The sequence below is a fragment of the Pseudoalteromonas luteoviolacea H33-S genome (genome assembly GCF_001625695.1).
In the GTDB taxonomy this organism is placed as follows: Bacteria; Pseudomonadota; Gammaproteobacteria; order Enterobacterales; family Alteromonadaceae; genus Pseudoalteromonas; species Pseudoalteromonas luteoviolacea_B.
On record NZ_AUXY01000056.1, the window covers coordinates 115,344 to 173,014 of the forward strand.

Annotated in this window: 40 protein-coding genes (2 of these 40 cut by a window edge); 15 read left to right on the forward strand and 25 right to left on the reverse strand. The window is 43.8% G+C overall.

Annotated features, from left to right (window positions below; genetic code table 11):
* From N477_RS06395 to N477_RS25945, 3 genes are all read left to right on the forward strand, one after another.
* Positions 1-287, forward strand: partial view of a hypothetical protein gene (locus tag N477_RS06395; protein WP_063362409.1) — the 3' portion only. Its footprint begins 187 nt before the window's first position; the window shows 287 of its 474 coding nt (coding positions 188-474); the start codon falls outside the window, past its left edge; it ends in the stop codon at positions 285-287.
* A 222-nt stretch (positions 288-509) separates the two neighbouring features.
* On the forward strand, positions 510-1,007 hold the full coding sequence (locus N477_RS06400; RefSeq protein ID WP_063362410.1) for a hypothetical protein: 498 nt from the start codon (positions 510-512) through the stop codon (positions 1,005-1,007).
* 587 nt (positions 1,008-1,594) lie between these two features.
* Positions 1,595-1,747, forward strand: coding sequence for a hypothetical protein (locus tag N477_RS25945; RefSeq protein WP_155731826.1), 153 nt, complete (start codon positions 1,595-1,597; stop codon positions 1,745-1,747).
* A 399-nt stretch (positions 1,748-2,146) separates the two neighbouring features.
* On the opposite strand, the gene N477_RS06405 is transcribed toward N477_RS25945, so the two are convergent.
* The 15 genes from N477_RS06405 to N477_RS06480 all read right to left on the reverse strand — a co-directional run bounded on the left by N477_RS06405 (position 2,147) and on the right by N477_RS06480 (position 31,457).
* On the reverse strand, positions 2,147-3,121 hold the full coding sequence (locus N477_RS06405) for a hypothetical protein (protein ID WP_063362411.1): 975 nt from the start codon (positions 3,119-3,121) through the stop codon (positions 2,147-2,149).
* A gap of 680 nt (positions 3,122-3,801) precedes the next feature.
* Entirely contained in the window at positions 3,802-4,314 is a 513-nt protein-coding gene (locus tag N477_RS06415) for a DUF2141 domain-containing protein (RefSeq protein ID WP_063362413.1), read from the reverse strand.
* Positions 4,315-4,326: 12 nt separating this feature from the next.
* Positions 4,327-11,595, reverse strand: coding sequence for a non-ribosomal peptide synthetase (locus N477_RS06420; protein WP_063362414.1), 7,269 nt, complete (start codon positions 11,593-11,595; stop codon positions 4,327-4,329).
* A gap of 3 nt (positions 11,596-11,598) precedes the next feature.
* Entirely contained in the window at positions 11,599-20,628 is a 9,030-nt protein-coding gene (locus N477_RS06425) for a non-ribosomal peptide synthetase (RefSeq protein ID WP_063362415.1), read from the reverse strand.
* Positions 20,629-20,718: 90 nt separating this feature from the next.
* Positions 20,719-21,477, reverse strand: a complete 759-nt coding sequence (locus N477_RS06430) for an SDR family NAD(P)-dependent oxidoreductase (RefSeq protein ID WP_196760592.1) — start codon at positions 21,475-21,477, stop codon at positions 20,719-20,721.
* An 87-nt stretch (positions 21,478-21,564) separates the two neighbouring features.
* Positions 21,565-22,281, reverse strand: a complete 717-nt coding sequence (locus tag N477_RS06435; protein WP_063362417.1) for an SDR family oxidoreductase — start codon at positions 22,279-22,281, stop codon at positions 21,565-21,567.
* On the reverse strand, positions 22,278-22,997 hold the full coding sequence (locus tag N477_RS06440) for an SDR family NAD(P)-dependent oxidoreductase (RefSeq protein ID WP_063362418.1): 720 nt from the start codon (positions 22,995-22,997) through the stop codon (positions 22,278-22,280). Before N477_RS06440 ends, N477_RS06435 begins: the two co-directional genes overlap by 4 nt.
* A complete protein-coding gene (gene fabZ, locus N477_RS06445) occupies positions 22,990-23,409 on the reverse strand; it encodes a 3-hydroxyacyl-ACP dehydratase FabZ (RefSeq protein ID WP_063362419.1) in 420 nt (139 codons plus the stop codon). The genes N477_RS06440 and fabZ overlap by 8 nt, the downstream gene beginning before the upstream one ends.
* Entirely contained in the window at positions 23,406-24,506 is a 1,101-nt protein-coding gene (locus tag N477_RS06450; RefSeq protein WP_063362420.1) for an ABC transporter permease, read from the reverse strand. Before N477_RS06450 ends, fabZ begins: the two co-directional genes overlap by 4 nt.
* Positions 24,499-25,272: an ABC transporter ATP-binding protein gene (locus N477_RS06455; protein ID WP_063362421.1), complete on the reverse strand. Its 774-nt coding sequence runs from the start codon at positions 25,270-25,272 to the stop codon at positions 24,499-24,501. Before N477_RS06455 ends, N477_RS06450 begins: the two co-directional genes overlap by 8 nt.
* A 2-nt stretch (positions 25,273-25,274) precedes the next feature.
* Complete coding sequence (locus N477_RS06460) at positions 25,275-27,512, reverse strand: beta-ketoacyl-[acyl-carrier-protein] synthase family protein (protein WP_063362422.1); 2,238 nt, start codon at positions 27,510-27,512, stop codon at positions 25,275-25,277.
* On the reverse strand, positions 27,499-29,034 hold the full coding sequence (locus tag N477_RS06465) for an AMP-binding protein (RefSeq protein WP_063362423.1): 1,536 nt from the start codon (positions 29,032-29,034) through the stop codon (positions 27,499-27,501). The genes N477_RS06460 and N477_RS06465 overlap by 14 nt, the downstream gene beginning before the upstream one ends.
* On the reverse strand, positions 29,031-29,510 hold the full coding sequence (locus N477_RS06470; protein WP_063362424.1) for a MaoC family dehydratase: 480 nt from the start codon (positions 29,508-29,510) through the stop codon (positions 29,031-29,033). The genes N477_RS06465 and N477_RS06470 overlap by 4 nt, the downstream gene beginning before the upstream one ends.
* A gap of 14 nt (positions 29,511-29,524) precedes the next feature.
* Complete coding sequence (locus tag N477_RS06475; protein WP_039607946.1) at positions 29,525-29,797, reverse strand: phosphopantetheine-binding protein; 273 nt, start codon at positions 29,795-29,797, stop codon at positions 29,525-29,527.
* A gap of 40 nt (positions 29,798-29,837) precedes the next feature.
* Positions 29,838-31,457, reverse strand: a complete 1,620-nt coding sequence (locus N477_RS06480; protein ID WP_081216496.1) for an HAL/PAL/TAL family ammonia-lyase — start codon at positions 31,455-31,457, stop codon at positions 29,838-29,840.
* Positions 31,458-32,657: 1,200 nt separating this feature from the next.
* Between N477_RS06480 and N477_RS06485 the strand changes: the two genes are divergently transcribed.
* A complete protein-coding gene (locus tag N477_RS06485) occupies positions 32,658-33,542 on the forward strand; it encodes a pirin family protein (protein ID WP_063362425.1) in 885 nt (294 codons plus the stop codon).
* A 32-nt stretch (positions 33,543-33,574) separates the two neighbouring features.
* Entirely contained in the window at positions 33,575-34,786 is a 1,212-nt protein-coding gene (locus N477_RS06490) for an alpha/beta fold hydrolase (protein WP_063362426.1), read from the forward strand.
* Between the two features lie 60 nt (positions 34,787-34,846).
* On the opposite strand, the gene N477_RS06495 is transcribed toward N477_RS06490, so the two are convergent.
* From N477_RS06495 to N477_RS06535, 10 genes are all read right to left on the reverse strand, one after another.
* Complete coding sequence (locus N477_RS06495) at positions 34,847-36,901, reverse strand: S9 family peptidase (RefSeq protein ID WP_155731827.1); 2,055 nt, start codon at positions 36,899-36,901, stop codon at positions 34,847-34,849.
* Positions 36,902-37,138: 237 nt separating this feature from the next.
* The gene (locus tag N477_RS25595; protein ID WP_081216497.1) at positions 37,139-37,459 is read right to left on the reverse strand and encodes a hypothetical protein; all 321 of its coding nucleotides are present in this window, start codon (positions 37,457-37,459) and stop codon (positions 37,139-37,141) included.
* Positions 37,450-37,671: a hypothetical protein gene (locus N477_RS25600; RefSeq protein WP_081216498.1), complete on the reverse strand. Its 222-nt coding sequence runs from the start codon at positions 37,669-37,671 to the stop codon at positions 37,450-37,452. Before N477_RS25600 ends, N477_RS25595 begins: the two co-directional genes overlap by 10 nt.
* A gap of 246 nt (positions 37,672-37,917) precedes the next feature.
* Entirely contained in the window at positions 37,918-38,679 is a 762-nt protein-coding gene (locus tag N477_RS06505) for an SDR family oxidoreductase (RefSeq protein ID WP_063362427.1), read from the reverse strand.
* A gap of 24 nt (positions 38,680-38,703) precedes the next feature.
* Positions 38,704-39,594 carry a 3-hydroxyisobutyrate dehydrogenase gene (gene mmsB / locus N477_RS06510; protein ID WP_063362428.1) on the reverse strand — a complete coding sequence of 297 codons (891 nt, stop codon included), beginning with the start codon at positions 39,592-39,594 and terminating at the stop codon, positions 38,704-38,706.
* Positions 39,595-39,604: 10 nt separating this feature from the next.
* Entirely contained in the window at positions 39,605-40,744 is a 1,140-nt protein-coding gene (locus N477_RS06515) for an enoyl-CoA hydratase/isomerase family protein (RefSeq protein ID WP_063362429.1), read from the reverse strand.
* The gene (locus tag N477_RS06520; RefSeq protein WP_063362430.1) at positions 40,744-41,520 is read right to left on the reverse strand and encodes an enoyl-CoA hydratase; all 777 of its coding nucleotides are present in this window, start codon (positions 41,518-41,520) and stop codon (positions 40,744-40,746) included. The genes N477_RS06515 and N477_RS06520 overlap by 1 nt, the downstream gene beginning before the upstream one ends.
* An 11-nt stretch (positions 41,521-41,531) precedes the next feature.
* A complete protein-coding gene (locus tag N477_RS06525; protein WP_063362431.1) occupies positions 41,532-42,689 on the reverse strand; it encodes an acyl-CoA dehydrogenase family protein in 1,158 nt (385 codons plus the stop codon).
* A gap of 128 nt (positions 42,690-42,817) precedes the next feature.
* On the reverse strand, positions 42,818-44,308 hold the full coding sequence (locus N477_RS06530; RefSeq protein WP_039607936.1) for a CoA-acylating methylmalonate-semialdehyde dehydrogenase: 1,491 nt from the start codon (positions 44,306-44,308) through the stop codon (positions 42,818-42,820).
* Positions 44,309-44,382: 74 nt separating this feature from the next.
* Positions 44,383-45,561 carry a thiolase family protein gene (locus N477_RS06535; protein WP_063362432.1) on the reverse strand — a complete coding sequence of 393 codons (1,179 nt, stop codon included), beginning with the start codon at positions 45,559-45,561 and terminating at the stop codon, positions 44,383-44,385.
* 356 nt (positions 45,562-45,917) lie between these two features.
* On the opposite strand from N477_RS06535, the gene N477_RS06540 reads away from it, so the two are divergent.
* From N477_RS06540 to N477_RS06585, 10 genes are all read left to right on the forward strand, one after another.
* Entirely contained in the window at positions 45,918-46,313 is a 396-nt protein-coding gene (locus N477_RS06540) for a MerR family transcriptional regulator (protein WP_023400459.1), read from the forward strand.
* Between the two features lie 96 nt (positions 46,314-46,409).
* Positions 46,410-47,585, forward strand: a complete 1,176-nt coding sequence (locus N477_RS06545) for an isovaleryl-CoA dehydrogenase (RefSeq protein ID WP_039607934.1) — start codon at positions 46,410-46,412, stop codon at positions 47,583-47,585.
* Positions 47,586-47,596: 11 nt separating this feature from the next.
* The gene (locus N477_RS06550) at positions 47,597-49,204 is read left to right on the forward strand and encodes a carboxyl transferase domain-containing protein (protein WP_063362433.1); all 1,608 of its coding nucleotides are present in this window, start codon (positions 47,597-47,599) and stop codon (positions 49,202-49,204) included.
* A gap of 9 nt (positions 49,205-49,213) precedes the next feature.
* On the forward strand, positions 49,214-49,996 hold the full coding sequence (locus N477_RS06555; RefSeq protein WP_063362434.1) for an enoyl-CoA hydratase/isomerase family protein: 783 nt from the start codon (positions 49,214-49,216) through the stop codon (positions 49,994-49,996).
* 10 nt (positions 49,997-50,006) lie between these two features.
* Positions 50,007-51,959 carry an acetyl/propionyl/methylcrotonyl-CoA carboxylase subunit alpha gene (locus N477_RS06560; protein WP_063362435.1) on the forward strand — a complete coding sequence of 651 codons (1,953 nt, stop codon included), beginning with the start codon at positions 50,007-50,009 and terminating at the stop codon, positions 51,957-51,959.
* Positions 51,952-52,860 (forward strand): hydroxymethylglutaryl-CoA lyase, encoded by a 909-nt coding sequence (locus N477_RS06565; protein ID WP_063362436.1) that lies wholly within the window; start codon positions 51,952-51,954, stop codon positions 52,858-52,860. Before N477_RS06560 ends, N477_RS06565 begins: the two co-directional genes overlap by 8 nt.
* A 34-nt stretch (positions 52,861-52,894) precedes the next feature.
* Positions 52,895-53,593: a CoA transferase subunit A gene (locus N477_RS06570; protein ID WP_039607929.1), complete on the forward strand. Its 699-nt coding sequence runs from the start codon at positions 52,895-52,897 to the stop codon at positions 53,591-53,593.
* Positions 53,594-53,603: 10 nt separating this feature from the next.
* Positions 53,604-54,263, forward strand: a complete 660-nt coding sequence (locus N477_RS06575) for a 3-oxoacid CoA-transferase subunit B (protein WP_039607928.1) — start codon at positions 53,604-53,606, stop codon at positions 54,261-54,263.
* Positions 54,264-54,584: 321 nt separating this feature from the next.
* Complete coding sequence (gene htpX, locus N477_RS06580; protein WP_063362437.1) at positions 54,585-55,433, forward strand: protease HtpX; 849 nt, start codon at positions 54,585-54,587, stop codon at positions 55,431-55,433.
* A gap of 413 nt (positions 55,434-55,846) precedes the next feature.
* A protein-coding gene (locus N477_RS06585; protein WP_063362438.1) for a methyl-accepting chemotaxis protein crosses the window boundary here: on the forward strand, positions 55,847-57,671 show its 5' portion. Its footprint extends 167 nt past the window's final position; only the first 1,825 of its 1,992 coding nucleotides appear in the window; it begins with the start codon at positions 55,847-55,849; the stop codon falls past the right edge of the window.

Here is a 57,671-nt window from a genome sequence, read left to right on the forward strand (position 1 = left end):
CTTTAAATAACCAAACCAAACCGAACATGTCTAACAACCCCACTAATGTTCAAAGCACTGTCACGTCATCCGAAAAGCAGGCAGGCGCACTCTCTATGGAAGATGCACTTAGTAACATACATGACATGAATAGGCTATTAGAAACAGCTGCGGGGGTTGCTTTGGCCAATTACATCGAGACCGGTGACCCACTATTTTTGGATGCATTAAATAATTTAAATAATCAATCTGAACAAAGCCGCAGTGAATTTAGCAAGCTGTATAATAACGTCAAGTCTTCCAAATAAGGCCGTTATAGGCCACCCATGGAGCCTAAGGGTATAAACACTGATTAATCAAAATGAGTCTCCACTCGACTTTTACTTAAAATCTTTTTAGCATCGGAACTGCTAACATAATTAAAATAACAGCCCAGTAAATTAAAAAGGATCTTGCTCTCTAAATAGTTAAATTCTCGGATTAACCAATCATTATTTATCTATTTTCAATCATAATAAGGAATTTTATATATGAAAAAATTAATCGCACTCCTACTTGCAACAGGCTTGCAAAGCGCAACGTATGCAAGTGTAGAAACAAATATCGATTACTTAGAAATGAAAACGAGTAGCCATATTAAAAAGCTTCTCATCGCAGAAAACATTGGTCGAGGCAATGTTGATTTGACTATCGAGCCAATGAGATTAGGCGCAAGTGACGGAAAAGGGATTGAGATCACGGATTCTGCAGGAAGAAGTATTTTCTTTTCCATTGACGATGGGCACTCCGCCATTATTTGGGATAATGCAGTTGTTGCATCGACAAACTCTTTCCCAGTGTATGTTGGTGGTAAGTATCGATTCTTCTTAAATGTCACTGACAGTGCAATTAAAGTGAACAGAGTCACTGAAAACGGGATGGTTTCGATGTTTGAGTATAATAAAGTACTTACACCACCACTGGATTATAAATTGGTAACACAAAGATCTGGGGCCAAATTTCATAACGTACTCATAACGACATACTAAAGGCCATTGATTTAAGCTGCAAACACGCCTTTTAAAAGTTGGGGTGTTTGCAAATAGCATTTCCTTTAATGAATCCATGCTCATATTGGCAATCGATTACAGAACTTTGCATATGCATATTAATGAAATTTAAAAGCTTCACCTACTTTAAAAGAGCAGAATATTAATCAAAGAAATATAATACCGCGCTTACAATTCAGAAAAAAGTAATAAAAAATAGACATCATATCTTTTTGCCACTTTCGGTCACTCTCAGAAGCCTAATGACTTTTCCACAAGTGAGTAGGCGGTTAGCTAAAAAACAGACTTTTTAACTGTCAATATTTACAGGGAAAAAACAGTAAATAAGACACTAAAACAGTCTATACCATCACATCAAAGGAAAAACTGAAAACGGATTATCATTATGATTATTAAGATTTATTTTCACTTTGCAGTTCTAAATGGAAAGCTGATATGTTGAATTCTGAGTACAATGCATGTTAACCAAAGGCAATTTATCGCCCTTGAACTTCATTTCATTTATCGCTATAAATAATTCGTCAATATTTATAAATTGGCAATTTTAAAATAATAAAGGAATAAAGATGAAAGCTATGAAACTTCAAAAAACAGTTCTTAAAAATTTCAATAACAACAATGTTTTAAACCTAAAAATGACAAAAGAGATAGTTGGTGCTGGAGGTGGTCACTCAGGTAATGGTGATGTGACCCGTAACTGCACTGTTAAATGGCGTTAATTTTTACCTAAAGCCAGTTTAAGCGCTCCACTCATCCAGTGGAGCATGTTCTAATCTCTTCAATTGTAAATCTGCGTATTCAACTTCTATGAGTAACTAAGGATTTATTGAAGCTACATAAAAAGTCATATTGATAAAATATGTAACAGCAGCAAACGTAATGACTACTACAGCAGCTAATAGACTTAAAACTTAATATCTTCGGATTTAACTCTAATGAAAATTATAATCTAAAAATTTCCCGGCCCTTTATTTAAGTAGACATCATGACAACCTAATCTATCAAGTATTAAAATATAAATCCAAACTTTAGACTTCAACCTTAACAACTACCATAAAAAACCTATTTTGATATTTAAAATTAATAAATTCCACCATAATTATCGGCTTAAATTAGCATTACTGCCTGTACCGACTTTGGTTAGACTGGTTTTCCGTCATGTGATGATACCATTCATTATGGAATTTAGGAGATAAAACCGTCATAGGCCTTTTTGCTCTGTATTTACCATTTGTAAAACTAAAACGTGTTTCTTCCTCTTCAACATTTGATGAGCTTACATGAAATCCATATTTATCATCTATATCAGCAGCCAAATCAACCAAGCACATCATATCTCCACTATCCAGCTGTTCACAACCATAAATATCAAGATCTTTAATATTAAGCTTGTAGCCATTATCTTTATAATAGTCGACTAAAAACTCACTTAGTATATCTGCGCTTGGTGTAGGCGGTCTCATTACGTATAACACAGTAGCTACCATAACAATCCCACCGGTCAAAAATACGTACTTTATATTCCAACTTTTGATTGATAACGAGCCTTTTCTTTCGCCACCCTCATGAGATTTATTCAACCCGTTCAAGGATAAAAACCCATTATTTCTTTTATACTTAGGTGAAAAAAGGCTTATAGGAAGGAGTAACAAACCCAAACAAAAAATATAAAGCCCGTAACCAGGACTTTCTACTATCATAGGATCAATACTAACACTATCCCCTGTTTCTTGCTTATATTTATCAAACTTATACTCTGCATTATTTTTAATATGCTGACCTAGCAAGCTATTATCAAAGTCTAATGATGCTTTATGCACTAAAAACACCATGGTTATAATCGCGACTAAATAAGACAAAAAAACATATCGCTTTTTTATTCCTAAAGTATAGATAACCACTGCGGGAAGAAAGGCAAGTGCAAAATACCAACTTGGAATAAAATCAGATAGGTAGGCATCTAACGACTCTACAGATATTATAGGAAATAGGCATGCACCCAGAAAAAGTAAGAATGGTGGAAAGGCTGCAATAAGGTTTGGAATATGAAAAACTTTTGGCTTGTCGCCACTTATCGACGTTGATTGTTCCATTGTATTTAACTCCATTTCAATGACTTACGATTTTGTCATGCAGCATGATGATCGAAGTAAACAATGAAAGCAATCATATTGAATGATAAGTTATACTGAGTGAACATAAATCGAACTAAAAATTATTTTTAAAACAATAAAAGAAAAATTAATTAATATAAAAAACCAAAACCCAACTTTTAACAACAAAAAACACACAGTTAAAAAATAAAAAACCAATTATTCCAAATCGACCATTTGATAAATTGATATAGACGTTTTTATAAAGCTTTATATCACTATTCCAGCTGTAAAAATAAAAAGCTTCACACAACCTGAAAGTATGCTCTAGGTACTTCACATATATTAAAAAAATCAAAGTGAAGTGCATGACCACTTTATTCCTGTAACCCAAACAGCGCACACAATCAACTAAACCCGTCGTCCTGAACTCGATTCAAGATCCATGTCACGCTTAACCAACGTATAGATCCCGAGGCAAGCTCGGGATGACGAGAGTGAGATTAACCGAGAGTGGTTCACCACACCTTAAATTAATCAGATAAATTCCTTAAAGCATTCTTGATTAATCAAACCCGTCGCCCTGATCTCGACTCAGGATCTATTTCACGTAGCTCAAATACAAAAATCCCGGGACTAGCCCGGGACAACATGTTCAGGTAAATATCAATTACCTATACTTAACCACCAAAGGTTTTTGTCAAATGCGTCGCTAAGTTTATTTGAATTGGCTGCGGCTGGTTTGCAATATCAACCAACGCATCTTCAAAATTCCCTTTAGATAACGCACTGTATGCGTCATTTGACAAACCATAAGGCTCACTTGGCATACCAATAAATGGGAATACCATGCGATCAAGCGTGCCATCACTGTCTTTGTCATGCACGACACTGATGGCGTATTTACCTGCAGGAATACCTTCTAGCACCACTTCTGTTGCCGGAATACTTGGCGTAACCACCATACGGTGAAAGTACTTGATACTCGATGCGCTGTAATTATCATCGCTGTAGTAAGAATTCGCGTTGTCATGCAAATACACTAACAACTGCCCTTCAGTACTTGCCACCTGATTCACCACAATACGGACCTCAGTCGGCGCACCTTTTACTTTATTCACGCTCTTATTAGAGGTAGACGAGCAAGCCGCTAACACCGTAAGCGCCAATGACGATAACAATACCTTTTTCATATAAAATACCTTTTAACCTTTATTGCCAAAACCAAGCTCATGTTCCAATACAGCCTTGATTTCAGCATGACTTTGCAAGATATCACCATGATTTCGCTGTTTAAGTAAAGTACAATCTACTTTACCACCGATAAATGCTTCCACATTGTTATCAGCAATAACATCCAGCGTTTGTGACCATTCACGTGTCAGCGCATCCGACACCTGCGCCTCATATTGACCTGCTTTAAATAAATGCACCTGAGTCGTTTTCAACGGTTGGCTCAATGGACATAAATCCAGCCGCCCTTCCGCTTTACGCGCTTTTATCATCGCCTCAATACTGCTTGTCTCGTGGCCAAGCTCTCGCATTCGGGTAACAAATAATTGCTCATTTTCAGACTCAAACTCTTGCGTCAGCGTTTTGAGCTTTCCTGACTTGATAATAGTGTCTAAAAGCAGCACTTTTATGTCAGCGCTGTGGTTTTTTTCAAATAAACCTGCCATTTCTAGTGCGATATTGCCACCGAGTGACCAGCCTAAAAGACAAACTTTATCCGCTTCAATGTGAGCGCACACCTCATCGTAATACACCTTAGCAAGCTCATCTAACTGACTAATTTTTTCGTCATTAATGAGGTTATAGTTATCAACGCCTAAGCAATTAAACGATCCATTTAACTCTGCTGCAAGCCCTTGATAAACCTCGCATCCGCCGCTGCCAGCGTGGACCATCACCAGAGTTGGTAAGCCGTCGCTAAAGTCATTTAAACGTTTCACTAATTGCCCGTCACGCGCTTGATTACGTACCAAACTTGCAAGACCCTGTACGGTAGGAGATTTAAACAAATCAGCCACAGAGAGCTTGCAGTTAATGGTTTGATTTATCACTTGTGTCAGTTTAATCGCCGCAATTGAAGTTCCACCGAGCTTGAAGTAGTCATCGCTGATCCCAATTTGCGAGTGGCTTAGTGCAGATTGCCATAACTCACATAACTTAAGTTCAAGGGCATCGCGTGGCGCTACATATTCATCACTTTTAATAAAATTAGGTTCTGGCAAAGACTTTACATCCAGCTTGCCGTTGACATTGAGTGGGATTTTATCAAGTAATGTCATCGCTGAAGGCACCATAAAGTCGGGCAGCGCAGTCTGCAAATAACCCATGATCTGCTCTGCTTTATCAGCATCGGTATCGTCGCTCACAACATACGCTGCGAGATACTTTTCAGTCCCGTTTTGCTTTGCAATTACCGCAGCTTGCTTCACCCCAGCAACACTACAAATGGCGCTTTCAATTTCACCCAGCTCAATCCTAAAGCCTCGTATCTTCACTTGTTTATCGTTTCGACCAACGTACTCTATATTGCCATCAGCTTGCCACTTTACAATGTCTCCTGTGCGATACATGCGAGGTTCGATATTGCTATTTTTTGAAGTGTCTACAAATGGGTTTTTAACAAATTTATCTGCCGTGAGAGCTGGACGGTTTAAATACCCTCTAGCAAGCCCTTCACCACCAATGTAAAGCTCACCTGGTGTACCCACAGGAACTGGCTCCCCCATCGGATCTAATACATACAAGGTTTTGCCTGTTAAGGCGTGACCAATGGGCGCATTGGTTCGACTATCATCAAGGTGGCAAACAGAGGCAAACACTGTGGTTTCTGTCGGACCATATACATGACTTAACTTCACCTGCGGTGTACTTTGCTTAAAGGCATTCACCACATTTAAATTAACCTGCTCGCCGCCAAACAAAATGTGCTTAAGCGGGCTATTTTTAAGCTGTCCACTGGTTGCCAATGCATTAAATAATGCGGTGGTCATAAAGCTCGCATCGATTTTATGCGTTTCAACATACTGAGCAAATAACTCGGGTGAGAGTCGCGTGTATTTATCCACTAAATGCACACACAAGCCATTGAGCAAACTGAACATGGCATCAAAAATGAATCCATCAAATGCATAAGACGACATACTGGCAATACGGCGCACTTTAGTCGCATCCAAGTAATTGTTGCCCAGTGCAAAAGAATTTACCGCATGGTGCTCAATCTCAACCCCTTTAGGTTGCCCCGTGGTTCCTGAGGTATAAATGACATACGCTAAGCTCGTTAAATCCGTATCCACGTCCAAATTCTCGATGCTTTCACCACCGACATGTTCGGCAACTAAGACACTCGGCCCCGATTCGGTATTAAAAATACCTGATAACTCAGCATGATAGTCCGCTTGGGTAAGTACCAAAGAGGCATGTGCATCGCGTGCAATAAAGCGTGTGCGTTCATCAGGGTTATCCATCGACAACGGGACATAAGCTGCGCCTGCTTTGAGCACCGCTAAGATGGCCACCACCATATCGATATTTTGTGGGTAATAGAGCGCAATTAAAGTATCCGGCTTAATCGTGGACTTTTGGTCTATTTCATAGGCCTGACGGATAAATCGAGCAAGCTTATTGGCTTTTTGATTAAGCTGCTGGTATGTCAGTTGCTCATCGCCACACACCACAGCCATGTCACTGCCACGCCTGTTGGCTACACGCTCAAAAATACGATGAATAGAGAGTGAACTTGGTGTATGCACGGGCTTTTGATTAAATTGCTCTAATATTTGTGTGCGCTCAGCGTCACTCAGTACATTAATGTGATGCAACGCATCAGCAGGTGCCGCCAGCATGCTTTTAAGTATTCGAACGTAACGCTTTGCAAATGCATCGATGGTCGCTTGCTCAAATAAACTGGTCGCGTAGTTAAACTGCAAACTCAGCTGCTCTGTGCTGTCATCAACGACTAAGGTCAAATCATATTTCGCACTTTTGCCACTGAGCTTATCGCTTAGCACTGGCTTTAACTGCAAATCCCCCTGCACGATTTGCTCGGCATTCATGCTCTGCACACTGAACATCACCTGAAAAATAGGATGGCGCGAGCTGTCTCTTTCTAACGCCAACAACTCCACTATTTGCTCAAATGGTAAATCCTGATGCACTTTCGCTTGGGTAACCAGCTGATGCGTGTGCTGAACAAACTCGCTTGCACTCCTGTTTTTATCAACTTGACTGCGCAGCGCCATCGAGTTGACAAAAAATCCGATAAGCGCCTGCACTTGGCTTTGATGACGGTTATCCGAAGGCGTACCAACCACAATATCTTGCTGCCCAGATACGCTGCTCAAAGTGACATATAAGGCGCTCAGCATCACAGTGTACACACTGGTTTTCTGTGCTTTAGCACTGTCCACAACCTGTTTGGACAGCGTTTTATCTAGGACTAATTCAAGGTTATCACCTGCGTAGCTCACTTGGCTTGGTCTTGCCCTGTCATAAGGCAGCTCCAATGTTTCAAACCCTTGCAGCGCACCTTTCCAGTAGCTTTGCAACTTGCTCAGTGTCTCACCTTGCAGATAATCTCTTTGCCATTTTGCGTAGTCCGCATAACGGATGCTCAGCTCTGGCAGTTGAGCTGCTTTACCATTCAACGCTGCTAGATACGCTTTCGTTAGCTCTTCGGTAAAAACAAACGTCGACCAACCATCAAATGCGATGTGGTGCCACACAAAGAGCAAATACTGGGTGGATGCACGACTAATGTGATACACCCGCATTGGGCTATCTTGCGATAGCTCAAATGGTTTTGAGGCCAGTTCACTAACAAACGCTTCTAAGGCAATTTCATCCGCCACCGAGTGCTGAGCAATAGCGATATTTGACGGTAATGTGTGCTGACTTAAAATGCCGTTATCTTGTGTGTTAAATACCGAATTTAATACCTCATGGCGTGCCACAACTTGATTAAGTGCTTTTTGAAAAGCATCCAAGTTTAGCGACTTACCAACTTCAAACAAGGCTGGAATATGATACGCACTACTGCCCTTTTCATAACTGTCGATAAAGAGTAATCGCTCCTGTGCAAATGACAGCGGTAAAGATTCCGCGCCACTGCGAGGGATCACAATAGCCTGTGACGCATCAATGACGTTAGCCAGTTTGGCGACGGTATTATGGGTGAACAGCATTTCGAGAGGGATATCACGCTTGAGCGCTTTGCGGCTGGCCGCAGATAAACGAATAGCCGTAATGGAATTACCACCTAGCTCATAAAAGTTATCATCCACACCTACAGTATCAACATTGAGCACCTGTTGCCAAAGCGCACATAAGGTCGACTCAAGGTCACTGCTTGGTGCTTTGTAACTCTGTTTAACGCTTTGATTAGGAATAGACAGTGCCTTTTCATCCAACTTACCATTACTTGTTAAAGGGAGCACATCTAATTGTGTAAAGCTGGCTGGCACCATGTATTTTGGTAATGTTGATGCTAAATATGCGTTAATGCTTTCCTCACAGGCAGTGCTATCGGCACTGGCAATCCAATAAGCATGTAACGCACCATCTGCATGGCTTTTATCCGCAATAACAGCCGCACTTTGAACCCCCTCAACATCACATATGGCGTGCTCTATCTCACCAAGTTCAATTCGATAACCGCGAATTTTAACTTGGTTGTCGTTACGGCCAAGGTATTCAACTTCACCATTGTCGAGCCAACGAACTAAATCACCCGTTTTGTAAATCCGCTGATTATACAGATCATCGCTACTGGCAAATGGATTTTGAATAAAGCGCGATTGTGTCAAATCGTCACGGTTTAAGTAGCCTCTAGCCACACCAGCCCCGCCGATATATAACTCTCCAATTGCACCCACTGGCACAGGTTTAAGTGCCGATGACAAAACATACAACGCCACATTGGGATAAGCATGCCCGATGCCGTTGACCACTTGGCTTGGGTCAACGCGCTTGTTCATGGCGCCTACTGTCGCCTCTGTTGGACCATATTCATCAATCAATGTCTCAGTAACCATTGAGAGCTTATCAATCACTGGCTTCGTCAGTGCTTCACCGCCGACCATTAAGCTGCGCAAGGTTATCTCACTATCAGACAATAAGAGGTTGGCAAGGCTTGGCGTGGTTTTTACAAAACGTACTTGATTGTCTGTCAAATGTACCTGATATGCAGACACATTGGCAATGTCACCCTGATAAACACACACAGTTCCACCTGCCATGAGTGGGCATAAGGTGGTTGTCACGGTCAAATCAAAGCAATAGTTGGTCGAAAAATCACATACCTCTAAGGCATCTGATAAAGTACTTTGCACCCCAAAAAAGTAATTAAGTACTTGCGCTTGCTCTACCATCACGCCCTTTGGCTTGCCTGTAGTGCCTGAGGTGTATATGACATACGCAATGTTATTCATGCGGCTGCGACGCTCAGCAAAATCTTGTGAATTATCCAACACCAACATGGGCTTATCACAGCTGATGAAACCAACTTCAGTGCCTGTCAGCCAAGTATCCAGTCGATGGGCATACTGAGATTGCGTCAGGACCAAGCGCATGTCTGTATCAGACAAGATAAACTGCACCCTATCCTCTGGTGCATCTGGGGAGATGGGGACATATCCCGCTCCTAACTTCAATACCGCCAACATGGCCACCAGAGTGTCAGCACTTGGGCTCAAATACAGCCCAATCAAGGTATCGGCTTGTACCGATTTACCTTGCTGAGCAAGGCGTTGCAAAATGTTATTTGCTAAATGCTCTGCTCGCTCGTTTAATTGCTGATAACTTAAAGTAGTTTTCCCTGCTTTAACAGCCACCTTGTCTGGCATAGCTTGTGCGTGCTGGGCAATCATGCCAGCAATGTCGTTTTCAAACTCAAAGTGCGCTTGTTGGCAGTGCCACTGCTGCGTGATTGCCTCACACTCAGCAGATGTCAACAACCCTAATTGCTGATGCGGTTGCTCTGGCGCTTCCACCAGCTGCTCAAGCAGCACTTTAAGCTGCGATACCAGCTTGCTCGCTTTGTCAGCATCAAGCCAATTTGCACTGTAGTTAATGGCTATATCGAGCGTATCTCCTTGCTCTGTCGCAACAAGGGACAGGGGATAATCAATTTTCTCAACCACCTTTTTGAGCTGCCACTTACGCGTATCACCTTGATGATTGATCGGGTAATTTTCAAAGGTAAACAAGGTATGGAATAACCGCTCACCTTGCGGCTGTAACTCAGCCAGTGCAATACTGCTGGCGCTGTTGAGTGACGCAATCGACAGCTGAATATCCGCCATAATTTGCGCACAAGACGCATCTTCTGGCCAAAACACTTGCAACGGCAAGGTGTTGATAAACAAACCAACACTGTTATCAATGCCTTCAACTGGCAAGTTACGCCCCGAGACAACAGTTCCCACGGTAGTTTGCTCGTCGCCCGCATAAACCTGGATAAGCTTGTGCCAACAAAATTGTAATGCCACGTTGAGTGTCACCCCAGCATTTTGGCACATGGCTTTGAGCGCATGAAACTCAGCGCCCGTTATCATCAATTGTTGCGTATCCGGTTCTGTGACCTGCATCGGCTTGGTCAAATCAAGGGGCGCACTCAACATCCCCGAGATGTCATTTGCCCCTTCAAATTGCAGCTTCTTTTCTTGCCAATACTGCTGTGTTTGCGCTTGGTGTTGCTGATAATACTGCTGCGTTGCTAAGTAGGCCGTTTCCACCTCAACCGTCGGCACTGTGCCACCGAGCAACTGCTCATAATACTCATGGACGCTGCGCAGTAACAAAGGCGCACTCCAGCCATCGCTGATGCTGTGATGCTCCGTTTTTAGTAAGGTATATAAGTCATCGGCTTGCTTAATAAGTGAAATACGGATCAAGCCCGGCTTTGACAAGTCAAACCCTTTTGCGCGCTCCGCTTGCTGCAACGCATCTATCTTTGCAGCGCGCTCTACGTCACCTAATGCGCTGATGTCTTCATAATGGAAGCTATTGCTATCAATACTCGCTTTGGGTGAGACAACTTGTAACAGGGCTTCATCCCAGTTAAAAAAAGTGCGCAGCGCAGGGAATCTTAAAGAGGTTAACTCCCAGGCCTTTTGGTACAAAGGCACGTTCAGCGGCTCTTGATAATCCAACATCATTTGCACACGATATGCATCATCGTCTGGCTGATTCAAATGATGATAAATAAACCCTTGTTGCAAGCTGTTTGCCGGACTTATCGACTCAATACCGCGCGAAGGCGCAGTTTGACTCTGGATATAACGTTTAAACGCTTTCGCCGAGTCAATGTTTTGCTCACTTAAAAATGCAATTAACTCTGGCTTATTGGCTTTGATTTTATTCACTAGCTGCGGATCCGGAGACGCATTGCCAAAAGCCAGTTTTAACTTACCTTGCTCTGCCCAAATAGACAGGTTATGTGCACTGATTTCCTTGATAAGTAACATTGCTTAAATCTCCATGATGTTGTCGTCGCAGGTATCGTCTTGCTCATCCAAATCAGCCTCTTCGAGTACGCTGTTTAAGTGCGCAAGATGCTCTACAGATAAGTCATTGGCAATAAAGTCACTGGGGGTGGCGACTGCGCCCTGATCGGCAATATGTGCCGTATGTTCAATCACATGTTGCAAGTTTGTCGCAAAGTAGCGTTCAAAATCAGCACTGAGCTGCAGGCCTAGACGCGACTGAATTGAAAACACCAGTTGGTCGGAGTCAATCATGCCGTTAATGTTAAGCATCAATGCCATCTCATTTTGCTCGCCAATTAACTGCCCACAAGACTCTTGAACAATCTGCCAACTCTCTACACCCGAAGCACGACTATTAAATTGACCTAAGTAGTTGAAGCTAATCAGTGGCAGCTTTTGAGTAATTTGGCCTGCTTGGAAAAAGGCCCCATAACCTACCCCCTTGTTCGGAACGGCGCGCAACATTTCCTTGGTTTGCACCACCGTCGTAGAGAGGTCGTCATATGCTGTAAGCTTCACTGGATATAAGCTGGTAAACCAACCTAGGGTTTGCGATACATCTAAGTGCTCATCAATGTCTTCTCGACCGTGACCTTCTAACGTGATCACATGCTCTGTGCCAGATAATACTTGCGGCAGGGTTAAGCTTAACGCAGCTAACAATAAGTCATTGATTTCCGTGTTGTAACCCTCGTTTGACTGTCTTAGTAGCATTTGTGTGTGCTCAACCGACAAAAACAGGGAATGCTCACTAACAGATTCAGTAACATTGAGTTCATTGCTATGTTCAACCACATGTTGCCAGTAATTCAGCTCACTGCTGTGATCTGTTGGGTAGGTTTGCATGCTATTAACCCACTGGCGATAACTGCTGGTTTTTGCCGCCAATGTTTTACCAGTTAGCAAGGTTTGCATGTCTTGTGACAACACCCGCCACGACACGCCATCAATGATTAAATGATGGAAAATAAAGCAAACCCGCGCAACACCATCGCCATAACCTTGCAAGTGAACCAGCTTAAATAGCGGCCCATCTTTAAGATCAAAACTTTGCTGCCATTGGCTCAACTGCGCTCCAATTTGCGAATCAGAGAGCCCTGTCACATCTAACTGAGCAACGTTACACCAAGCAGCTAAATCTAACTCGTTAAGAGATAAATAAGATTGACGATAAGTATCACCTTGTATCGCAAAACGGACGCGCATCATATCGTGGTGCTCAACCAAAGCCTGGCATGCCCGCTCAACCTGCGAAGTGGTTAAAGCTTCAGGTACCGTCAGCATAAATGACTGGTTCCAATGATTAGGTTGCGATAGGCCTAAGTCAAAGAACCAAGACTGTACAGGCAGTAAATCAAACTCACCTGTTAGTACTCCTTGCTCTGTTTGTATCGTCTGGGCTTGCGGCAATTGCTCAAGCTTTTTCGCCAATTGCGCCACAGTCGGTGATTCATAGATGTCTTTCACTTTGAGCGTATAGCCCAATAAGCGCAGCTGCGACATCAATTGAATACTAATGATTGAATCGCCGCCGATACGGAAGAAGTGCTCATCAATCCCCACTTTTTCAAGGCCAAGTAACGCCTGCCAAATATCACACAGCTGGCTCTCAAGTTCAGTGGTCGGTGCCACATAATCGCTTTGTGCATCAAATACAGGATCTGGTAAGGCTTTGCGATCGACTTTGTTGTTTACAGTCAGCGGTACTTGCTCAATGGCCATAATGGCGCTGGGCACCATGTACTCTGGCAATTGCTCAGCTAAATACGTGCGCAGCACGTCATGGTTAAGTGCAGTTTCGCCTTGTGATACCACATACGCAATCAGTTGCTGTGTGCCTTGCAGCAATCGCGGGATCACAACGGCTTGCTTCACATCTTGATGTGCAATGAGAATGTTTTCAATTTCTCCAAGCTCGATTCTAAAGCCTCGGATCTTAACCTGCTCATCATTCCGGCCAATGTACTCTAGCTGACCATCAGCAAGTCGGCGCACCAAGTCACCACTGCGGTATAAGCGGGATTCTTGAGAAGCAGGTAATTGCGCGGCAAATGGGTTTTCAATAAAGCGCTCACGGGTCAGCTCTTCGCGGTTTAAATAGCCGCGAGCAAGACCAGCCCCACCGACATACAATTCACCTACAACTCCAACTGGCACGAGGTTTTGGTTAGCATCAAGTACATACGCTGACATATCACTCAATGGACGGCCAATCAGTGATTGATGCTGATTGTTATCCGGTGAGAGTTCCTGATATGTCACATGCACGGTGGTTTCTGTGATGCCGTACATATTGATTAACTTGGTTTGCGTATCACCGTAGGCCTGCCACCAAGGCGCAAGGCGCGCCATATTAAGCTTGTCTCCACCAAAAATAACGTAACGCAGCGCTGGTAGCTGGGCATTTTGCGACACAGCGGTATCGGTAAATGAATAGAAAGCACTCGGCGTTTGGTTTAATACCGTGACGCCTTGGTTTTGACACAAAGCAATGAACTCACGCGGATCACGGGTGCAGGCTTTATCTGGGATCACAAGGCAGCCACCGTGTAATAGCGCGCCCCAAATTTCCCACACACTAAAGTCAAAGGTACAAGCATGGTACATCACCCACATATCTTGCTCGGTGAACTGATACGCTTGCTCACAAGAGTCAAACAGTCGTACCACGTTGTGATGCGGTTGCATCACGCCTTTTGGCTGTCCTGTGGTACCTGATGTGTAAATCACGTATGCCAGATCATCTGCCGTGGTATTCACCACAGACAAGTCGATATCCACTTTTTCCTGACTGAGTTCGTCATAGCTGAGTACTTGCACAGATGTATCTAAACCATCGAGTACGTCCGTAAGATCAGCCTCTAACCCTGCTTCACAAAGCAATATTGGCGTTTGTGTATCACTCAAAATAAACTGGCTGCGCGATTTCGGATACTCTGGCGTCAAAGGTACATACGTGGCTCCAAGCTTTAATATCGCCATCATGCTCACTAACAACTCAAGACTGGGCGCAAAGTACAGTCCTATGTAAACCGGCGCTTGGCTTGTGGCAGAAGCAACACTCGGGTCTCGCGCTAAAATCGCCTGGGCCAATGCCGTCGACTGTGCATCTAATGCTTGATAGCTAAGCGCTTTGTCTTGGAACTTAAGTGCTGTATTATTTGGGTACTTTTGCACTTGTTCGGCAAAAATCTCACTCAAGCTGCCACGCTCAGGCAGTGGCGCGACTTGCGGCTGAATTTGCATCAGCAACTCATGGCTTTGTTGCTTTGACAGCAAGCTAATTTGACTGTGTGGCTGCTCAACTTCAGTCGCGATGGCATTAACGATAATTTGCAACTGCGCGATTAATTGCTCAGCCTGAGACGCATCAATTTGCTGCGCACAATAATTCAAAGAAAATTCAACCTGCTCTGGTGTGGCAGTGACAATAACGGTGATCGGGTAATCACTTTTCTCACGCGTCTCACGATACTGCATTGCCTGCTCTACGCGCTCAGCATCACTTTCTTGCACTTCTGGAATTGGGTAATTCTCAAACACAAATAAAGTGTGGAATAACGCATCCCCTTGGCTTTGCACACGAGATAACTCAGCACCACTGTGGGTATTTATATCGGCGATTTCCAGCTGAATTTGCGACATCATCTGGGTGATCGTTGCATCCGCTTGCCAATTTACCGCCAGAGGTAAGGTATTTATAAACAGACCTACACTTGAATGAATATCCGCAACAGGCATATCTCGACCAGATACTGTGGTGCCAACGATTGTTTGCTGGTCTTGGCAATAGCTTTGCAGTAACTTGTGCCAAGCAAATTGCATGGCAGCATTGAGTGTCACACCTGCGTTCTTACACACTTTATTTAACGCACTAAACTCATCACCTGCAATCACAAACTGACTGCGCATAGGTTCAGTGATGACGCGCTCATTGGCTAAATCAAATGACTGGCTCAGCAGATAATTAACATCATTGGCATGCTCAAATTCCGGCATTTTTTTCTGCCAAAATGCATCCGTTTTGTCTTTGTTTTCATACAGGTATACTTGCGAGGCTTGATAAGCATGGTCATGTTGGATAACGGGCTGTTCACCGACTTTAAGTTGGTTGTAAAAACCGTTGACCGTCTCCAGTAGATTGCCGACACTCCAGCCATCGCCAATGCTGTGATGTTCCGTTTTTAGGACGCTATAATGAGTGTCGCTGTGCTTGAACACCACCACTCTAAAGAGCCCAGGCGCAGCCAAATCAAACGCTGTGAGCCTATCTTGAGTGAGTAGCTCATTCATTTTTTGCGCGCTTTCACCATCAGGCAAAGTAGTTAGATCTACCACTTTGAAATGCGCGTCATTGAGCACCAGATTTTGGCTGATCACTTGCAGCATCTGCGCTTGCCAATTAAATGCCATACGCAGCGCGGGGTGTTTATCAGTCGCTAGCTGCCAAGCTGCTCGATACAGTTCAAGGTCTAGCTGAGTATGATAGTCCACCAGCAATTGTACTCGGTATGCATCATCATCTGGCTGATTTAAGGCATGATAAATAAAACCTTGTTGCAAACTGTTGGCAGGATATAAAGCCTCTACAGAAGTCTGTGACTGGAGGTTTTGCAGCAGCTCAAAACTAATCTTCGCCTGCGGGAAGTCACTTGGCGTGCTCACCCCGCCAGATTGCATCGCCGTCACACCTTGAGCAATCACCTGCTCAAGTGCACGCTCAAAGGCACGGACAAATTGCGCACCTTGCGCTGGCGCAAGTCTGGATTCAACCTCAATGCTCAACGCATCCTGCTTAATTAATCCCAACACATTGAGCATTAAGTCACTGTCATTGTCAGCGCTAACCGCTGCGCCAACAGGCTCTCCGGTAATTTGCCAATCAGCAGGCTCTGCCGTTTTATACTGTCCAAGGTAGTTAAAGCATACTTTTGGCAGCGGCGCAGGTAACTTTTCAGGGTCAAATTGATACAGCGCACCAAAACCAATGCCCTTATCTGGAATAGCACGCAGCATGTCTTTGTTTGCAGCAATGGTTTGCTCTACAGATTGCGCACATTCGAGCTTAACTGGGTATAGGCTGGTAAACCACCCCACTGTTTGGTTCACTTCGAGTGCATCATCAATGGCTTCTCGGCCATGGCCTTCGAGCATAATGTGATGAGACTTAGACCCAAATACAGTTTCCATGGCAATGGCAAGCGCACTGAGTAACAACTCTTGCGTTTGCGTGTTATACCCTTGAGCAGCTTGCTGTAGCAAAACTTCTGTTTGCTCAACCGATAAAGACAAGGATAATTTCTGCATTGCATGTAAAGGCTGTGGACTTGGCTGTCCTGCTAATACCTCAGACCAATAAGCCGTTTGCGTTTGATTACGCGCTGCGTATTGCGCCAGTCCACCCACCCACTGACGATAACTGGTTTGCTTTGCCAACAGGCTTTGTCCGGCAATAAGTTGCTCAAGGTCGTTAAGTAAAATACCCCATGAGACGATATCTATGATCAAGTGATGGAAAATAAAACACAGTCTATCGCGACCATCGCTATGCCCTTTTAGTCTGACCACACGCCATGTTGGGCCTGCAAAAATATCCAAGCTGGCTTGTAAAGTGCTCAAGCTCTCACGAACTTGTACCTCGTCCAGAAGCGAAATATCCAGCTCAGTTAATTCAAACAGCACTTCTTCACAATAGCGGTTTTTCCGTTCAACGATACTTCGGCTGCGCAACATATCATGCTGATTGCTCAGAGTGGTTAGTGCCTCATAAAGGTCATCATGAGATAAGTCATTCGGACAATAGGCACTAAATGCTTGGTTGAAGTGGTGCGCATTGGCAAAATTTTGTGCAAAGAACCAACTTTGCGTTGGGTGCAGGTCAAAATCACCTAATAAAATCCCTTGCTCTGAGAGTACTTCCACTTTCGCGACGTCATCATTATCGGCAATAAATTCTGCCAATTCCGCCACGCTTGGCGCGACAAAAATATCTTTCACTTTAAGGGAGTAGCCCGCGCGTCTCAGGGCTGATACCAAGCTGATACTGACGATTGAGTCGCCACCGATTTGGAAGAAGTTATCCTTTATGCCCACTTTTTCAAGACCAAGTACACCTTGCCAGATGTCACAGAGTTCTGCCTCTAATTCATTGCGCGGTGCTTGGTATTCAGTGCTGGCACTAAACTCAGGCTCTGGTAATGCTTTTCTGTCTAACTTGCCATTGAGGGTCAAAGGTAATGCATCAATCACCACAAAAGCAGCTGGCACCATGTACTCTGGTAACTGCTGTGCCACAAACTGCCTCACATCATCTAAATCAATCGATGCATTAAGTTCTCCAACAAGATAAGCAACCAGCGCTTTTTGTTGATTGTGCTCTTTATCAATCACCGCAACGTGTTTTATTTCTGAGCGCTTTAATAAGCAGTGTTCAATTTCGCCCATTTCGATACGGTAGCCACGTACTTTTACTTGAAAGTCTTTACGGCCTTTAAATTCAATATAGCCTTTCTCATTCCAACAACCGTTGTCACCAGTACGATATAGTCGGCCAAGTTTAGGGTGTTCAAAGTATGCAAGATTAGTACGTTCTGGGTCATTAAAATATCCCTGAGCGACCCCAATACCACCGATGTGAATTTCACCTAAAATACCAGCAGGACAATGATTGCCATATTGATCCAGCACCCACATAGCTTGGTTCGGCATTGCCAAGCCATAAGGAATGCTCTGCCAATCCGGCTCAACTGTTTTTATTTCATGCCAAATTGACCAGATACTGCCCTCAGTGGCACCACCTAAGCTCATCACTGTGGCATGAGGTGTCATAGCGCTTAGCTGCGTGGGTAGGCGCAGTGGGATCCAATCTCCACTCATCATGTAAACACGCAAACTATCCACATTGCGTGCTTGCAATGCTTGCTCATTTGCGAGCAGTTGCGCAAGCTGCGGTACTGTATTCCAAATTGTCACTTGATGCGCTTCGACCATGTCTAACCAATGATCAGTGTCTTGCACTTTGTCTTGCTCAGGCAGCACAATCGCGGCCCCCACAGCCAAGGCACCAAACACATCGTATACAGATAAATCAAAACTCAAATCCGAAATACCAAAAATACGGTCTTCTGGCTTAACATCGAAACGCGCATTAACAGCAAAAATGGTATTCATGGCACTTTCGTGGGTGATCACCACCCCTTTGGGCTGGCCAGTACTGCCCGATGTGAAGATCACATACGCAATCTCATGCGCCAGAGGCAAGGCTAAGCTTTCTCGCCATAGGCTATCTGCCTTTGCACTGTTTGCGGCGGCCTCTTCAACTAAAGTGAATTGGAATTCGCTCAACCATGGTTCATTTTGAATACGCTCAAATAACGCATTCGAAATTAATACCTGCTGCACGCCACCTGCCAATAAAACCTGATGAATACGAGAATTTGGCCAAGCCACGTTGATTGGTAAATAAGCACACCCTGCGGTATTAATGGCCAGCAGTCCAGCGACTTGATATTCACTTTTTTCGCACATGACAGCGACCAATTCACCGCGCTTAGCAGCTTTAGATGCTACTTGGTAGGCAATGCCATAGCGGTATTCACTCAAGGTATGATAATCAATTTGACGGCTTGCCGTGATCACAGAGACGCGTTCAGGGTACTGTGCTACTTGTAAGTCAAAGCCATCAATTAAATTATGCTCTGGGTATTTTGCAGGGAAGTCATTCCACTGATGTTCAATCAAATGTGTTTGTGCTTCAGTCAGCGTGCTGATGCAGCCACATATTTGATGGGCATCATCTTGCGCCAAATGCGTAATAAAACGTTTTTGTATTTCACCAATTTCTTGTAAAGCCTGGGGATTAAACTGTGCGTCTGCTGCGACAATTTTTCGCAGCAACTGTGAACCTGTTTCGAATAACGTAAAGTCTAACTCAAACTGTGCCACAACCGGGGTTAACAGCACGCCTTCCACTGTGACCGTATTATCTTCACCTAAACGGATCTGCTGTTCAGGTAACCCCGCTAGCACCTGCATCAAGCCCGGAATAATATGAGACGTTTTTAGCTGTGCAAGATAGTTACACACCACGTTAATGTTCTTGCTGCTCAAGCCTGATGGAGCTTTATTCAAAAGCAGTGCAGTCAGCTGCTCACTGATGGTCTGTAATAATTCAATCAGTGACTTTTGATGAACCGCCGTGATAGACAACGCTTCTAAATCAACATAATGGCCTAACAAGTAACGATTTTTTCGCGTTCTTCTGGCGATCGGTACACCTATGGTGACGTCTTCATCGTTAGTTAAACGGCTCACCGTTAAAATGGTGCTTGCAAGAATAACGCAGTAAGGGCTGATACCGTGCTCAGCAGCCACTTGCTTGATTGGCTCAATGCACTCGGTGGTATTGTCCAGTAGTACAGCCACCTCATCACTGCTATCCGCGCTGTGCGGCTTTTTCATGATAAAGTCTACTGGGCTCACTTGTACATCGGCAAAGTCTTGATCTTTGGCAGCGTAATATTCAATATCTGGTGTGAGTGTTGAGCTGTCATCCTCACTCGATAAGAGTCTCAGTAAATCATTCACTAAAATCTGTAAAGACCACTGATCACACACTATGTGGTGACCTTTGATCAACACTATCACCTCAGAGTCTGTCAATACTTGATAGAAAAATTCAAAGTTATGCACGCTGGTATCAATGAACTGCGCATTATATTGATCGCATAGTTCTGAGGCGCTCGCAGTTGTGTCCGCCATGGCTTGCCACTGCACTGTGCCCGATTTAAAAATGAGTTCAGGCGTATCCGCTGTCAGCTCCACTTTACTGTGGATCACTGGATGACGTTGCTGTAATTGAACAAGCGCATTTTGTAGCTGTTCAAAGCAATCGTCCATGGTAATTTTAAGTGCACTAGAGACATTAAAAACAGGGCTAGTTGGTGCAATTTCTTGCCCTTGCCAAACTTGTAGTTGGCGCTGAGACAGTGATTGAGAATGTTCGTTAGGCATTGGGTTTATACTTCCATTATTATTTTTGTGATGGCATAAAAAGGCGTTCAACGCCGCGAGCGTTATGATTTAGCTGAATGCTGTCAGTGATTAGGCACATGTATAGCCTCCATCGACATACACGGTGCTACCTGTGGTCCATTCACTTTCTAATAAATTAATAATTTCTTTTGAAACATGCTCTGGTGAGCCAAATCCTAGCGGGTGCATGTTGGCTAGCTTTTCAAAGTGACCCGGTTGCGCCATGCCTTGATAGCCATCATTGAGCTTGGTTTGGATCATGCCAGCGGCAATGCAATTAACCAGTACGCGATCTTTAGCCAATTCCAACGCTGCACAGCGACTTAAACTGCCTAGCGCCCCTTTACTGGCCGCGTAACCAGAGATGCCCGCCTCACCAGCGGACTGACTCACTGATGACAGTAAAACTAGAGAAGTTGTACCCGCTGTATTTCTCACGCTTTTGCGTGTAAATGCCTTAATCATGGCCAGCGCCCCGCCGCAGTTAACACGGTAAATCTGCTCAAAATCAGCATAACTGGCTTGGCGTAGCGTGGTCATCGCGTGTACACCTGCACAAAATACAGCCCCTTTAAATGCACCATGTTGCTTGGCATTGTCGATAATGAGAGGCGTCAATTCGTCTGGCATATTCAAATCAGCCACCGCCGTTTTATGCTGTCCGGGTAAAGACTCGGCCAATGCACCTAAGGTTTTTTCATTTCGCCCTATCAATAGGAGTTCGTAACCTTTATTTGCTAAATCAAGGCAGGTTCTCTGCCCGAGATCTGAGGTTGCACCAAGCACCAAAACTCTTAATGGAGCCCCATCAATATTCATTGTTTCCATTACTATGCTTCTTCTCTTTAAAGGCCACATCACGCCAAAAGCACGGCTGTGCTTTTGGCTCATATGCGTATACTCAATGTTGAATTGTTAAACGGATATTTCTGTGCTTGGGCGCATGGTCATACACTGCCCAGTCATCATGTTGTTGTAGTGTGAAAAGTGCGCGATAAACTCGATAAATTCCTGCTGCAAAAATACAGTTGGTCGCATACCGAATACTGAACGCTTTAGTGCACGGCGCATTTTCTTTCGCTCAGCTTCATCCTTTGCTAAATAAGGGATCACAGCACTGTTGATGAATACGGTATCGCTCGTTAGCTCTCTGGCTAAGGTTTTCATAAATGCATTCAAAGCGTGGTTGGCCACTGAATTCACCTCTTGCCCGAGATAACTCAAACTGTCCGAATACAGAGGGAAAACAATGTTTGCGCCCACCTCTTTCACAAACGTCGCCAGACTTTGATAAATTAAAAAAGTATTATCTAAGTAGGTTGTTATCTGCGCCAAACAACTCTCATCGGTGAACAACGCCTGTTCATTTGCACACTGCACACCTTGGATAACAACCAGTGGCTGTCCATTATCGAGCATGCCTTTTTCGGTCAATAGCAACTGAATATCTGGCTCATCTTGCACTTTGATTTCAGCCAGTGACAAGCTGGGTAGCGACACATTTTGCGATTGAAATTGCGCTGAGGGCGCTATCAAAATCACATTGACGTTTGCACTGAGGTAGTGATCAACCACCGCCTGATCAAACTCACTTTCTGCTTGTACCAATAATAAAGATTGCGTCGCACTCATATTAAAAACCCTCCGTCCAGATGGATGACTTCTCCATTTTGATAATTTGGCGCATCTGATGTGAGGTGCAATACCGTGCGTGCAACTTCACTACACTGCCCCATGCGTCTGACACTGGTACAGTCGATAATAGGTGCAACTATAGACTGCTCTGCGCTGTCCACCATTTGTGTTTCAATCAAACCCGGCGCGACAGCATTACACAAAATATTGTCTTTTCCATACTCACGCGCGATGGTTCTGGTCATACCGATGATCGCGCCTTTGGACGTGGCATAGTTAATTTGACCTTCGCGTCCCACCACACCACTTTTTGAGACCATATTGATAATGCGACCAAATTGCTGTGCTTTAAAAATCGGCAGCACCTGTTGGCATAAATTAAACGTGCCCTTTAAATTCGTCGTCAGTACTTTTTGCCAATCTTCTAGGGCCATCAGCTGTATCAAGCTATCGTGATTAATCCCTGCGTTATTAACCAAAATATCAATGCGTTCGTCTCGCGCTTTAATGGTCGCAATGCTATCTAACACAAAACGACTGTCAGATATTGATCCCTGTAACCACGTAAAATTAGGATTAGATTGCAGTTCTTCAGGTACACTCGAGCGAGCAATACCATACACTTTTGCTCCTTCTGCAAGATACTGCTGACATATTTCCAATCCTATGCCTTTGGAGCAGCCGCTCACAATCACGACTTTCTCTTTAAACATCCTTTTCTCCTATTTGATCTAAGTACCGAATGGCGATCCGTGCACTCGCAACTTGTTCATCATTAACCCAAGCTGCAACCTTAAACTTCACCAGCTCGCCCAATGCGATCTCTACCATAGCGCGAATTTCTAAAACTTGGCCGGGTAAAACAGGCGTGAGAAATTTGACCTTATCAATGCCAGCGATAACCCCTTTCGATTTGCCGGTAATACATAGGCCACTGGCTTGAGCCATCGCCTCCACAATCAATACACCAGGAAACACAGGTTCATCTGGGAAGTGCCCTTCTAAACAAGGCTCGTTATAGCCAATAAACTTTTGCGCGATAATAGACTCGTTTGGCTTTACCTCGACGACTCTATCAACAAACTTAAATGGCGGTTTATGCGGTAAATTATCCGGTGAAATCATTTTTCATCTCCCCAGTCGAACAAAAAGTAAATCATTACTAAAAGCACCACACTAAACCCTGCTAGGGTTTGCACTTGCACAGAGACGTCTGCAAGCGATGCCCCTTGATTAGCCGTTAATCTAAATGCATCTAAAAATGCCGTAGACGGTAACCACTGAACGATGTTTTGAATCGCCTGTGGGAAGTTAGAGGTGTCAAAATAAATCCCAGATAAAAACATCAACGGGAAATACAGTAAGTTAGAGATACCTGTGGCCACTTCCACTTTTTGACTACGCGCACCAACCAGCACACCGATTAAACACAGGACAACAGAGCCCAATAACAGTACGGTTAAAATACTTAACCAATTGCCAAGGGGCTGATAGCCAAACAAAAAGTAGAAAGTCGCAAACAGCGCAACCAGCTGGAATATCAATAAAAACACTCTGGCGAAAACAATCCCAATCACATAGTCCAAGCGGCTAAACGGAGATAACTTCAAGCGTTTAAAAAAGCCCTGTTGGCGGTCTGAAACCAATCCATTTGAGATAGAGGTAATGCCAATACCGATGATCTGCAGCACAATGATGCCGGGGATCAGCCAGTCGATGTACCTAAACCCTTGAAGGTCAATCACCCCATCCAGATATGGCTTACGGGCTTGGTCTTGAAGTGCCATGACATGGCTAAAAGCAATCGCTTGCTCATGACTGTTGCGTGTTGAAAACAAACCGCTAGGCGTCAAAATCAGCACATCACCATGATTTGAAAGAATCGAAGATAACCCCTCTCCCGGCGATACTTCCGAGTTTGGCTCAGCAAAATGCGCATTGATCCGTGCGATCAAGGCGGCATCTTCAATGTTGAGTATGCTGACCTTGTTATCTTTCTCAATGGCTTGATACCAATCGGCATCTATTTTTTCCTGTTCAATGACAACCACATTCACTTCTGCCATCGGCTTTTCACCTGAGAAGGCTTGTACTAATAGCAACGCCATAAAAATGGGGAAGCCAAAAGTCCAAAACAAGGTGGCAGGCTCGCGGAAAAACGGTCGGATATTAAGCAGCATAAGCTGCCAAAATGGCTTTCTTGTCAGTACATTACTAGGCATGACTTGTTTCCTGCTTGAGAATATCGTGGCCAGTGAGTTTTAAAAACACATCATTGAGCGTGGCTTTGCGCGGCTCTCTGATAACCGGATCTGTAAACGTGCGGTGGATAATGGCATCAGGCGTACCTGACTCAATAATCTTGCCCTGCTCGATGATAAGTAGCTCATCACACAGGTAATCCGCCTCATCCATATAATGTGTGGTGAGAATGACCGTCATGCCCTCTTCTTTGAGCGATTTGATGATCTCCCAAAAGCTCTGGCGGCTGGTTGGATCAAGACCCGTGGTGGGCTCATCTAAAAAAATCAGTTCAGGTTTACCCACTATGGTCATGGCTAAAAAAACACGCTGCTTTTGACCACCGCTAAGGCTGTCTAACCATGCATTGGCTTTGTCAGTTAAACCAAAGCGTTCTATCAGCTCATCGACATCCATCGGATCTTTGTAAAAGCTGGCAAATAAACGGACCGCTTCTTTTACTTTGGTTCTGCCGTACAGACTATTGGACTGCAACAGTCCGCCGATTTTCATGCGGATCTGCTTTTCATTGTCCTTCCAATCCATGCCAAACAAGCTGACTTTGCCAGATGTTGGTTTTTTCAGACCTTGTAATATTTCCAATGTGGTTGACTTACCCGCCCCGTTTGGACCGAGTAACCCAAAGCATTGCCCCTTTTTAACTTGGAAAGATAACCCCTTTAAAACAAGCGTATTATTCTTGTTATAAGACTTCTTTAAGTCTGCTACATCAATGACCGCTGACATCTCTATTTTCCTTTTACTGTCGACACCAAACATGTCGTTGCACTGAGCTGTGTATTCACACTCATTACCAATACGGACTCTGGTTTACTGGTATTTTGCAATGCCACGTCACGGCCCATAAACATGCGTCCGTTCAGTGCACAGGTGGCAAGGCTAATTGCATCAAGACTTTGGCACGCAATGCCCGATTCTTTATACGCTCTGCCATTAATCACTTGAGCAGTTGAAAACTGCGCTTGTAGCGCTTTTGAAATCGCCTCAAATTGTTCAGCGTTAACCATTGAAAGGACTATCAAATCTGGTTTTGCTGCAAGTTGTGCAAGCGCTGCACAGTCCCACTGTTGGCTGTCTTCATCAAATACCCAACGACCGGCATTGAAATCACTCACTTGCGCGAGTGCTCGACTCGCACGCGGGTCTTGTTCATTGACCGCGACCAGCGCATTGGCTGAACTTGCCAACCTGTGCTCATCCACTTGCATTTGCTGCCAAACTAAATCAGATGTGTCGCTCTTGTCTTCTGCGCTACACACCAAAGCACAGGCAATTTTGTCTTCACTTAAATCCATAAATGCATGCCACAGCGCGTGCATACCTTCATTGCCTAAGTCGCTAAAATTGGCAGAGCAGCCTTTTAAATCAAATGCCAAAGCTAGGTTTCCAAGCGGCGCATTGAGCACGGTATCTGGAAACAAAGTACTCTTGACTCCTGTCGGACCATATTCTTGTAAGTCAGACAGATTACGTTGCTGTACTTGAGATGCCCCCAAAGTAGTGCCGAAGTACGCACCCATGGGCGGCTTTTCAGCATCACTGTAATCCACATCCGCACCGCTAAAGGCAAGGTATGATGCGCCAATGGCATATTGACCTATGGTACTCATGCGACGACGATATAGTTTTGCTTGGAAAGGCTTTAAGGCAAACTCTCCCTCATAGCTAAGCAAAGGTTGATCTGCACCATTGCTATAACCACCTTGCTCAGCAATGCAGCCGTGCCCAAGGATATAAACCTTCTTACCCTCAGCCTTAGGAATGGCTGAAACAGATTTACGTGCCAGCATGGTGGTATTGTGGCCGCCAAACGCGGAATTGGTTGCGCCGATGCACTCAACCTTGTGATCTATCAGTCCATTCACAACGATATGGTGGCCTTGGCAGTCTTCGCGAATTTCATCACCATTTAATGTCGAAGGCAGTTGCCCGTTGTCGATAGCGACCAGGGCAGAAATAAACTCAATAGCACCCGCTGCGCCCAATGTATGACCAAAATAAGACTTTGAACTTGATACTGGGATAGATACTTTATCCTGTGGGTTTAACGCAGCAAAAATGCCTTTGAGCTCCGCACCGTCATTGGCGGGAGTACCAGTTCCATGGGTGTTAATGTAATCTAGGTCTTCAGGATTCACATAACTTGAGCGCAAAGCACTTTCAAATGAGCGCCTGACACCTGCTCCATCCGGCTCAGGTGCGGTCGCATGATATGCATCTAAACTGGAGGCTGTGCCCGCCAATTGCATGATGCTCGGTTGATTTCGAGCCTCGGCATGATTGTGATTCTCTAGCACAAGGAAGCCTGCGCCCTCACCTAGGCTTAACCCCATTTTTACGTCATAAGGAGAGCAAACTTCTGGCGCAACCGACTGCAAAGAGTGAAAGCCTGCATAAATTGTTTTCGCCAAGGCGTCGGTGCCACCGGCTATAACAATATCGACTACATCATGGTCTAAAAGCTGTTTTGCAAAGCCCAGTGCGCTGCTACTCGATGTACATGCACTGGTAAAGGTTAGTACAGGGCCCAGCACGCCAAAGTGTTTGGCTATGTTGTCACTTTGCTTGTGCGCTGGATACTCCAAAAGACCATCATGCTGATTATCCATGATGCCCTTTTCAAGCTTTTCCATACCCGTATTTGCGTTGCCGACACACAGTGCGACACGTTTGTTTGCTATGGTAGGACGTGAGATATTTGCAGCACTCAGTGCTTCTTCTATCGCTTCAATGGCAAATAGGGTTGAAAAGTCAGGTAAATCAGTTTGTTTATCTTGATGTTTTTCTCGTACTGAGCGAACAATACCTGCAATATCGCTCGGCAAGCCAGTCACGTCAAAACAGCTTAGTGGTGCAACTCCCGAGCGTTGTGATTGCATTGAGTTATATAACTCCTGTGCATTGTCTCCACACGACGAAATTACACCGTATCCGGTTATCACAACTTGTGATTTACACTCTGGCATTTCTTACTTTCTCCTGTAAACCCTGCAATGTCACTTTGCCCATTGCATTGGTAGGTAACTCATCAATGAATTCTATTTTGGGGATGGGTAAATCTTGGAATAACGCTCTGACTTCATCTGTGATGTCAAAATGTGAGGATCCTTTTGCAACAAAGGCTATCAGCTCTCCGCCGCGTACATTGTCTGCTTGCTCGATGAAATACACCCGCAAAGCATGTCCTGAAAACACCTGAGATAGCTTGTCTTCGATGGCCTTCAACGAGTAGCGTTTGCCCTTGAACTTAAATACGCTGTCCTTTCGGCCCAGATGTAAAATCCGGTTGTTAGCGAGTATTTCAATCTTGTCATCTAGCGGCGCACATTCGACTCCCAAAGGTAAGAAGTCAGAATAAATGAGATGTTCACCACCCGATGGTTGCAAACGAACGGTAGGCAGTAACTGGTACGTTTGAATATGGTCTTGACCTATCATGCGATAAGCAATGGCACCTGTTTCGGTGCTACCAAGCACGTCAATGCCTTGCAGATCTGGGAGCTTGCTTTGAACTAGCTCAGCAAACTGTGTATCCCTTTGCTCACCAAACTTGCCACCTGAGTTAACAACATAGCGATATTGAGCCGTCAAAGCACCTGACAAGTTTTGCCAAATGCTTGGCACACTCACCGCCATGACATGATTGACCGCCTCAGGCACTGGCCTTAGCAACGTATTTGATTGATACATCAAAGGAGTCTCAAGCTTAAGTGGCAACAAAAAGCTCCAAATAAACCCGTACATGTGTACAGGTGACACATAGGCGTCGATTAAATCAAGGGCACTAAAATCAAATAAAGTCGTCAGCTCCTCTACCTCTTGCACCATGCTCGCTAACGATTTTTCAATGCGCACTGGCACACCTGTGCTGCCGGAAGTTTCAAAGAAAATCACAGCCTCTTGCTGCAAAGACGCTAACTGCTGATAAATAGACTTTGAGTCCAACAAAGACGACTCAACTTGCTTTGATTTCAAATGCGCAAAACTCACCGCATTTTCACCTTGAGGCTGTGCACTCATCAGCGGTTTATAACCACTTAAAACCGCCGCAACAGCGACCATCATCATTTTGACGGGATCCGTATCCAATACTCTCAGAGGCTTTACTTTATCTAAGCCTTCACTTTGCAGTGCTGTGATTAATTGTGCGATATGCTGCTTAAACTCAACATCGCTATAATGATTGCCATCTGAGGAGTAAAACAGTGCACTGTCCGTGTTTGCATTTTTAGTCGCTTTTGCCGATATAGTGCGGGTAACAATGCTGCTAACAGTATGCGTCCCTTCATAGTCCGCGTTATTAAACACGACACCAAATTTACGCTGACAATCAGCGTAAATTTGTAATAAGTCGACTGAATCAAGAAATAAGGGACTGCCCAATAAATCATCATCATCTGATAGCTGCGCTATTTCTGGCTCTTCAAGTTCAACCGAGATAACAATTTGTCGACGTACCTGATTGATTAAGCCTTCAAAATCCTTCATTCAGTTACCAATTCCTGTAATTCAATTGCTGCAACGCGTTTTTTGAACGATGCTTTAGGCGGCACGACTTCAACCTCACCACTGCAAACCAGCAGCTTGTTCTGATTTACAATGGTAATGGCCAATCGCACGTGCCGATTTGGTAATTTTTCAGACACTTTAACTTGCGCATAAATAGTGTCACCGATATACAAAGGTGCATGATGGCTTACGGTCATATTCGTCACCATAGAGCCCACACCTGGCAACTGCATACCAATAACTTGCGCAATCATGGCTGGCGCTATCCCTGCGTGGGCGATTCTGCCTGCTAACCCCATTTGCTCTGCAAACACAGCGTCTACATGCAACGGATTAAAATCCCCGGTGATCCCAGCAAAGCTATATACATCTGCCTCAGAGATAGTTTTTGAATGTACTGCACTGTCTCCTTCATTGATTTCCCTATACGTTTTTCCAGCCGTGTAAAGAGTCATAATCACCTCAATTTTTATGCTGCTAGTTGCTCAGAAATAAATTCGCTTAACGTATGAATTGACGACATTTTTTGCTGTACAAGTTCGCTTGGAAACTCTTTAAACTTCAGGCCATACTTTTTTTCTACCGCTGAAACCAAGTCTAAAAGTTCAATGCTGTCTAAATCTAAACCCGCGCCAACAAGCTCTGCGTGTTCATCGATTTCTTCCAGTGAGTCAGCCACTTCAAGCTCTTCAATTAAGATGTCAGTTTTAATAAAGGTGATGATGTCTTGTGTACTATTCATTGTTCTTCCTTAGCTTAAAAAAAGTGAATTTAATCAGTGTTTAGTCGAATAAAAAGGCAACCATTTCTTCAATTTCACCATCCAATGCTCGGTCTTGAATGACAGGTGAGAAGGTTTGAGCAAGCGAATCAAAGAAAGGACGAGATAAGCTGTTGAGCTTCTCTGCAGATTGGTCTTTATCAAGCACATAGTAAGCCTGACGAATTGCCATCGCTTGAATTGCAATCACTGACTTCACCAAAGATAAAATGGTTTTCAAATCACGAGCTGCAATGGTGCCCATGCTCACGATGTCTTGGTTTAGAGCTTCAGTCGTACGGGAGAAAACCGACATAGGGCCAGACTGCTTAAGCGCTTCTGCAACCAATGCCGATGCGCTGATCTGCATCGCTTTAAAGCCGTGGTTAATCCACGCTTTGTCACCTAAGTCGTCAACAGCCACTAGGTTGTTAGGAATGCCCCCGTTTAATCTGTCATCAACAAGAATCCCCAGCTCCCGCTCTAACAATGCGCCCATATTGGCTACTTGTGGTTTAAGCGCATCACAAATTGCAGCAACATGACCACCATAGAAGTGACCTGCGTTGAGAATTAAATCACTTTCATGGTCAATTAATGGGTTGTCATTAACTGAGTTGATTTCTACTTGAAGCACTGATTTTGCCCAGTTCAACGTATCTACCAAAGAACCTAGCACTTGTGGAGAACAGCGAATTGAGTAGCTATCTTGCAAGCGGAACTTCTCTTTTAGACCATGTTCAATCACTTGGTCATCCGTTCTTTGTCTACGCCCCAACCTTTGCTCAGGGTTAGATAAACGCTTGTAGATTAAATCAGCACAATACCTTTGACCTTGGTGCGGCTTTAATTCGTGCACTTTCGGGTGAAATGGTGACGCTCTGCCATCGATAAGTTCTACAAACAACGCAATTAACTTACATGAGATATCAATCGCTGTGTCTATCTCATTGATGGTATTAGCAGCAATGGCACTCATCACAGACGTGCCGTTCATGATTGCCAAGCCTTCTTTGGCTTTTAATTCATAAGGCGCAATGTTAAGTTCTTCCAAGACTTCAGAAGTAGGTCTAATCACGCCTTGGTAATACACATTTCTTTGTCCATTTAATGCAGCACCAATATACGAAAGTGGTGTTAAATCACCGCTGGCACCCACGGAACCTTTAGCTGGTATTGCTGGGAATATATTGTGTTGTAAAAACAGCTCCATTTGCTTAAGCAACTCCCAACTCACGCCTGAGTAGCCTCTTGCATTACAATTTAAGCGGATCAAAAGCGTAACGGCACAGTCGCGCTCACTCAAGTACTCACCTACACCACAACCGTGATAGGCCATTAGGTTCTTTTGCAATTCTTGTGACATCACAGGCGAGATTCGATTACTGGCCGAATTCCCGAATCCAGTTGTTACACCATATATGTCATCCCTATCAGAAATACGCTGATCTATATATCGGCGATTATTCTCAATGAGTGATTTGTGAACCTCTCCATTCAACTGCACTTTTGGATAATTGTCCTTGATAAACTTTTTAATATCTTCAAGCGTTAGTTGGCTTATTAAGTCTATATCTAATGTCGATACTGCTTTACTTCCAGACTCAGCTTTTGATTCTGAAAAAGAGAGTTCATTACTCATTTTTCTTGCTTCCTTTAACAATTAAAAAAACGGTCATTTTTAATTTATATTTAAAGTACATAATCTAATTAAATATAAATATCGCATGCACTAGTTAGCATTTTAAAAAAGCAGCTAATGCAAAAATTTAAGTCACTCACATAGTTCATCACTGGCTTACCAAGCTTAAAAGCACTTACTTTGTGACTGAACCACCCACTCAAAAGCGTGTGTGTCATTTTTTACACCATTACATTTAATCAATCAATAGTACCCACAAGAATTACACCAAATACATTTATTGCTATAAACTTTTACAAAATAGTGGATAAAACAGCCTTATTTAACAAAAAACACACAACAAGTGTGAGGGAATTATTTACCAAAAAGTAGGATAAAAGAGAAAGGTTAAGCTGCAACTTTCCTACACAAGGAAGTTTGAAAAAGCACTTATATATATTTATTATTACAAAAAATTTTAAAATAAAAGACAACAACAAAGTAATAGCAAATTAATAAAAACCAACTTGACATTTTTCACACCCTTATAAATAAACTCATAAAGATGGTTTTAGAATATATGCTCAATTTTAAAACTCATAAAAAATCCCTCGTCGTACCTATATTGGTTAATTTATTATGTTATTTATATGAATACATATCATTGAATATTAAAAGGGAAAGAAATAGGTCTAAACATAATTTTATATTTTTATGAATTGATACTTTTTTGTGCAAACATTTCCATTTTTACAAGTAACCAATAAAGGTACATTCGCTAAAACTCGGTTTAAAATGCTGTTTTTATCAACAATTAAGTTTTAATGACGAGCAAAAAAAGCTGAATATTCGCTTTATAGGTCTTTACTTATTGTTTCAGGCAAAGCAATTAATGTTTAATAATTAAACAAAACTAGCTTTAATAGTATCGTTAGAGTCATATCCTAGTCATAAAGCATGCGATAAAAAGCCAAAATGGCAAAGACATAAGAGAAAGCTCTGTCACATTAATGACATATAAAAAAATAATGTGTTCCACTTTATTGCAAACCTTGCTAAAAAAAAGCCCATGTAAGTTCAAATAAATCTGCATCCAACCCAAGACGATTGAACAAAACACTCTATAAAACCGAACAACTCGTCCTTATTTTTAAGTTTTACGTCATGGCGCTTTGAAACTAGTATCAAACTAAACATGCAATATGATTGGAGTTTCATTCTGTGGCGCAAATACTCAAAGCAACCACCCACGACATTGGCGGTTTGACAGTTAGTCGGCTACTGCCACATATGAGAAAGCGCATGGTCGGCCCGTTTATCTTTTTCGACCATATGGGCCCGACCCACTTTCCAGCTGGCCAAGGGGTTGAAGTTCAACCTCACCCCCATATCGGCTTATCCACATTAACCTACTTGTTTGAGGGGCGTATCCTGCACCGTGACTCTTTAGGAAACAAATTAGAGATAGCCCCAGGTGACGTAAATTGGATGACAGCAGGAAGCGGCATTGTGCACTCCGAAAGAGAGAGCTTTGAAGTTAGAGGGGGGGAGCATGCCATCAATGGCTTGCAATCATGGGTTGCACTGCCAGAACAATACTCTGACATCGACCCAAGCTTTGAGCACATTGGCCGACATGATTTGCCGCAGATCACACATAATGGCGTCATGACGCGAGTTATAGCTGGCGAGGCTTATGGCCTTAACTCCCCAATAACAACCTATTCAGAGATGTTTTATGTCGATATCATCGCACCAATTCAACGTACCATCACAGTGCCCAACCCAGGCCAAGAGACTGCTTTATATGTGATCTTTGGTGAAGTAACCCTCTCTGGTACCTCCTACTCGCCGGGACAATTAGTACTCTTAGATCATGAAGATACATATATAACGACTACCAGAGATACGCGTATGATCTTATTGGGCGGCGATAAATGGGAAAGTGTGCCTTATATACACTGGAATTTTATCTCCTTTAGTAAAGCGCGTATAGAACAAGCCAAGCATGATTGGCGTGAGGGCAACTTTCCCTCCATACCCGATGATGACCGTGAATATGTTCCGCTGCCAGCAAGCAAACCAAAAGCTCAGCCACTGCGCTAACAATCTAGCTTTGATTAATTTGAGGAAAGGTAATGAGAGAAAAAATTGAATTTATCAGTAATGGAAACACACTTGCAGGGCTATTGGAGCGTCCGACTCAGCATATCAAAGCAGTCGCGCTATTTGCACATTGCTTTACTTGCGGTAAAGACATTGCGGCAGCCTCCCGTATTTCAAGAGCTTTGGTAAAGCATGGCTACGCCGTGCTGCGCTTTGATTTTACAGGACTTGGCAATAGCGATGGAGATTTTGCCAATAGTAATTTTTCATCAAATCTCGAGGATTTATATGCAGCAGCAGACTATTTGCGCCAAAACCTGCATGCACCGCAACTACTTATTGGGCACAGCTTGGGCGGCGCTGCGGTATTAGCAGCGGCGGATCAAGTTGAAGAGGTTAAAGCGGTCGTTACCATTGGTGCACCCGCGAACGCCAAACATGTCGCACACAACTTTTCAGCTCAAATTGAGCAGATAAAACAAGCTGGTGAAGCTCAGGTTCAACTCGGTAGACGTACTTTTAATATCAAAAAACAGTTTTTAGACGATTTAGATACGCATAGTAAGACACAACACACGTTAAAGAATAAGGCACTGCTTGTTATGCACAGCCCTATTGATGATGTGGTTAGCATTGAGCAAGCAGAAGCAATTTATATGGCATCTAAGCACCCAAAAAGCTTTATTTCTTTAGACAATGCAGATCATCTATTGAGCAGAGCGCAGGATGCTGAATACGCTGCAACTGCAATTTCTGGATGGGCCAGTAAATACATTGAGCCACACCCAGAAACCACAACTGATGCTGTTGAAAATGGTCATCTAGTTGTCAGCGAAAAAGACCATAAATTTACCGTGAATGTTATCAGTGACAGTCACAGCTGGCTAGCTGATGAACCAACCCAAGTCGGCGGAAAAAACCTCGGCCCCGATCCTTATGAGCATTTACTAGCAGCTCTGGGTACGTGCACAGTGATGACAATGCGCATGTATGCGACCCATAAAAACTTGCCACTCAAGCACATAAAAGTGACGTTACAGCATAAAAAAAACCATCATCAAGACTGTGACAACTGTGAGCAAAAAGACAGTTATGCAGAACTTATCACTCGAAAAGTTGAGATTGAAGGTAATTTGACACCAGAGCAAGAGCAAAGGCTGCTGGCCATTGCCGATAAATGCCCCGTGCATAAAACGCTGCATAATCACATCGAGGTCAAAACACAGTTGGTTAATGATGCCTAATAGGTTTGGACATTTACACTGGCGATGCAGTGTGCATCGCCAAGTGAATATTGCAGCAATTTATTTATCTTCAAGCCTATCTTTATACTTATCGAACCACCATAAGATATATTCTAACTTTTGCTGCAGGTACGAAGGTCTTGCTGTTAGCGCGTGGCTCATATGTGGCATTCGCACCATGGCTGTATCAACGTCCTGTAACTTCAATGCTTGATAAAACTGCTCTGTTTCAGAAATGGGCGTGCGATAGTCTGCTTCTCCGGTGATTAATAAGCTCGGTGTTTTGATGTTATTCATATATGTAATGGGTGAGTGCTTAAGATAATGCTCTGTGTTTTCCCACGGTTTTCCATTAAACCAGTACTTTGGAAACATAGGATAAAAATCAGAGGTCAGCACAAAGCTATATAGGTTAACCGCCGGCTTCATAATCGCAGCCGCTGCAAACTGCTGTGTTTTACCCAACATCCAAGTGCCGATCATACCACCACCAGATCCGCCCATAATGTATTGCCTTGTTTCATCAATAAAGCCACGTTTAATCAAAGCGTCAATACCACTGATCAAATCTTCATGCTCATGATTAGGAAAGTTATTATGGATCAACTGAGCAAATTCATTGCCATACGAGTCGCTGCCTCTTGGGTTCATGTAAAGCACAACATACCCACGGGCCGCCAACATTTGCAGCTCAGCAGTAAAGTGCGGGCCGTAGTTCGCCATAGGACCACCATGTATTTCTAATACCAATGGATACTTTTTAGATTTATCGAAATTGGGCGGATAGATCACCCAACCATGAATAGGCCTCTCATCATATTTTGATTTACTCCACAGCGCTTCCACTTGACCAAGCGTCACAGTATCTAAAAACTTACCATTAAAATCACTGAGTGTGCTGATCTTGCCCTCGCTCAACACAGCCAATTCTGGCGGCCTTTGAGTATTAGCGATAGGAAATGCAACCATACCATTACTCGCCACATCAAACTCTCCTCCAGCGTATGGTCGACCAGAAGTCATGTTACCGAGCCTGTCAGTCAGCACTTTGAAATCACCAGCTAAACCGCTATAACCTAGCTGCGTTTTTCCTTGGTCATCATAACTGAAATAGATGCCAGCACTATCGTGTCGCCACTGCAAACGCACCACACTTCTATCGAGCCCTGCGGTTAAAACAGACACTTTACCTGTCTTCAAGTCTTTTACATACAACTCTTTATTTTGATAAATCATGCCATTGTCATCATAACCCGTATAGGCAAGGTATCGGCCGTTAGGGGATACGGTCGGCATGTCATCGGGGCCATCACGTTCAACAACGCTTTTTATTGCACGGGTTTTTAAATCTAGATAATGTATATCTGTATTAAAGTGTGAAAACTCAGGATTGGCATAACGCTTTGCAGAAAAATAAATACCGCCCCCATCCTGTGCAAAGCTGATTTTTCCGCTATGACTGTGCTCGCCTTTTGTCAGCTGCTGAGGTACGCCCGCGGTAATCGATTGTAGAAAAATTTGGCTCGCTCCCGGCTTCAAATACCCTGCCCCATTTAAACGATACCGGTTCGACTCAATCAATTTTGGCGCTGGGGCCCAGTTGGCATTATCTGGTTTGCCCTTCAATGGGATAGGTAGCGTCTTTGGCTGCTCAACAAACATGGTAAAAGCGACAGTTTGATTATCAGGTGACCATGTAAGATTACTTGGCATACTCGGGTACCATGATGAGTGATGAATATGACCCGTTTGAGTATCTTTAAAATTAATACGTGCTCTGCCGTCTGTGACTGACACAAAAGCCAGTATATTTTGATTGGGGCTTAATACTGGTGCAAAGCTCGCATCCGATTGAATATCGATAGGTTGAAATTTTTCTGTAGCCTGATGATAAACCCAAACATGACTAGTTTTTTGATCATTGACTCTATCAAACTGATTTTTAACGAAGTAAATATCATTGCTTACATTTGAGACATCTACCTGATCGACATATTTAAGTTCAAAGTAGTCTTCAGGTTGTAAATACTGTTCATTGGCTGCTTGCACAACATCAGTATTCAACGCACAGGTTGCTGCAACCCATATAGTTGCAATTACATTGGTTTTTTTCATAGTTATTCCTCCTGTGCTTTCTTTGTATAACGACCAATACTATCCAGCCAGTGAACAAACCCTTTTATCAGAAAACAGTCAGGAGAAATAAAAATTAAAAGATTATAAAACAGAAACTTAAACCACATGAAAAAGTAGGCCAAAGTGTAGACACATCATCATGAAGTTAATTTTAAGTAGAATAATCAACCTCAGTAACTTCTAGAAACACCATGGTTGACCTTAGTACAAACCATATTAGTCGAGGTTAAGTTGCGCTTCGTGCAAATCCAGCGGATAAACTGTAGATATTTTATCTTCTTTGGTACATTTTACAGCGACCTTATTTGTCCCTACAGCCGTGGAATATCGACAAGTAACAAATTGCGCCTTCATACCAAACTTACGTTTATAATCAGCAACCACTTTGTCTATTTGCTGTTGCATCTGAGGAGTTGCTTTCGCGTAAAGTGCATCATAAAAATTGACCCACTCTTTAATACCTGACTCGGTGGCCACACCTAACCAACCCATACCAATTAATGTTGACTGCTCAACATGCTGGCCTTTTAAAAACATAAATGCCAAATAATACTGTGCATCTTTATAACCCCATGTAGCGAGTTCGCCAAGCGCCTCAAATGCCTCGGGATATGCTTTTTGATGGTAGAGCTTAATGCCTTTTTTTCTTGCTTATGGATGGCATCAATATCTTTAATGATGGCACGATTAGATTGGCACGCAGGGAGTAGCGTGATCAATACAGCAAGAAGAAGTAACTTATGAATCATAATAAATACTCAGCTAACTTTGGCCATAAAACTTACAATTTAAGCAGGATAACTTGCTGCGATTAGGAGCGTAAAAGGGAATAAGCTGTAAAATTGAGGGATTTAAACTAAAAAAGCGGCGGGACACACCCCCACCGCTTTATTCAACACACTCTCTTCTTTCGAAGATAAAGGAACATAAGTATGCGAATACTTTGAATATTAACGATATTTTATTACAAAACAACGAAAATATCCGATATTTTTTTAAAGTCGAATACCACCGTCAATTTCGACGACACGACCGGTAAAGAACTCATTTTCAATAATATATTGTGCAGTATGGGCAATTTCTTGCGCTTCACCCAAACGGCCAACTGGCTTCATTTTAACCAAGCGGTCTTTTGCTTCTGGCTTCATCGCATCCGTCATCTTAGTACGGATAACACCTGGCGCAATAGCGCCGACACGAATGCCATAACGACCTAGCTCTTTTGCCCATGTTGTCGTCATTGCCACAACACCAGCTTTTGCAGCTGAGTAATTAGTTTGGCCAATGTTACCAGCACGCGCCACACTCGACATGTTAATAATCACGCCACCTTGATCTGCCTCAATCATTTTAACAGCCGCTTCGCGACCACATAGGAATACACCTGTAAGATTGACATCCATCAGTGATTGGAACTGATCAAGCGACATTTTATTAATCACTTCACCTTCTTTGACTTTAACAAATAAGCCATCACGTAAAATACCCGCATTGTTGATAAGCACAGATAGCGAGCCAAAGTCTTGTACAATTTTATCAAATACTTCTTCTACGTTGCTTTCAATACTGACATTTGCAACGTAAGTTCTAACGGTTACATCAAATTGGCTAAGCTCCTCAACTGCTGCATGCAACACTTCTTCTTGCATGTCTACAAGCGCAAGATTTGCACCTAAGCTCGCCATTTTATGTGCCATAGCAAGACCTAAACCTTGCGCGCCCCCAGTAATAACAACCGTTTTATTTTCTACATTCATAATTAAATTTTAAACCTTTACGTTTTAAGACTTTTCAGAGAAAAGTTTAAATATCGCACTAAAATCTTCCGACCCTTTGCCTTGATTTTGCATCAGGTTATACAGATTTTTCGCCAGTGCGCCCATTGGGGTGGCTGAATTTGTCTGCTGAGCGGCCTGCATTGCAAGTCCTAAGTCTTTTGCCATCAAATCCACCATGAAACCCGGTTTGTACTCATTTGAAGAAGGCACATTGTCCAGTACATTCGGGCATGGGTTATACACTTCAAGTGTCCAATTGCGCCCAGAGCTATTGAGCATGATTTCGCTCAATACTTTGGGATCTAAGCCGTGATCTACACCCATTTGGAGTGCTTCGCTGGTCCCTGCCATTAAAATTGACAGCAGCATATTATTACAAATTTTTGCGACCTGCCCGGCACCTATGTCCCCAGCGTGATAGATATTTTTACCCATATCTTTCAACACTGTGTGCGCTTTGGCAAATTCTTCGTCGCGTCCACCAACAATGAAAGTCAACGTCCCAGCAGCGGCCCCTGCCACACCCCCAGACACTGGTGCATCAACAAAAGATACGCCCGCATTTGCCAGTGTTTTACCAACAAACTGAGCAGACTCTGCATCTATTGTCGAACAGTCAATAACCAGTGCCGACTTACTAAGGTAGTTGATTAATCCATCTTCGCCAGTATAAATTGAGCGAACATGTTTGCCCGCAGGCAGCATGCTGATCACAAAGTCTGCGCCTGCGCAGGTATCAGATACTTTCTTAGCGGCACTAGCACCTTGCTCAACTAATTGATTTACAACTTGTTCATTTAAATCAAATACAGTGACATCGTGACCTGCTTTAACTAAGTTTGCGGCCATTGGGCCACCCATATTACCTAGGCCAATAAATCCAACTTTTGCCATTTTTATTTCCTTACATACTTGCTAATGGGTGGTTTTCATCATCCCACTTTGGTACAAAAAAGCCGTCAACCACCTTGCTATCAACCTCAGCAATTGATTTAAAGTGCCAATTTGGTTTGCCGTCTTTATCAATTAACAGTGCACGCACACCTTCTTGAAATTCACCGACCTCACCACAGTGAACGGACATATTAAGCTCTTGTGAAAAACAGGCTTTTAACGATTGACCAGCAAGGCGTTTAAGTTGCTCACTGACCAGCACGGCACTTAAAGGAGAACCATGTTTTAAACCTGCTTGGGCCTTGCTAAGCCACTTATTATCGCTGCTATCCATTGACAATATATGATCAACTTGCACAGCTAAATCAGCATGCTCCACTAACTTCTTAATGTCTTTTGCAAGTGGCTTGATTGCACTGTTTGGCAATGAATGTGCGCCCTCTTCTATCGATAATAGAAGCTGCGTCAACTTATCATGGTTGAGCACATTCGTTTTGCCCCAGTTCACTTCACTTAAGTTATGAAGCAAAATATCAAAATGATCCGCATTAATGAAATGATCAGCTAACCCGACAAACTTCGCATCATTGGCATTCACAGAGGCGCCTGTTAAACCTAAAAATAGGCCAACGCCCTCTGGCATTTTGTTAAGGAAATACGAGCCACCTACATCAGGATATAAACCTATGGTAATTTCAGGCATCGCAATACGAGATGTCTCAGTAACCACGCGGTGACTCGCCCCTGCCATTAAGCCAAGGCCGCCCCCCATAATGATACCGTTACCCCATAAAAGGATAGGCTTGTCATAATTATGGATTTGATAATCTAGGCGGTACTCTTCGCTAAAGAAGGTTTCCAAGTAATTATTGTCATCGTCAGCAGCCATCGCTTTGTACAGGCTAACAACATCACCGCCTGCGCAAAATGCCTTCTCGCCAGCGCCTTTAAGCACGACCATAGCAATGCTGTCATCTGCCGACCATTCGCTTAACTGCGGCGCAAGTAAACGGATCATATCTAAGTTAAGCGCATTCAACGCTTTTGGCGCATTTAAGGTCGCAACGGCGACCTTCATGTCGTTATTACAGTGCGCCAATTGGAACACGACTGGCGCGTCTTCTTGGTTTAGTAACTGTAATTCAACCATTAGCCATTCACCCAATTTGCTTTGCGTTTCTCTAAGAATGCGTTTACGCCTTCTTTTTGATCTTGTGTATCAAATAATGTCACGAACAATTCGCGCTCAAGCGGCAGTGCACTGTCAATCGTGCCTGAACGACCTTTTTGAATAAGTGACTTACACGCCGTAACCGCTACAGGGCTTTGATCTTCCACTTTTGCAGCAAGTTCCAGCGCAGCTTCTAGAGCTTGCCCCTGCTCTACCACTTCTTCAACTAAGCCAATCTTCTCTGCTTTGTCAGCTTTAAGACGCTCACCGCATAAAATCATACGCTTCGCCCAACCTTCACCAACCAGCCAAGATAGGTTTTGTGTGCCACCAGCACAAGGAAGCAGACCAACCTTTGCTTCAGGTAGTGCCATTTGAGCTTGTGCTTCAGCAATACGAATATCACACGCCAACGCCACCTCTAAACCGCCGCCCATTGCAAAGCCATTGATGGCCGCAATTGATACACCACGGAAGTTGCTCAGTGTTTCGAATGCTTCACCAAAGACACGCGACATATCGGCAGCGACGCCTTTGTCACCATCTGCGAATACATTTAAATCAGCACCCGCTGAGAAGAACTTCTCACCTTCGCCGGTAATTACAAGCGAGTAGATTTCTTTATCCGTGTTTAATTCGTTTACCAGCTCTTTTAAGCCAACTAGCGTGTCACGTGTCCACGTGTTTGCAGGTGGATTAGACATAGTAACAATTGCAGTGTGACCACGTTTTTCAAGTTTTAATTGTGCAGACATTTATTTGCTCCTTATAAAACGCTTGCAGCGCCTTCGGCTAAAATTCGACGGGCAATGATCACACGCATGATCTCGTTAGTGCCCTCTAAGATTTGGTGAACGCGCACATCACGTAAATGGCGCTCAAGTGGGTATTCTTTGATATAACCATAACCACCGTGGATCTGTAGTGCATCATCACACACCTTTGTGCCTACATCTGTCGCAAAACGTTTTGCCATCGCACAGTAAGTGGTTTTCTCCGGGTCATTGCTATCTAGTTTAAACGCTGCCAAGCGAACCATTTGGCGCGCAGCAACTAGCTCAGTGTTCATGTCAGCAATTTTAAATTGCAGTGCTTGGAATGCAGCCAAAGGTTTACCAAACTGCTGACGCTCCTGCATATACTCTTTTGCTGTATTCAGTGCTTGCTGCGCAGTACCAATAGAGCATGTGGCAATATTAATACGACCGCCATCTAGACCCTGCATCGCAAATTTAAAGCCTTCGCCTTCTTTACCCATTAGGTTAGCTGCTGGAATTCTGACATCTTCAAAGGTAATTAAACGTGTTGGCTGTGCATTCCAGCCCATTTTCTCTTCGGCTTTACCATAAATCACGCCAGCCGCACCCGCTGGGACAACAAATGCAGAGATCCCTTTAGGGCCTTCTTCGCCAGTACGTGCCATAACAACTAATACGTCTGTTTCACCTGCACCAGAGATAAACATTTTTGAGCCATTTAAGACATACTCATCACCTTCAAGCACCGCTTTTGTTTTAAGTGACGCCGCATCAGAACCTGAACCTGGTTCGGTTAAGCAATAGGATGCTAATAATTCACCCATTACCAGCTGGTCCATATATTGGCTCTTCACCGCATCAGTACCAAAACTGGCGATCATCCAAGTTGCCATATTGTGGATAGTCAACATCGCTGTCGTCGCGGTACAGCCCATAGACAGCTGCTCAAAGATAATGCTTGAATCTAGGCGAGATAGACCTAGGCCACCCGCTTCTTCTGGTGTGTATAAGCCGCAAAAACCCAACTCACCCGCTTGTTTAATTACATCTTTAGGAAAAATATGCTCCTGATCCCAGCGCGCAGCATTTGGCGCAAGTTCAGTCATAGCGAATTGGTAAGCGGTTTCGGCGAATGCCTGTTGATCTTCATTCAGATTAAAGTCCATAAAAGACCTCTCTTGTTGTCGTATCAAGCGATTTTCATCACTTGTTTTTATTCTTGTTGCACCTGATCTGCGTCAGGCGGTACTACTAAAAGCCCAGCATAGGTACTGGGCTTTGGAAATATATTGGATTAACGTAAGTTAATGCTCATATTAGGGCCGGTTACCGCTTCATCAGCAAACCAGCGAGATGTGATAGTCTTCGTCTCTGTGTAGAAACGAACACCTTGTTTACCATACGTGTGCACATCACCGTAGAAAGAGTTTTTCCACCCCGTGAATGAGAAGAAAGGAAGTGGCACAGGAATAGGAATATTAATACCAACCTGACCTACTTGAATTTCTTGTTGGAATTTACGAGCAGCAGCGCCGCTTGCTGTGAATAACGATACACCGTTACCATACGGGCTGTTATTAACCAGCGTGATTGCTTCTTCAAGCGTATCAACAAACACACAATTTAATACTGGACCAAAGATCTCTTCTTTGTAAATGTCCATGTCTGTTGTCACATTGGTAAATAGTGTTGGGCCTACCCAGTTACCGTTTTCATAACCTTCCACGGTAAAGTTAGAGCCATCAAGTAAACAAGTTGCACCTTGCTCTTTGCCCGATTCAATCAAAGACAGAATACGCGCTTTTGCCGCTGCTGACGTTTGTGGGCCGTACGCAGCTTCCGGATCATTCCACACACCCGGACGCACTTTTTCAAGGCCCGCTTTTAAGTCATCAACCCACTCTTGTGATTTGCCGACAAATACAGCAACTGAAATACCCATACAACGCTGGCCAGCAGCACCCACTGATGCACCAACAAGGTTATTAATTGTTTGCTCTTTGCTCGCGTCAGGCATAATTACCATGTGGTTTTTAGCACCTACACAAGCTTGGACACGTTTAAGGTTTTCCGTGCCTTTACTATAAATGTATTGACCAACACCACACGAACCAACAAATGAGACCGCGCGGATCTCTGGAGCTTCTAAAATCTGGTCAACTTGATCTTTGCCACCGTGCACAACCTGTAACACCCCTTTTGGCGCACCGGCTTCCTCGAATAGTTCTACTAAGCGCATTGGTGTTAGTGGATCTTGCTCTGATGGTTTTAGTACAAATGTATTTCCGCATACAATCGCCATTGGGAACATCCAAAGTGGGATCATTGCAGGAAAGTTAAATGGCGTGATACCCGCACATACACCAAGCGGTTGAATGTATGAATATGTATCAATGTTGCGTGCTACATTTTCAACGGTTTCACCCATCATCATAGCTGGCGCATTAGCTGCTTGCTCAACTACTTCAATACCGCGCCAAACATCGCCTTTGGCATCTTCGAATGTTTTGCCAAGCTCATGACAAATGATGGTTGCGATTTCTTCTTGGTGCTCTTTTAATAATGCAGCATAGCGCATCATGATACGTGCACGCTCAGGTACAGGGACATTCTTCCAAGTTTGGAACGCCTCTTGTGCTGAATTAATAGCGGCTTGTACTTCTTGTGACGTAGCGCAAGGTACCTGTGCAAGGACTTCTTGATTTGCTGGATTAACAACGTCTAACCATTTGTCAGACTGCGACTGTGTGAATTCACCGTTGATGTATAATGGTACCTGGTGCATTTTGCACTCCTCCCCAAAAAAACTGAAAGTAGCGCCGCGTTAGAAATTAGTATAAGTGCGGCGCTTTGACGATTTTAAACTTCTACTGCTAGTGCAACCGCCTCACCACCACCGATACACAGTGATGCGATGCCTTTTGATAGACCACGATTGCGAAGTGCATGGATAAGTGTCACCAAAATACGCGCACCACTTGCGCCAATTGGGTGACCTAGCGCACATGCACCGCCATTGACGTTAACTTTTGCACTATCAAGTTGCATTTCATTGATAGCAAGCATAGTTACCATGGCAAATGCTTCATTGATTTCCCAAAGGTCTACGTCTTCTTTTGACCAACCCGCTTTATCAAGCAATGAGTTCATTGCACCGACAGGCGCAATTGTAAACTCAGCTGGCGCTTGAGAATGTGTAGCATGTGCCACAATTTTACATAGCGGTGTTAAGCCATGTGCCTTTGCTTCTGACTCACTCATCAAAATAAGCGCCGCTGCACCATCTGAAATAGATGACGAATTAGCTGCTGTGATGGTGCCGTCTTTTTTGAACGCTGGACGTAGTGAAGGAATTTTATCTGGACGTGCGTTACCTGGCTGCTCATCTGTTGTTACTTCAATGTCGCCTTTGCGAGTAGAAATAACATGTGGGATAACCTCATTGTCGAAGTTGCCGCTTTCAATTGCTGCGTTTGCTTTACTTAATGAATTAAGAGCAAACTCATCCATATTTTCGCGAGTAATGCCATATTGATCTGCAGTATCTTGAGCAAAGCAGCCCATTGCTTTTTTATCATATGCATCTTCAAGACCATCAGCCATCATGTGATCGATAACTTGATTGTGGCCCATGCGCATACCACCACGCGCATTTGGCATGAAATATGGTGCATTTGTCATGCTTTCCATACCACCTGCAATCGCAGTTTTGATACTACCTGATTTAATTAAATCATGAGCGAACATGGCTGCTTTAAGACCTGAGCCACATACTTTATTGATAGTTGTTGCACCAGTTGAACGTGCTAGACCGGCATGCAAAACAGCTTGGCGCGCTGGCGCTTGGCCAAGGCCCGCAGGCAGTACACATCCCATAATAACTTCATCGATGCTGGCATCCGATAAACCAGTATCATTCATGACAGCTTTAATTGCAGTTGCACCTAAATCTGTTGCAGCTGCACCAGATAGGCTTCCCATAAAACCACCCATAGGGGTACGTTTGGCTGCTACGATGACTACGGCTTCGTTACTCATTTAAAACTCCTGTTAACAAGCAAATTGCTTGCTTTTAGTAATCTCTTACGTCGAGCATACCTAAAATTTACGTTTACGCCAACGTAAATCTAAAAACAAGCGCTTTGCGATTTTCAAAAATGTAAAGTTTACTTGCACAGCTGTCTTGCCAAGTTGGCATTTTACTGCGCATTCCCTTGCTATATCCCATGTTTAAGAGCAAATTAACAAAGCATATAGTGCCTTATGCGAGCTAAAAGTAGTTCAAGATCCAGATTTTGCATATGCGACTAAAGCATGATGCAAAAACGACACTTTACCTTTACGTAAACTTCACTTATATTGGTCTAATCAGTTTCGAAGTAAGTGTGTAAATAATGCAAGACACCAATAAAGAACCAACCTACTCAATAAGCGAACTCGCTAAGGAATTTGACATTACCACACGAAGTATTCGTTTTTATGAAGATCAAGGATTACTTTCGCCAGAACGTAATGGTCAGACCCGAATTTATTCAAAACGAGACAAAGTGCGCCTCAAACTTATTCTGCGCGGTAAGCGACTTGGTTTTACGCTTGCCGAAACTGGTAGATTGTTTGAGCTTTATGATGCAGACAAATCCAGCGAAAAACAGCTCCATACTATGCTGCAATTAATAGAAGAAAAAAAAGCAGATCTAAGTCAGCAAATGGATGACATAAAAGTCGTACTCATGGAGCTAGTGACAGCAGAAAGACGCTGTCTCGATACATTAAAAGAATTACAAGACTAATCAGTACACAGTATTTGTTCGCTGAGGCATTAACCATAATCAACCTCAGCCACCCGCAAGGGTATAACACAAATTCTCACACAGGATGACAACAAGATGAGCACAGTATCACTATATAAAGAACTCAATTTTGGACTTGGTGAAACCGCAGATATGATCCGTGATCATGTCAATAACTTTGCCACCAGCGAAATCGCGCCATTGGCAGAAAAGACCGACCAAGAAAATAACTTTCCAAATGAGCTATGGCCAAAGTTTGGCGAAATGGGCTTACTCGGCATCACTGTGCCAGAGGAATTTGGCGGTGCGAATATGGGCTATTTAGAGCACGTAATCGCGATGGAAGAAATTAGCCGTGCAAGCGCGTCTATTGGTTTGAGCTACGGTGCACACTCTAATCTGTGTGTAAACCAAATCAACCGCAACGGTAACCAAGCACAAAAAGAAAAATATTTACCTAAGCTAATCAGCGGCGAGCACATCGGCGCATTGGCAATGAGTGAGCCGAACTCAGGTTCTGATGTAGTTTCAATGAAACTCAAAGCCGAGAAAAAAGGCGATAAATACGTACTAAACGGCAACAAAATGTGGATCACCAATGGTCCTGATGCCGATGTATTTGTTATATACGCCAAAACTGAATTAGACGCAGGCCCTCGCGGTATTACCGCTTTTATCGTTGAGCGTAACTCTCCTGGTTTTTCTACTGCGCAAAAACTCGATAAGTTAGGTATGCGCGGGTCAAACACCTGTGAGCTTGTATTTGAGGATTGTGAAGTACCTGAAGAAAATATTCTAGGTACGTTAAACGAGGGCGTTAAAGTCCTCATGAGCGGACTTGATTATGAGCGCGTTGTATTAGCAGGTGGCCCACTGGGTATCATGCAAGCATGTATGGATGTAGTTGTGCCGTATATTCATGAGCGTCAACAGTTCAATCAATCAATTGGCGAATTCCAATTGGTACAAGGCAAAATCGCAGATATGTATACGCAAATGAATGCGGCGCGTTCGTACGTATATACCGTAGCAAAAGCCTGTGACCGTGGTGAAACCACCCGTAAAGATGCCGCTGGTGCAATTTTATATGCCGCTGAACTTGCCACCAAACTTGCTCTAGACGCGATTCAGCTACTTGGCGGTAATGGTTACATCAATGAATACTCAACTGGTCGACTTTTACGTGATGCCAAACTCTATGAAATTGGCGCGGGTACGTCTGAGATACGTCGTATGCTGATTGGTCGTGAGTTATTCAATGAAAGCCGTTAAGGAGAAGTGGCATGACAGTATTAAATACATCAGTTAATACGCATGACCAACAATTTAAAGACAACCATGACGCTATGGCGTCATTGGTTGCTGATTTAAATGATAAGGTCGCAAATTTAAGTCAGGGCGGTGGCGAAGCCCTCATTGCCCGCCATCAAAGTCGCGGTAAACTGTTTGTGCGTGACAGGATTGATACGCTTCTTGACGAAGGCTCTCCCTTTTTAGAAATTTCTCAATTTGCCGCGTTTGGCGTATACGAACAAGACATTCCATGTGCTGGTGTTGTCGCTGGGATCGGGCGTGTTAAAGGCGTCGAATGTATGATTGTTGGCAATGACGCGACTGTAAAAGGCGGTACCTATTTCCCTTTGACGGTTAAAAAGCATTTAAGAGCGCAAGAAATCGCGGAGCGCTGCCACTTACCATGTATTTATTTAGTCGACTCTGGTGGCGCTAATTTACCTGAGCAAGACGAAGTATTCCCAGATAAACTGCATTTTGGGCGCATCTTTTATAATCAGGCCCGTATGTCAGCCAAAGGCATTCCGCAAATTGCCGTGGTCATGGGCTTATGTACCGCAGGTGGTGCCTATGTGCCCGCCATGGCTGATGAAAGCATCATAGTGAAAGAGCAAGGTACGATTTTCTTAGCAGGTCCACCTTTGGTAAAAGCCGCAACAGGCGAAGAAGTCAGTGCTGAGGATTTAGGTGGGGCAGATGTCCACTGCAAAGTGTCTGGTGTGGCCGATCACTATGCAGAAAATGACGAACACGCCCTCTCAATTGCACGCCAATGTATTGAACGACTAAACCATCAGCGCCCTACCCAACCTATTCTAAAAGACATCAAGCCACCAAGATATGATATTAGAGAGATCTACGGTATTGTCGGTACCGATCTGAAAAAACCATTTGATGTCAGAGAAGTCATTGCGCGTATCGTAGATGACTCTCAGTTTGACGAGTTTAAGCGCTACTTTGGCGAAACGCTTGTCACCGGCTTTGCCGAAATATTTGGTCGCCCAGTGGGGATCGTCGCAAATAACGGCATCTTGTTTTCAGAGTCGGCGCAAAAAGGCGCACACTTTATCCAGCTGTGTGCACAACGTGATATTCCTCTGTTGTTTTTACAAAATATCACTGGATTTATGGTTGGCCAAAAATACGAAGCCGAAGGCATCGCCAAACATGGTGCCAAAATGGTTACCGCTGTGTCTTGTGCAGACGTACCTAAATTTACAGTGCTTATTGGTGGCTCATATGGCGCTGGTAACTACGGCATGTGTGGTCGCGCATACGAACCCACCATGATGTGGATGTGGCCAAATGCACGAATATCCGTCATGGGCGGTGAACAGGCAGCTGGCGTACTCACACAAGTCCGCCAAGATGGCTTAGCGCGTAAAGGTCTAAGCATGAGTGACGATGAAGTTGCTGAGTTCAAAAAGCCGATTGTTGAGCAGTATGAGAAACAAGGTCATCCATACTACGCCAGTGCAAGACTGTGGGATGATGGCATCATCGACCCGGCAGATACACGCAACGTATTAGGTCTGGCGTTAGAAGCTGCGGCGAACGCGCCGAGTCAAGAATCTAAGTTTGGTATTTTCAGAATGTAGGGGGCGTACATGTCTGTCACTTTAAATATTACAAAGAGCAAAGTGGCGATTTTAGAATTAAGTCGCCCTGAAAAACATAATGCATTTAATGCTGAAATTATCGCAGAGCTAATCAAAACCATTGATTATGCCAATGAGCTAGACATTCGCGCATTGGTTTTAAAAACCAATGGTAAGCATTTTTCAGCCGGCGCTGACTTAGCTTGGATGAAGTCAATGGCGGATAACAATTATGAAGAAAACGTCGCTGACTCTCTAGAGCTGGCAAAGCTGATGCAAGTGCTGGCTTCCTCTCCTCACCCAACGCTATGCTTGGTGCAAGGTGCCGCTTTTGGTGGCGCTCTTGGCCTTATCGCTTGTTGCGATATCGCGATTGCCTCCCCCAATGCAAAATTTTGCTTAAGCGAAGTCAAGCTAGGCCTTATCCCAGCGGTTATTAGTCCATATGTGATTAAAGCGATCGGCGAAAGGCAGGCGAGACGTTACTTTTTAACAGCTGAAGTCTTTCAAGCTGAGAAAGCCCTCGAGCTTGGGCTTATTCACCAGATCAGTGACAATTTAGAACAAAGCGAAGAGTACTTCATTGAGCAGCTTTTAAATAACGGCCCTACTGCCGTCAAAAGTGCAAAGTCGCTGATTGATGAGGTCGCTGGTAAAGCCATCGATGAGCAACTGATCAAACACACCGCAAAACGCATCGCTGAAATTCGAGTGAGTGAAGAAGGACAAGAAGGTTTGAGTGCCTTTTTTGATAAACGCGCGCCTAATTGGCAACCGACGGCAAGCGAATAAGGAGAATAGCATGTTAAAGAAAATCTTAATCGCTAACCGAGGTGAAATCGCCTGTCGAGTCATGCGCACCGCAAAACGCTTAGGCATGAGTACAGTCGCGGTTTATTCAGAAGCGGATGCCGATGCACTGCATGTTAAACAAGCTGATGAAGCCTATTTCATAGGTCCTGCACCTAGCAAAGACTCATACCTTGTCAGTGAACGTATTTTAGAGGTTGCCAAGCAAAGTGGCGCGGATTGCATTCACCCAGGCTACGGCTTTTTGTCAGAAAACGATGCTTTTGCGAATGCCTGTGAAGAAAACAATATTGTTTTCATTGGTCCACTTGCCAGCTCAATCGAAGCCATGGGGTCAAAAACCCGCGCAAAAGAAATCATGGCACAAGCCAATGTTCCACTTGTGCCAGGCTACTACGGCCAGCAGCAAGACACCGAGTTTTTAACCTCAGAAGCTGAAAAGGTTGGCTACCCAGTCCTTATCAAAGCCGCATTTGGTGGCGGTGGTAAAGGTATGCGTGTTGTCAGAAGTGCAGATGAATTTTTGAGTGCATTAGAAGGCGCTAAGCGCGAAGCTTTGGCAAGCTTTGGTAACGATCTAGTGTTACTAGAGCGTTTTGTCGATAAACCACGCCACGTAGAAGTACAGGTGTTTGCTGATAACCATGGCAATTGCGTTTACTTAGGCGACAGAGATTGCTCACTGCAACGACGTCATCAAAAAGTCATTGAAGAAGCGCCTGCACCCGACTTAAGTGATGCGCTACGTAAAGAAATGGGTGAAGCGGCTGTTCGCTGTGCACAAGCCATTAATTATCGAGGTGCTGGTACGGTTGAGTTTTTACTGTGCGGTGACGAGTTCTTCTTTATGGAAATGAATACGCGCCTGCAAGTAGAGCACCCAGTAACTGAAATGGTGACTGGACAAGACCTGGTTGAATGGCAAATTCGTGTGGCAAATAATGAGCACCTGCCACTTTCGCAAGCGCACATCACATTGCAAGGCCACAGCTTCGAAGCACGTATTTATGCTGAAGACCCTGAAGAAAACTTCATGCCCTACTCGGGTAATTTAGCGCACCTGAGCTTCCCTAAAGCTCAGCGCGGGGTTCGAATAGACACTGGCGTACAGCAAGGTGATGAGATCAGTCCGTTCTATGACCCAATGATTGCCAAATTAATTGTGCACGGTCACGATAGACGCACAGCTTTGCTCAAGCTCAGATCTGCGCTGAATGAAGTGCACCTTGCAGGCGTTAAAAGCAACATTGCATTTTTACATCATTTAGCTGAACACCCAACCTTTATGGCTGGTGCACCTGATACGCACTTTATTGATACGCAAACAGACGAGCTAACAGCATCTAAAGCCCCTAGTGATACTTTAGTGTGCTTGGCAAGCATTGCCTACCTTGCTCATAAACAAGCACCAAAACTTAGCACTCCGTGGCAGCAAGTGGGCTTTAGACTCAATCAAGCTCGCAAACTCACCGTACCATTTACTGAACACTTTGTCGTTGCACAAGCACAAGGTCATCATTGGCAGGTTCACTACCAAGACTTTGAACACCGCGTAGAAGCCAAGCTTGAAGGCCACCAACTGATTGCAAATGTTGATGGCAAACGCATGATTGCCGATGTACTCATTGACGAGTCAACCATTACGGTAATGTACGGCCCTTATCAGCACACCTTCGAGCTCAAAACCAAACATTACGTGAGCGAGCAAGAACATCAAGAAGCTCCATTGGCTGCGCCGCTCAATGGCACCGTCGTGAAACACTTACAAACAGTGGGAGCAACAGTCAGTAAAGGGGATCCTATTGTCGTTATTGAAGCGATGAAGATGGAATATACCCTCAACGCACCATTTGATGGCACACTGACAAGCTACTGCTTCGATGAAGGTGAACTCGTAAGCCATGGCGCTATGCTGGCCATTGTTGAGGAACAAGCAAATGGCTAACTACCCTACTCAAGTCAAAATTGTCGAAGTGGGTGCCCGCGATGGCTTGCAAAACGAGGCCTCGGTCAGTACACAAAGCAAAATAACGCTTTTAAATGCATTAGCCGACGCAGGATTAAAGCACCTTGAAACGGGCGCTTTTGTCTCCCCTAAATGGGTGCCGCAAATGGCTGATTCGGCGCAAGTGATACAAGGTCTTACACGCAAAGAAGGCGTAGAAATAAGTGCCCTTACACCGAATCTAAAAGGGGCTGAATTAGCCCTTGAAAACCAAGTTGACGAATTTGCTATCTTCACTGCCGCCAGTGAAGCGTTTACGCAAAAAAACATCAATTGCAGCATTGAAGAAAGTATTGAACGCTTTCGTCCCGTGGTTGAGCTTGCACAAAAAAACAACATCAAAGTAAGAGGTTATGTCAGTTGTATTGCAGGCTGCCCCTACCAGGGAAAAGTGGACCCCGAGCAGGTTCTCGCAGTATGTAAACAATTGTTGGCACTCGGCTGTTATGAGATAAGCCTCGGCGATACCATAGGTGTCGGCACGGCAAATCAAATAGAATCACTGCTAAGCTTGCTACTCGAACACATACCAGCACAAAGGCTTGCAGTGCATTTCCATGATACATATGGCCAAGCGCTTGCAAACATTCACAAGGCGCTAGAAATGGGTATTGCGACAATAGACAGTGCGGTTGCAGGTCTCGGGGGCTGCCCTTATGCCAAAGGGGCGTCAGGAAATGTTGCCACTGAGGATGTTATTTACTTGCTGCAAGGACTTGGCATTAGTACCGAAATTGATTTAGAAAGGCTAGCAAAAGCAGGCTGGCAAATTTGCGATGCGCTTAACAAAGCACCTGTAAGTAAGGTTTCTTTGGCATTAAAAAATACGTGCCAGTCTTAACAACAAGACAATATTGACAACGAGGAGTGGGCTAATGGCCGGTTTCGATAAAGTAGTTTCTAGCTACGAAGAAGCAATGGAGGGTCTCAAAGATGGAGATACCGTTATTGCCGGTGGTTTTGGACTGTGTGGTATTCCAGAAGGTTTAATCGCTGAAATCAAACGTAAGCAGACAAAAGAGCTGACTGTGGTATCTAATAACTGTGGTGTTGATGACTTTGGTCTTGGTATTTTGTTACACGACCGTCAAATCAAAAAAATCATCGCATCCTATGTTGGTGAAAATGCCCTATTCGAGCAGCAACTACTTGACGGCATTATTGACGTAGAGCTTACCCCACAAGGCACGCTAGCAGAAAAAATGCGTGCTGGCGGTGCAGGTATTCCAGGTTTTTACACGGCAACGGGGTATGGTACACCTGTTGCTGAAGGCAAAGAGGTTAAAGAATTTAACGGTCGCCCTTATATTCTTGAGGAGTCTATCACCGGTGAATTTGCCATTGTTAAAGCTTGGAAAGCAGACCGCTATGGCAACTTGGTCTTCCGTCATACCGCGATGAACTTCAACCCGATGGCTGCAACAGCTGGCAAAATTACAGTTGTTGAGGTAGAAGAAATTGTTGAGCCTGGCGAATTAGAGCCAAGCGAAATTCACACCCCAGGTATTTATGTTAACCGCGTTATCAAGGGTAACTTTGAAAAACGCATCGAACGTGTTACTACGCGCAAGTAAGGAGATCACCATGGCTTTAAATCGTGAACAAATTGCAATGCGCGTTGCGCAAGAGCTTCAAGATGGTTACTACGTAAACCTAGGTATTGGTATTCCAACACTTGTTGCGAACTACGTACCTGACAATATGGAAGTGATGCTACAGTCTGAAAATGGCTTATTGGGTATGGGTCCGTACCCAGATGCCGACCAAGTTGACGCAGATATGATCAATGCGGGTAAAGAAACCGTGACAGCAGCCACAGGAGCGGCTATTTTTAATAGCGCAGAAAGCTTTGCCATGATACGTGGTGGTCATGTAGACTTAACGGTATTAGGTGCATTTGAAGTGGATCAGAGCGGCAATATTGCTTCTTGGATGATCCCGAAAAAGTTAATCAAAGGCATGGGTGGTGCGATGGATCTCGTCGCTGGCGCACAAAATATTGTTGTGACCATGACCCATGCTAGTAAACACGGCGATTCTAAATTACTTGAGTCATGTACACTGCCATTGACTGGGGTAAATTGTGTGAAAAAGATTGTGACTGATCTCGCTGTGTTAGAAGTAAAAGACGGCGCATTTCATTTGCTTGAGCGCGCGCCAGGTGTTAGTGTTGATGAAATTATCAGCAAGACTGCAGGTAAATTAATCGTCGAAGGCGATATTCCTGAAATGCAGTTTGCGTAAAACGTATATTACGTGGTCAACATAGAAGATTAAAAACTAACACAATTGTACCGACCTCATTCCCAGTGCCAAAGGCGCTGAGTTACCCAAAACCCCTCGCAAGAGGGGTTTTTTTTATCCTCTTGGCTTAGTTTACCTACCCTTATTGCAAAGCAAAGGCGATTTACAGGCTTTTTCACCCGACAACATCTTGTAACACTTCAGCGCCATACTCGCTATTGAGAAAATCAATTTGTCCTCCATATTGATAGAAAGCAATGAACACTTTTTGCGTAGCAAGAGTAAAAACAAGTAAGTAAATTCAATTTTAATGAGGTGACTATGAAACGCGTGTTACTTTTTCTAGCGACAAACTTAGCCATCATGGTTGTGTTGTCCATTATTTTATCCATTCTAGGGGTTTCCTCTAGAAGTTATGCTGGCATGCTCACCATTGCAGCCGTATTTGGCTTTGGTGGCGCATTTATTTCGTTATATATCTCTAAGTGGATGGCCAAAAAGTCAACAGGTGCCTATGTAATCGACCAGCCTCGCAATGAAACCGAGCATTGGTTAGTCAGCACCGTGGCAGCGCAAGCGCAAAAAGCGGGTATCAAAATGCCAGAGGTTGCCATTTATGACAGCCCAGAGATCAATGCCTTTGCTACAGGCCCCAGTAAAAACGATTCTCTCGTTGCAGTCAGTAGCGGTTTACTTGCTGGCATGAGCCAGAGTGAAGCAGAAGCCGTGCTCGCACATGAAGTATCCCATGTTGCTAACGGTGATATGGTCACATTGACGCTTATTCAGGGTGTCGTAAATACATTCGTCATTTTTATCTCAAAAGTACTGGCCAATATTGTCGACGGCTTCTTAAATGGTGATGAAGAAGGTGAAGGCTTTAGTTGGACCTACATGATCTTTGACCTTATCTTCCAAATTCTCTTTGGCTTCTTAGCATCTATGATCGTTGCTTACTTTAGCCGTAAGCGAGAATATGCTGCCGACAAAGGGGCAGCTGATTTAGTCGGTGCACACAAAATGAAAGCTGCACTTGAACGTCTACGTAGCAATCAAGAATCAAAGTTAGAAGGTTCAATGATGGCATTTGGTATCGCATCAGGTAAGAGCGTGGTCGATTTGTTTGCCTCACACCCACCACTTGAGCAAAGAATTGCCGCACTATCTTAGGATGTTGATGTAAACACAATGTATATTTTATAACCATAGGCCCTTACGGGCCTTTTTAATGACGATTTACAAATAATTAAATTTAGGAATTAAATTCAATTATTACGTAATAAATAGTTATAAAAAATTATATCTTTATATGGCAAAGATATATAATTACTTTCCTTAATATTCTCTATAAAACAATACTTAAGTTCTCTTCTCTAAGAATAAACCAGTAAATAGGTCGTTTGTTTTATGACCAAAAGACAGGAAAAGTTACTTTTTGGTTATTTATTAACCCACATTTAACTCAAATCTTAATCTAAACCATACTTTTTGCGTGTATCTATACCGGGCCCATTTGTTTAAAATATGTAACCCACTTTATTGACATAATAGCAATATTCTACGTTCGCAAGGTAAAAAGAAGTATGCTGATCAAAACTCGATTACTCATTTCATTTATGCTCATAGGTCTATTACCAGCAGGTATACTGGCGATGGTCTCGTTGTGGACCGCCTCCACAGCACTTGAACAACAGGCATACAATCAGCTTACTTCCATCAAACAAATAAAACACAAGCAAATTGATGATTACCTTAATGCAAGAAAAGGTGACTTATCAGTCATCGCAAAAAAATGGCAGCTCCTCGTTGAGCAAAACCCTACCCTGTCAAACACAGAGCTGGCTCATAACTATCACAGCCTTTTTGACACCTTCATCAATGAGAAAGGGTTTTACGACTTTTTCGTAATAGAACGCGATGGCTTAATTAGCTATACAGTTGCTAAAGAGTCTGATTACAACACGAACCTGGTTACTGGCCCGTTCAATAACTCAGGGCTTGCTACTTTGTTTACTCAAGTCATTTCAGCAAGAAAGTTTATCTTAGCCGACTACAGTGCGTATGCACCGAGCAATAATGACCCAGCTGCCTTCATTGGTATTCCAGTCATAATTGATGGTCAAGTCAACTCGGTACTTGCACTACAACTTTCAATCGATGCCATAAACGCCATTATGCAACAGCGTGATGGCATGGGAGAAACCGGTGAGTCATACCTTGTTGGTAATGATTTCCGCATGCGTTCAGATTCATTTTTAGATCCAATTAATCATACCGTCATTGCTAGTTTTGCAGGTTCAGTTGAAGCAAATGGTGTCGATACCGTTGCTGTTCGCCGAGGCTTACAAGGGATCTCTGATACAGAAATTATTATCGATTATAATGGCAACCCTGTTTTATCCGCTTACCTTCCTTATACATTCGCTGGATTAAAATGGGTACTTTTGGCTGAAATAGACAAAGCCGAAGCTTTCGCGCCAGTTTATAAACTCTACTGGATTATTGCCCTTATCTTTTTATTAACTGTTTTATCAGTCGCTGGAGCAACGGTATTGATCGCCCGCTCGGTATTAAAGCCGCTTGGTGGTGAACCAATTGAAATGCGTAAGATCAGTGAGCGAATCGCCGCAGGTGACCTAAGAGAGCAGTTCGGCCGTGATGAGAACGCAATTGGTGTATATGGCGCGATGAGGCAGATGAACACCTATTTAACTAGCGTGATAGGCACCATAGTTGAAACGACAGCTCAGCTGGCTTCTACAGCCACACAGACAAGTGCAGCCAGTGAACAAGCAAACGCCAGCTTACAAGAGCAGCATGCCAATATTGAGCAAGTCGCCGAAGCAATTCAGCAGACTTCTCACTCTATCGATGAAGTGGCAACCAATGCGCGTAATGTTGCAGATTTAAGCTTGGACGCAGAGAAAACATCATTATCGGCGAATCAAACACTCAGAGATACCGTTGTACAGATGGAAGCGCTCAGTACAGCTGTTGAGAACTCAGAAACGGCCATTAAAGAAGTTGAATACAATACGCAAAATATCAGCCGTGTTATCGAAGTGATCCAAGCTGTGACTGAGCAGACTAACTTGCTCGCACTCAACGCAGCCATTGAAGCAGCACGAGCAGGAGAACATGGACGTGGATTTGCCGTAGTTGCTGACGAAGTCAGACAGCTTGCACAAAAAACTCAAGCGTCTACTGCCGACATTGAAAATATGATTGCCAATCTTCAGTCTACATCACAAACCGCGGTATCTGAGATGCATGCATCCGCTGAAGCGACTAAACAGACGATCACAGCAGCCAATAACAGCGCCTCTTTACTTGAGCAAAGTGTACATCAAATCAATCAGATAGCGCTGAGTGCGCAAACCATAGCTCAGGCGGCTCAAGAGCAATCTG

Coding starts and splice junctions, on each gene's coding strand:
- N477_RS06525 (WP_063362431.1), bottom strand. CDS start 42,689: ATGGACTTTAATCTGAATGAAGATCAACAGGCATTCGCCGAAACCGCT.
- N477_RS06565 (WP_063362436.1), top strand. CDS start 51,952: ATGGCTAACTACCCTACTCAAGTCAAAATTGTCGAAGTGGGTGCCCGC.
- N477_RS06465 (WP_063362423.1), bottom strand. CDS start 29,034: ATGAAGGATTTTGAAGGCTTAATCAATCAGGTACGTCGACAAATTGTT.
- N477_RS06560 (WP_063362435.1), top strand. CDS start 50,007: ATGTTAAAGAAAATCTTAATCGCTAACCGAGGTGAAATCGCCTGTCGA.
- N477_RS06505 (WP_063362427.1), bottom strand. CDS start 38,679: ATGAATGTAGAAAATAAAACGGTTGTTATTACTGGGGGCGCGCAAGGT.
- N477_RS06540 (WP_023400459.1), top strand. CDS start 45,918: ATGCAAGACACCAATAAAGAACCAACCTACTCAATAAGCGAACTCGCT.
- N477_RS06425 (WP_063362415.1), bottom strand. CDS start 20,628: ATGCCTAACGAACATTCTCAATCACTGTCTCAGCGCCAACTACAAGTT.
- N477_RS06440 (WP_063362418.1), bottom strand. CDS start 22,997: ATGTTTAAAGAGAAAGTCGTGATTGTGAGCGGCTGCTCCAAAGGCATA.
- N477_RS06575 (WP_039607928.1), top strand. CDS start 53,604: ATGGCTTTAAATCGTGAACAAATTGCAATGCGCGTTGCGCAAGAGCTT.
- N477_RS06400 (WP_063362410.1), top strand. CDS start 510: ATGAAAAAATTAATCGCACTCCTACTTGCAACAGGCTTGCAAAGCGCA.
- N477_RS06430 (WP_196760592.1), bottom strand. CDS start 21,477: ATGGAAACAATGAATATTGATGGGGCTCCATTAAGAGTTTTGGTGCTT.
- N477_RS06455 (WP_063362421.1), bottom strand. CDS start 25,272: ATGTCAGCGGTCATTGATGTAGCAGACTTAAAGAAGTCTTATAACAAG.
- N477_RS06495 (WP_155731827.1), bottom strand. CDS start 36,901: ATGAAAAAAACCAATGTAATTGCAACTATATGGGTTGCAGCAACCTGT.
- N477_RS06480 (WP_081216496.1), bottom strand. CDS start 31,457: ATGAGTAATGAACTCTCTTTTTCAGAATCAAAAGCTGAGTCTGGAAGT.
- N477_RS06470 (WP_063362424.1), bottom strand. CDS start 29,510: ATGACTCTTTACACGGCTGGAAAAACGTATAGGGAAATCAATGAAGGA.
- mmsB (WP_063362428.1), bottom strand. CDS start 39,594: ATGGCAAAAGTTGGATTTATTGGCCTAGGTAATATGGGTGGCCCAATG.
- N477_RS06435 (WP_063362417.1), bottom strand. CDS start 22,281: ATGAGTGCGACGCAATCTTTATTATTGGTACAAGCAGAAAGTGAGTTT.
- N477_RS06515 (WP_063362429.1), bottom strand. CDS start 40,744: ATGGTTGAATTACAGTTACTAAACCAAGAAGACGCGCCAGTCGTGTTC.
- N477_RS25595 (WP_081216497.1), bottom strand. CDS start 37,459: ATGTTTTTAAAAGGCCAGCATGTTGAGCAGTCAACATTAATTGGTATG.
- N477_RS25600 (WP_081216498.1), bottom strand. CDS start 37,671: ATGATTCATAAGTTACTTCTTCTTGCTGTATTGATCACGCTACTCCCT.
- N477_RS06520 (WP_063362430.1), bottom strand. CDS start 41,520: ATGTCTGCACAATTAAAACTTGAAAAACGTGGTCACACTGCAATTGTT.
- N477_RS06490 (WP_063362426.1), top strand. CDS start 33,575: ATGAGAGAAAAAATTGAATTTATCAGTAATGGAAACACACTTGCAGGG.
- fabZ (WP_063362419.1), bottom strand. CDS start 23,409: ATGATTTCACCGGATAATTTACCGCATAAACCGCCATTTAAGTTTGTT.
- N477_RS06460 (WP_063362422.1), bottom strand. CDS start 27,512: ATGCCAGAGTGTAAATCACAAGTTGTGATAACCGGATACGGTGTAATT.
- htpX (WP_063362437.1), top strand. CDS start 54,585: ATGAAACGCGTGTTACTTTTTCTAGCGACAAACTTAGCCATCATGGTT.
- N477_RS06420 (WP_063362414.1), bottom strand. CDS start 11,595: ATGTTACTTATCAAGGAAATCAGTGCACATAACCTGTCTATTTGGGCA.
- N477_RS06530 (WP_039607936.1), bottom strand. CDS start 44,308: ATGCACCAGGTACCATTATACATCAACGGTGAATTCACACAGTCGCAG.
- N477_RS06555 (WP_063362434.1), top strand. CDS start 49,214: ATGTCTGTCACTTTAAATATTACAAAGAGCAAAGTGGCGATTTTAGAA.
- N477_RS06475 (WP_039607946.1), bottom strand. CDS start 29,797: ATGAATAGTACACAAGACATCATCACCTTTATTAAAACTGACATCTTA.
- N477_RS06570 (WP_039607929.1), top strand. CDS start 52,895: ATGGCCGGTTTCGATAAAGTAGTTTCTAGCTACGAAGAAGCAATGGAG.
- N477_RS06535 (WP_063362432.1), bottom strand. CDS start 45,561: ATGAGTAACGAAGCCGTAGTCATCGTAGCAGCCAAACGTACCCCTATG.
- N477_RS06450 (WP_063362420.1), bottom strand. CDS start 24,506: ATGCCTAGTAATGTACTGACAAGAAAGCCATTTTGGCAGCTTATGCTG.
- N477_RS06405 (WP_063362411.1), bottom strand. CDS start 3,121: ATGGAACAATCAACGTCGATAAGTGGCGACAAGCCAAAAGTTTTTCAT.
- N477_RS06550 (WP_063362433.1), top strand. CDS start 47,597: ATGACAGTATTAAATACATCAGTTAATACGCATGACCAACAATTTAAA.
- N477_RS25945 (WP_155731826.1), top strand. CDS start 1,595: ATGAAAGCTATGAAACTTCAAAAAACAGTTCTTAAAAATTTCAATAAC.
- N477_RS06545 (WP_039607934.1), top strand. CDS start 46,410: ATGAGCACAGTATCACTATATAAAGAACTCAATTTTGGACTTGGTGAA.
- N477_RS06415 (WP_063362413.1), bottom strand. CDS start 4,314: ATGAAAAAGGTATTGTTATCGTCATTGGCGCTTACGGTGTTAGCGGCT.